Source organism: Streptomyces sp. NPDC059743, from assembly GCF_042732975.1.
Lineage (GTDB): Bacteria > Actinomycetota > Actinomycetes > Streptomycetales > Streptomycetaceae > Streptomyces.
On the sequence record NZ_JBHWGS010000011.1, the window covers coordinates 230194 to 286463 of the forward strand.

Genomic DNA, 56270 nt, shown 5'->3' on the forward strand with positions numbered 1-56270 from the left:
CAGTTCCGTACGGAGCGATGTGGCGACTTTCACACCGTCCGCACCCGGCATCTGGAGATCGAGAACGGCCACATCGGGCCGGTGCGCCCGCGCCATCGCCAGCGCCTCGGGCCCGGACGCCGCCTCGGCGACCACCAGCAGATCGTCTTCGAGCGCGAGCAGCGCGGCGAGCGCGCCCCGGATCAGATGCTCGTCGTCGGCGAGCAGCACCCGCACGGGAGCGGCGACGGCAGCAGGCACGGGACCGCGTACGGGACCGTCCTGATCGGCCAGGGACGTCATACCGCGACCACCTCGGCGGACACAGAGCCATGTCCGGGGCCATGTCCGAGCCCGGGTCCATGGCCAGGCCGCTCGGGGCCCGACGCCGGCAGTGGCACCCGAGCCGTCAGCCGGAAGCAGCCCTGCCCTGTGTGCCTCGCATCCAGCGTGCCGTCCAGTGCCGCCAGCCGCTCCCGTAGCCCGGCGAGACCGGAGCCGCCGTTCGAACCGTTCCGTATGGGTTCGGCGGAGGCCATCGCGTCCACCGGCACACCGTCGTTCTCGACGACGAGGACCGCTTCCCGGCCGTCGGCGTCGGCCTGGCCGTTCTCCTCGCTCTCCGAGAGCCGTACGGTGCACCGCCGCGCGTCCCCATGGCGCAGCACGTTCGTCGTCGCCTCGCGCACCACCCACCCCAGCGCCGACTGGACCTCGGCCGGAAGACCACTGCGACTGTCCCCGCTCAAGCCACCGGTCCCGCCTCGGCCACTGTCCCCGCCGACCAGACGGTCCGCTCCCTCGATCAGGCAGTCGATGCCCGCCGCCGTCAACACCCCTCGGGCTCCTTCGAGTTCCGTGTACAGATCCGCCTCGCGGTATCCCCGTACGACATCCCGTACTTCACGCTGCGACTCCCGCGCTATCCGCTGCACCTCGGCCATCTGGGCCACGGCCTCCGGCCGGCCGCGCTCGGCGAGCTGGACCGCCAGCTCGCTCTTCAGCGCGATCACCGCGAGATTGCGGCCCATGACATCGTGCAGATCGCGTCCGAAGCGCAGCCGCTCCTCCGCGACCGCGAGCCGCGTCTGAAGTTCCCGGGCCGCGTCCAGGTCCCAGACGGCCTTGAGCAGCCAGGCCGAGATGACATAGGTGAAGACGAGGGCCGTGCCCGCGAGGGCGACCCCGAGGACATTGCCGACGACGATCCTGGCCGGCATGGACAGCACCAGGGTGATGGCCGCCGTACCACCGACCGTGCCGAGCACGGCGTACACCATCTGGCGATGCGTACGCAGGCCCATGGCGACCGACGCCAGACCGAAGACCGCGAAGCCGACCAGCAGCAGCGCGTTCTCGCTGTCATCGGTGATCACATCGGTGGCGCGCAGGACGAGAGCGGCCAAGGCGCCTTCCGCTGAGGCCACGGCCACGGCCAGGACCAGTCTTACGGGCCGCTCGCGCCGGCCGAGACGCCAGTCCAGGGCCCGGGACTGGAGCAGACAGCAGAGCGCGGCCTGCAAGCAGACCAACAGGAACAGCCATCCGCCGAGCGGTCCGTGACCGGCGGTCAGCGACGGGACGCCGATCAGTGCCAGCTCCATGACTCCGAAGAGGTAGAGCGACCAGCGAGTATAGATCTCGACCTTGACCGGCTTGCTCTTGCCGTGCCACCAGCCCGTCAGCCCGGACATCGCGCCTTCTCCATCCAGCTCCCCCATGCGCACGCACCTTCCCTGCCTCGCCCTCGGTGCTCAGCGCCGCGGCTCCCACCGGAACCATCGCTCGACAGCGAACACGGCGAGCACCGTCCAGGCCAGCGCGCCGAGCGCGGCCCCCATCAGGTCGTACCCCTCCACACCGCCCAGCCATCCCGCCCTGATCAGAGTCATCACCCCGGTCATCGGCAGCAGTTCGCACAGGGAGGCGATCCTTTCGGGCAGCGCCTCCAGCGGGACGAACAGCCCCGAGCCGACGACCGAGATCATGAACAACGGCATCGTCGTGAGCTGGACGCTCTCCACGGTACGAGTGAACGTGGAGGTCACGGCGGCCAGCGCGGTCAGCAGTACCAGTCCCGCCAGCAGCCCGCCGATCAGCACCACCGGCTGCCGTGGCGCCCGTATACCGAGGAAGGCGACGCCGGCCGCGATCAGCACGGCGGACTGTGCGAATGCCAGCGCCACGGCGGGCAGTGCGGTGCCGGCGAGTATCTCGCGGTCGGACACCTCGATCGTACGGAGCCGCTTGAGCACCAGTTCCTCGCGCCGGGCCGTATACGCGGAGGCCAGGTTGGCGTAGACGGCCATGATCAGCACCATGCCGATACCGCCGGACAGCGCGGCCTCGACGGCGTTCATCCCGGTCCTGTCCAGGTCGATCTGCCCGAGCGAGGACTTGATCGTCGCGATCACCGCCGCCGGTATGAACAACGCGGCGAACAGCGCCGTCCTGTTCCGTACGAGCAGTGTGAACTCGGCTCTCCCGAGCGCCCCGAGACGCCCCGCGACCGTGGTCGTGCCCGCCCTCGCCGTATCCAATTCGGCGGTACCCTCCGCGCTCATCGCAGCCCCACCGTCCCTGTCATCCCCGTCGTCTCCACCGCTTCCGCGCTCCTGCTCCGCGCCGCGATATCCAGAAAGGCCTCTTCGAGGGAGGCGGACCGTGCGTCCAGTGCCTCCAGCTCCACGTCCGACTCCCGTGCCCATCGCAGAAGTTCACCCAGATCCCACTGGAGCCGACGGGTACGTATCTCCACCCGCCGTCCGTCCGCCGCGGCCCGCAGCGACAGTGGCAGCCGCTCGGCCGGAACATCGGCCGGCAGCAGGAAACGGATCCGGGCCGGCCGCGCCGCAGTCACCTCGGCCGGAGTCCCCGTAACCTCGATCCGGCCCTGGTGCATGATCGCCAGCCGGTCGGCGAGAGTCTCGGCCTCCTCCAGATAGTGCGTGGTCAGCAGGACTGTCGTACCGCCGTCCCGCAGCAGCCGTATCAGCTCCCAGGTGTCGCGCCGCCCTTCGGCATCCAGCCCGGTCGTCGGCTCGTCGAGGAAGAGCACCTCAGGTCGGCCGAGCAGCGCGAGCGCCAGATCGAGGCGCCGCCTCTCACCGCCGGAGAGCTGTTTGACCCGTACGCCGGAGCGCTTGCCGAGCCCCACCAGCTCCAGCGCCTCACCGGTGGGCCGCGCGCCGCTCGTACAGCCCGCACACATCCGTACGGTCTCGGCGACCGTCAGATCGGAAGGGAATCCGCCCTCCTGGAGCATCACTCCCATGCGTGGGCGTACGGCCGCGCGCCGGGTGTACGGATCACTGCCCAGCACCCGTACCGTTCCGCCGCTGGGCCGGGCGAGGCCCTCCAGCAGCTCGACGGTGGAGGTCTTGCCCGCGCCGTTCGTCCCGAGCAGCGCGAACACCTCGCCCGGCGCCACGGAGAACGAGATGCCGTTCACAGCCGTGAAGCCGCCGGCGTAGGTGCGTCGCAGCGCGTCCACATCGATCACCGGCGGCTCCGTAAGCGAAGAGACCGGCGGCTCGGTCAGTGAAGAGGAAGACTCAGTCATGTCTTCAGGCTCCCCGCTGACCGGGAGGCCCGGCAGTGCACGCTGTCACCCCTGTCCATGACATATGTCATGGACCGTCAGCCGGTTCAGTCCTTCTCGACCTTAGGCGCCGCCGGGTCCTTACCGGTCCCGGGCGCGGGCGGGCCGTCGACCAGTTCCAGAACGGACATCATGCCCTTGTCCTCGTGATTGAGAATGTGGCAGTGCAGCACGGTCTTTCCGGTGTAGTTCTCGAAGGCGGTCCGTACGACGATGTTTCCGCGAGGCGGCACATCCACCGTGTCCTGGTAGCCGTAGAACGTCTGGGGCTTGCCGTTCGTACTCATCAACTGGAAGTCGTTCGTGTGCACATGGAACGAGTGCACCTCGTCGCTGTTGTTCTGGACCGTCCACTCCTGCACGGTGTTCAAGTGCCCGGTGAAATCGATGCGGTTCGGGTCGAACTGCTTGCCGTTGATGTAGAACTCGGTGCCGGCCGCGTTCTCCGTGTACGTGATCGTCCTACGGGCGGCGATCTTGGCCTTGGACAGATCCCGGGCCGGCGCGAAGGCGGTGGGCAGTTTCGCCGGAGTCATGGCCTCGCCGCGCGAGACGACCGTGGCGAGCGTCACCTCGGGGAACTGGTTGCCGGCCGAGCCCGTGTTGTACGGAAGTGTCTTCAGCTCCGCGGTGCCGGGCGGACCGCCCTGCACCAGTACGTCGTAGCGGGCCGCGGCCGGAATGATGATCGTGTCGACGGAGTAGATCCTGTTGACGGGATTGCCGTCCCGCGCGATCACCCGGAGTTTGTAGCCCGGCAACGCCACCTTGTAGAAGATGTTGGCGCCGATGTTGGCGATCCGCCAGAGCTGTGTCTCGCCGGGCCGGATGTGGATGGCTGGGTTGAGCTGCCCGTTGACCACACGGGTCGTGGGTGCGCCGATGCTCAGATCGGCGGTCTTGATCTGGTCGCCCACGCGCTGGAAGTCCTTGAGCGCGACGACTCGTTCGGTGATGTTCCGCAGCGACTTCGGCAGATACTGCTTCAGCCCGTCCACGACGATGATCCCGGACATCCCGCCGGCGGTCTGCGGCGCGGACAGCGTGTGGGGATGCGGGTGGTACCAGTACGTGCCGGCCGCCAGGTTGGGCGGGAACTGGTACGAGTAGTGGTAGGTCTCCCCGGGCTCGATCATCAGGAAGATGTTGTCCGAGTGATCGCTCGGCGAGACGTGCAAGCCATGGACATGCAGATTCGTCATCTGGTCGATCTTGTTCACCATCGCCAGCTTCAGACGGTCACCTGGCCTGATACGCAAGGTCGGTGGCATGTACTGACCGTTGTAGGTCAGGGCCCACAGCTTCTTGCCCGCGAGCTCCACCCTTTTGCGCTCCACCACGATGCGGGTGTTCAGAAAGCCGTTCTTGCTCACCACTTCAGGTGGGTTACGGAGCGCGCCCGTCGGCTGAGCCGCTGTCAGCGGCGGTGACGGCGAGACCAGGGCGGCCGGGGACGCGGAGGATGACGATGACGACGAGTGGGCCGGGCCCGTCATCGGCCGCGACGCACCGGAGTGGTCGCCGCAGCCCGAGATCAGGGCGAGGACGGTGAGGGCGGCGAGGAGCGCCCCGGCAAAGGACAGACTCCCTCGGGGACGAGTCCGCATCATGTTCTCCGGTCTGATGTGAGGCCCCTGATATGACGCCGGGACAGGGTGACGGCCGGTGGAATGCGGTGGATTTGGTGGGATCCGAAGGAAACCAGTGGAATCCGGGCCGGTGACGGCATCGTCCGGTCATTCTGGCGTGCGGGATTCACTGGTACGGAGAGCGACCCGCTGAGGAATTGGGGTGGTTTGTCTCCCAGTGCGGCGCCGCTCATCACACACTCTGATCATCGGCCGAGCACCGAGCACCGCGCACCGCATCATCAGCCGCGCGCCGCGCACCGTGCCAAACCCGGCCGCACACACCAGCATCTCGGCGGCGCCACGCGCACCCATACGTGCACACGGAACGCACACGCAGAAACGCCCGGCCGATAAACCCGGCCGGGCGTCCATACGCACTACCACTACTCCTGCAAAGATCCCCGACCCTTATCCTTCGGCCAGAACCTTCGCTTCCGAGCGGACGACGAGATTCGAACTCGCGACCCTCACCTTGGCAAGGTGATGCTCTACCAACTGAGCCACGTCCGCACCGCACCAAGCGATCGGTGCGACCACCACCCTACCTGATCCATCGAGTGGACCGAAGAGCGATGCAGAGCGGGTGACAGGAATTGCACACTGCGCCTCCCCCTTGGAAAGGGGGCGTTCTGCTACTGAACTACACCCGCACGCTCGGCGAGGTTTTGGCCTTTCGGCCTTGCCCCTCGGCGTGGTCCAAACTCTAGCCGATCAGTAGGGGTGCTGTGCAACTCGGTTCGCTGCCGCGTCGCCCGACCGGCCCCATGAGCCTCCGGCGGGCCGCCGGTGAGCCGCCGTCGGCTCAACTGGCTTCGCGGAACGCCTCGTAGACCCGCTTGGGGATCCGGCCGCGCGCCGGCACCTCCATCTTGTGGGACTGGGCCCAGGCGCGGACGGCCGCCGGATCGGGCGCGAGGGCGGTGTGCCGGTAGGTCGTCCGGGATTTGCCGTGCTTGCTGGCGTTTGTCTGCTTTCGGCCTGCGGCCATGAACGGTGCCAGGGCCTTGCGTAGTTTCTTTGCATTGGCGGGATTGAGGTCGATCTCGTACGACTTCCCGTCCAGGCCGAACGTGACCGTTTCCGACGCTTCTCCGCCGTCGATGTCGTCGGAGAGCGTGACCACTACGCGCTGCGCCACGGATATCGGTCCTTTCTTGCGGTACCCGCCCGGTCCCGGCCGTCTGGGAAACACGGCTGACGTGCGGTGATACCGGCCTTCCGGCTGTTAACTGGGGACTAGCTGGTACTTCTGGGGACTTCGGGCTCAATGTTGCTTTCCGCTGTATTCCTTTGTACAGCGGCAGGCGCCGCATTGTGAAGCCCAGCCAATTGCATCAGCGTGTCCCATGCAATGGCGGGCCGTGGTTTTTCCCTGGATTTTCCCGGGCGTTGCCCGGTGGTCGAAATCGCCGGGCGATCCGTCAAGAGTGTATCTACTCGCGTAGATTCTCGGGCCGGGTACGCTGAGGTGAAGCTCGCGAGGGAAGCTCGGGGGGTCTGGGAGATTCCCCGGGACCCGGGGATTCCCCGGGGAACGCAGCAGCAGAAACAGCAGCAGAACCAGTCGCACCACACCACCGCACCACACCACCGGGAGTGCCAGTGGCACGCGTCGTAGTCGACGTCATGCTCAAGCCGGAGATCCTCGACCCGCAGGGACAGGCTGTGCAGCGCGCGCTGCCTCGTCTGGGCTTCGAGGGCATCGCCGACGTCCGCCAGGGAAAGCGCTTCGAGCTGGAGGTGGCGGAGCCGGTCGACGCCGCCGCCCTCGCCCGTATCCATGAGATGGCCGAGACCTTCCTCGCCAACACCGTCATCGAGGACTTCGTCGTCAAGGTGGAGGAGGCGTGACTTCCCGTATCGGAGTCGTCACCTTCCCCGGCACCCTCGACGACCGGGACAGCCTCCGCGCCGTCCGGATCGCCGGCGCCGAGCCCGTCTCCCTCTGGCACCGTGACAAGGACCTCCACCAGGTCGACGCGGTCGTCCTGGCCGGCGGCTTCAGTTACGGCGACTATCTGCGGGCCGGAGCCATCTCCCGGTTCTCGCCGGTGATGGAAACGATCATCGAGCAGGCGAAGGCCGGGCTGCCGGTCCTCGGGATCTGCAACGGCTTCCAGATCCTCACCGAGTCCCATCTGCTCCCCGGCGCGATGCTGCGCAACAACCATCTCCACTTCATCTGCCGCGACCAGAAACTGCGCGTGGAGAACGCGGAGACCGCCTGGACCGCCGACTATTCCGCGGGCCAGGAAATCTCCGTACCGCTCAAGAACATCGACGGCCGGTACGTCGCCGACGAGCGCACGCTCGACGCGCTGGAGGCCGAGGGCCGGGTCGCCTTCCGCTATCTGGACGGCAACCCGAACGGTTCGCTCCGTGACATCGCCGGCATCACCAACGCGGCGGGCAATGTCGTCGGCCTGATGCCGCATCCCGAGCACGCCGTGGAGCCGCTGATCGGTACGGGCCGCACCGACGGCCTGGGATTCTTCACCTCGATCCTGAAGAAGCTGGTAAGCGCCTGATGACGATCAAGACTCTGGACACCGTCAAGCACGCCGGCGGCACGCCCGAGGCGGAGCAGCCCTGGAAGGACCTCGGTCTGAAGGAGGACGAGTACGCCCGGATCCGCGAGATCCTGGGGCGCCGTCCCACCGGTGCCGAGCTGGCCATGTACTCCGTCATGTGGTCCGAGCACTGCTCGTACAAGAGCAGCAAGGTGCATCTCAAGCAGTTCGGCGAGAAGGTCCCGGCCAATGACGCGATGCTCGTCGGCATCGGCGAGAACGCGGGCGTCGTGGACGTCGGCCAGGGATACGCGGTCACCTTCAAGGTCGAGTCGCACAACCACCCGTCGTACATCGAGCCCTACCAGGGCGCGGCCACCGGCGTCGGCGGCATCGTCCGCGACATCCTCGCCATGGGCGCGCGACCGGTCGCGGTCGTGGATCCGCTGCGCTTCGGCGCCGCCGACCATCCCGACACCAAGCGGGTGCTGCCCGGTGTGGTCGCGGGCATCGGCGGGTACGGCAACTGCCTCGGCCTGCCGAACATCGGCGGCGAGGTCGTCTTCGACTCCTGCTACCAGGGCAATCCGCTGGTCAACGCCGGCTGTATCGGTGTGATGAAGCACGAGGACATCCATCTCGCGAAGGCGTCGGGCCCCGGCAACAAGGTGATCCTGTACGGCGCCCGCACCGGTGGCGACGGCATCGGCGGCGTCTCCGTCCTTGCCTCCGAGACCTTCGAATCGACCGGTCCCGCCAAGCGGCCCGCCGTCCAGGTCGGTGACCCGTTCCAGGAGAAGCTCCTCATCGAGTGCACCCTGGAGATCTTCAGCGAGAAGCTCGTGGCCGGGATCCAGGACCTCGGCGGCGCGGGTCTCTCCTGCGCGACGAGCGAGCTGGCGTCCGCGGGCTCCGGCGGGATGCGGGTCGAGCTGGACACCGTTCCGCTGCGTGACGCGACTCTCTCGCCCGAGGAGATCCTCATGAGCGAGTCGCAGGAGCGCATGTGCGCGGTGGTCGAGCCCGACAAGGTCGGCCGCTTCATGGAGATCTGCGAGAAGTGGGACGTCATCGCCACCGTCATCGGTGAGGTGACCGAGGGCGACCGGCTGGAGATCTTCTGGCACGGCGAGCAGATCGTGGACGTACCGCCGCGCTCGGTGGCTCATGACGGTCCGGTCTACCACCGGCCGTACGCCCGTCCCGAGTGGCAGGACGCGCTCCAGGCGGACGACGCCAACAAGCTGCCGCGCCCGGCCACGGCGGCCGAGCTGCGGGAGCAGGTCCTGAAGCTGGTCGCGTCGCCGAACCAGGCGTCGAAGGCGTGGATCACCGACCAGTACGACCGTTTCGTCCAGGGCAACACCGTGCTCGCGCAGCCCGAGGACGCGGGCATGGTCCGGATCGACGAGGAGTCGAATCTGGGCGTGGCCATGGCGACGGACGGCAACGGACGGTACGCGAAGCTCGACCCGTACGCGGGCGCGCAGCTCGCGCTGGCGGAGGCGTACCGCAATGTCGCGGCCTCCGGCGCCAAGCCGCTCGCCATCTCCGACTGCCTGAACTTCGGTTCGCCCGAGGACCCGGCCGTCATGTGGCAGTTCGCCGAGGCCACGCGCGGTCTGGCGGACGGCTGCCTCCAGCTCGGCACACCGGTCACCGGCGGCAATGTCTCGCTCTACAACCAGACCGGCGAGACGGCCATCCACCCGACGCCGGTCGTGGCCGTGCTCGGTGTGATCGACGACGTCAACCGCCGTACGCCGATCGCCTTCAAGGAGGAGGGCCAGCTTCTCTATCTCCTCGGTGACACGCGCGAGGAGTTCGGCGGCTCGGCCTGGTCGCAGGTGGTGCATGACCATCTCGGCGGGCTGCCGCCGGCCGTGGACCTGGACCGGGAGAAGCTGCTCGGCGAGATCCTGATCTCGGCTTCCCGCGACGGAATGATCGACGCGGCGCACGATCTGAGCGACGGCGGTCTGATCCAGGCGGTCACCGAGTCCTGCCTGCGCGGCGGCCACGGCGCCCGGCTGGTCGTACCGGACGGGCTCGACGCGTTCACCTTCCTCTTCAGCGAGTCGGCAGGCCGCGCGGTCGTCGCCGTACCGCGCAGCGAGGAACTCCGCTTCACCGACATGTGCGGCGCCCGCGGCCTGCCCGTGACCCGGATCGGTGTCGTGGACGGCGAGGAGATCGAGGTCCAGGGCGAATTCGCCATCGCGCTGGGGGAGCTTCGGACGGCGCATGAGGGGACGATTCCGGCGCTGCTGGCGTGAGTTGAGTGCTGCCTGAGTGCTGCTGAGCCGATGAGCCCCCGTCCGGTGTGTACCGGGCGGGGGCTCAGCCATGTTCGTGCCCGCACTTGTCAATCATTACGTAATTACGTAACTTCGAGGAATGGAGCTTGAAGAGCGGGTCGCCGCGCTGGAGCGGCGGCTCGCGGCGCTGGAAGGGACGGACGGTCGGGTTCCGGCTGGGGGTGGGGGCACGGATGGCGGTGACTTCTGGGCGCTTGAGCGGCTGAAGGAGGAAGTCGCCAAGGCCGGCTCGCCGAACGGCGCGGTCCTCTATACCGGTGCGGTGCGGCTGCCGACGGAGGAGCGGTACGAGTGGCAGTACGGCACCTTCACCGATGCGGTCCTCGACGCTGACTGGTCGCACTCGGCCGAGTCCTTCGCGGCGCTCGGCCATGCGGTACGGCTCCGGCTGCTGCGCGAGATCCTCGGTGGCCGACGGACCGCCGCCGAACTGGCCGAGCTGGAGGACATCGGCACGACCGGCCAGATCTACCACCATCTTCGCCAACTGACCGGCGCGGGCTGGCTGCATACGACCGGGCGAGGGCGGTACGAGGTGCCGGCGGCCCGGGTCGTACCGCTGCTGGTGATGCTCTCGGCCGCGCGGCCATGACCGTAACTGTCGTCAAGGGGGAATAGCGATGCCCGTCCGCGTCCGTAAGCAAGTCATGATCCTCTTCCGGCTGTCCTGGCTCGTCTTTGTCGCGTTCGTCCTCCTCGATGTGTTCCGCGTACTGTCCCTCTCCTGGTGGCTGACCATGCTGCCCGCGGCTGTCGCCGTCGCTGTGACTCTTGGCGTGAGCCGTATGGGCCGTGCCCACCACGCGGACCGGCCCGCCGCGATCGAGGTGGCTCCGCCGGTCAGAGGCCGCTGGTCCGCGCTCAACAGTCCGGCCGACAAGGTGCCGAGCCATGGCACGCATGCGTACGGGCAGGCCTACGCGATCGACGTCGTGGCGGAGGAGGCGAGCACGGCGGAGGGGACGGGCGTGGTGGCGGAAGGGAAGCCGGGTGCGCGTCCCGCTTTTGCCTGGTTGTGGCCGGTCGTCCGGCGCAATCGTGACTTCCCGGCCTTCGGCGAGCCGCTCCTCGCCGTCGCGGACGGGACCGTCGTATACGCCACGGACCGGCAGCGCGACCATCTCAGCCGCAACTCCCTGCCGGCCCTCGTCTATCTGATGCTCATCGAGAGCGCCGTGCGCGAGATCGGCGGCGCGGGCCGGGTCACGGGCAACCGTCTCGTACTCGACCTCGGGGACGGTACGTACGCGCTGTACGCCCACCTCCGGCGCGGCTCACTCCAGATTCGCGCGGGCGACCAGGTACGGACCGGTCAAGTCCTGGCCCACTGCGGCAACTCGGGCAACTCGTCCGAGCCGCATGTGCACTTCCAGCTCATGGACCACCCGGATCCGGACGTGGCGCGAGGTATCCCGTTCCGCTGGGAGGGCATCGGAGTCCCGGCCAACACGGAGGAGTTCACGGTGGATGGGGAGTTCACGGTTGGGGAAGGGCTCGCGGTGGGCGAGGAGCTCATCTTGGGGAAGCAGGAGCGGATGACCGCTCCGTTACGGCCCACAGAAGAAGCGCGAGGCAACTGAACGAGGCGCCCAGCACGCAGACGGCGCCCCAGCCCGCCGCCGCGTACAGGGCAGTTGAGGCGATGGCGCCGGTGGCGCTGCCGACGGAATAGAAGATCATATAGCCGCCGAACAGCCGGCTGCCCGCGTCCGGAGCCAGCGCGTGGATCAGGCTCTGGTTGGTGACATGGACCGCTTGTACGGCGAGGTCGAGGACGATCACGCCGACCGCCAGCGCCCAGAGCGAGTGCCGGGTGAGGGCCAGCGGCACCCAGGACACGGCGAGCAGGGCCAGGCCGACACCGGTGGTCCACCGGGAGAGACCACGGTCGTTGAGCCGCCCGGCCGCCGTCGCGGCGAGGGCTCCCGCCGCGCCCGCCAGTCCGAACGCGCCGATCGCGGAGTCCGACAGCGAGAGCGGCGGCTCACTGAGCGGCAGCGCGATACAGCTCCACAGGGTGCTGAAGGCGGCGAAGATCAGCAGAGCGAGCAGGGCACGGATCCGCAGGAGACGTTCCCTGGCGAACAACGTGACGGTGGAACGGAGCAGCCGCCTGTAGCCCAGGGCGGCGGGTGGGGCGCTGGCAGGTGAGATGTTGACGGGCGGTGCGCTGGTACGGGACGGCAGTACGCGGTGCAGCGTGAGGGCGAGTACGCACGTCAGGGCCGCCGAGGTGAGATAGACCGAGCGCCAGCCGGCGAGATCGGCCAGCAGCCCGGACACGGTACGGGCGAGCAGAATGCCGGTGACCACACCGCTGGTCACGAGACCGACGACACGCCCGCGCCGCGCCGCCGGCGCGAGTGATGCCGCAAAGGCCACCAACGTCTGGGTCACCACCGCGAGAAGTCCTACGACGGCCATTCCCACCAGCAGGACGGCCCCGGTGGTGGCGGTGCCGACCAGCGTCAGCGCCGCCGCGAGCAGCAGGAGCTGCGCCGCGACGAGGCGTCTGCGGTCGGCCAGATCGCCCAGCGGGACGAGGAAGAAGAGCCCCAGCCCGTAACCGACCTGGGTGAGGGTGATGACGGCACCGAGCGTCGCCGGACTCATCGCGAAGTCGTGGCCGAGCGTCACGAGGAGCGGCTGGGCGAAGTAGACGTTGGCCACGGCGGAGCCACATGCGACGGCGAAGAGCAGGGTGATGCCGGGGGACAGTACGTAACTGCTGCTGGTAGCGGCTGCCGCCGTTTCTGGGTGTCCGGTGTCTGTGGTGCGTGGGGTGCCTGGGGTGTCCGTGGTGCCCGCCGTATCTGCGGTGCTCCGAGTCGTGGTGTCCTCGCTGCCGACCATTCGGCACCTTCCTGAACTCCTCTGGTTTCATCTTGCTACCGGTTGGGACGCTAGCCGTCTTGGTAGCATGTTGCAACCAGAGGTGAACGGTGGAACGGAACGACGGACACAAAAGACGGATACGGACGGATACAAGAAGGCACGAGGAAAGGCGGTCGACATGGTGAGAAGGACGCGCTTCGACGACAGCGACTGTCCGGTCGCGCGGTCTGTCGACGCGATCGGCGACTGGTGGTCCCTGCTGATCGTCCGGGACGCCTTCGACGGCAGCCGCCGCTTCGGAGAATTCCAGCGCAGCCTCGGCGTGGCGAAGAACATCCTCACCACGCGCCTGCGCGCCCTGGTCGCGGGCGGAATCCTGGACGCCGTCCCGGCCTCCGACGGCAGCGCGTACCACGAGTACGTCCTGACACCGAAGGGCAAAGCCCTTTTCCCGGTGATCGTGGCGCTGCGACAGTGGGGCGAGGGCCACTTCTTCGCCCCCGGCGAACCGCACTCGGAGCTGACCGACCGCCGGTACGGTCAGCCCCTCCGCGCCCTGGAAGTCCACGCGACGGACGGCCGACGGTTGGACGCTGACGACACGATCGTCAACAAGGTGCTGTGAGGGGCGGGGCGTGGGTGGGTGGTGCGCGGGAGTGGAGTGGGGTGGTGGCGCGTCGGTTTGGCGTCGGACGGCCGGTGGGTGGTTGGGGTTCAGGACCGCTGTGAGGGTGGGGTTTTCGGGTGCTGGTCAGACCCGAGAGGTAGTCGGGGTGGGCCGGCGGGTTTTGGGCGACGTGGGGGCCGCCCCTCTTGTTTTGATTGTGGCGGGGTCGTGCCGGGCGTCAAGGGCGCTCCTTCGTCGCGTCGGCTGCGCCGATTGCGCTGCGCTCCACCCTTGACGCCCGTCCCGTCCCCGCTGAAGTGCAGGTGGGAGGGGCGGCCCGGGGGAGGGGTCCCCGGGGGCTCAGATATTGGCACCGGTCCTTTCCGGCCTGCGGGCCGGTGGGTGGAGTACGCGGCAGTGGAATGGGGCGGCCCGGCACCGGCTCAGCGGCAAACCGTCCGCTGTTTGCTGGGGTTCAGGACCGTGTCTGAGATTCGTGTCCGAGTGGCACCCCGGGCATCAGCCCCATCCCATCCGCCTGGCCAGGGCCCCGGTGGAGCGGCAGGCCGGTGTCCGTCCGCTCCTCGCGTCCATAGGACGCAAAAGGCCATCGGACAGCCCACATATCTGGTTGGGGAGGCAGCAGCCATCAAGCAATGCCCCATATACACCTGTTTATCCGCCCGTTGGGAGTGTTCCAAGGCCGGTCTTGTGTCCTGAGTAGCGATAGGCCGTCCTCAGGACGTATCGACGGCCCGCACAGGCCCATTTTCCTTCCGGCCAGCCCCACCCGCCCCGCCACCCACACACCCCAGCAGCGGTCTTGAACCTCAGCAAACGGACGGTGGCCAGACGCTGAGCCGACGCGCCACCGCCCCATTCCACTGGTGCGCAGACCACCCGCCGGGCCGCAGGCCGGGAAAGGACCGGGACCCACCAGGCTCCTCCCCGGGGACCCCTCCCCCCGGGCCGCCCCTCCCATGCCTGTACTTGCGATGGAGGGACGGGAGTCAAGGGTGGGCGCAGCCCATCGCGCAGCGACGCGACGGAGGAGCGCCCTTGACGCCCGGCCCGGAATCGCGAAACTGAAACCTCAGGGGCGGCCCTCACGTGGCACGGAACCTGCCGGTCCAGCCCGACTACCTCTCGGTCTGCACTCGCAGACAACAACGCCACCCCAGCAGCGGTCCTGAACCTCAGCCAACAGACGGCGGTTCGACGCTGAGCCGACGCGTCACCGCCCCACTCCACTCCCGCGCCCGCAAGCCAGACCGCGGTGCTCCATTAGCCTCACCCCATGCCACCGGCCAAGAAGCGCACCCGTAGTTACGACTCCGCCAAGATCCGGGCCGCCGTTCTGGCGCAGTTCGGGAACGTACGTGAAGCCGTCGTCGGCCTTACGGCCGAGCAGCTTGCCCTGCCCACCGCTCTTGGTGACTGGACCGTTCGTGAGCTGGTGTCGCATCTGGCCATGGCCGTCGAGTCCGTCAACCGGACCATCGAACTCTCCGCCGAGCTCTCCACCCAGCAGCCCGCGACCACCCCCGTGACCACTTCCATCCCCACCGCTTTCACCCCCGTCCTCCCCCTCCTCCGCTGGCCCTTCGTGACCGCCGATCTCGCCCCGGACATCAGCCGGGACGTCAAGGCAGTCGCCGCGTCCGCTTCCCCCGACGAGTTGTTCGAGCGCACTGCCGGGCGGATCGCCGCGTTGCTGCCGGCGACTCCCGACGATCGGGTGATCACGACGCGGGTCGGTGCCATGCGGCTCGGTGACTTTCTGGTTACCCGGACCGTCGAGCTGATCGTTCATACCAATGACCTCAACCGGGCCGTGGCCGGGCTGGGCGTTCCGTACGACCGGCAGGCCCTCGCCGCCTGCACCCGGCTGCTCGCCGACGCGCTTGCCGTGAAGGCGCCCGGTGCGTCGACGGAGGTGCGGATTCCGCCGTACGCCGTGGTGCAGTGCGTGGAGGGACCACGGCACACCCGTGGCACGCCTCCCAATGTCGTCGAGACCGATCCGCTCACCTGGATCCGGCTCGCCACCGGCCGTACGACCTGGCGCGAGGCGCTCGACGCGGCGCACGTCAGCGCGAGCGGGGAGCGCGCGGACCTGGGTGGATTGCTTCCGCTCATGAGGTGACAGAGGCATCGGCACACAGAGCGACGGAACCGTACGCCGCGACGCCCCGTCCCACGGGTATGCGGAAACAGAAGATCACCAACATCGCTGCGACCACCGCTGTCACTACGGTCACTGCCGTCGCACTGTTCACGCTGGCCGCCTGCGGTACGGAGTCCGGCTCCGGCAGTGGCTCCGGCGGTTCCGTACAGTCCGACCTGCCTCTTACCGATGTCCACTGGAGCGTCGACAGTCTGACCGTCGACGGCAAGAAGACCGCCGCGCCCGCCGGAGCGAGCGTGGAGATCGGCGCCGACGGCCGGGCCAGCGTGAGCACGGGCTGCAACACCATTGGCGCGGATGTCGCCGTCGACGGCGACACGATCACCGTGGGTGACAAGGAGTCGACGCTGATCGGCTGTCCCGAGCAGCTTCAGGCCTTCGAGAAGGCCCTCGGCGGAGCCTTCGCCGGAAAGCTCAAGGCCACCGTCGAGGGAGTCGAGGGAGGTTCCGCCGAGGACCGGCGGCTCACGCTCACCACCGCCGACGGCGACACGATCACCCTGACCTCCGCGCCGCCCGTCCCGCTCGCCGGTACGGAGTGGACCGTCAACGCGCTGACCGACGGCGCCACCGCGACCTCCCTGCCGCAGGGCACCGACGGCAAGGCGCATTTCACGTTCGGTAAGGACGGTTCCGTGGAAGGCAGCCTCGGCTGCAACAGTTTCCGCGGCACCGCGAAGGTCTCCGAGGCCGCGGAAGGGACTGGAGAGAAGGCCGCCGCCACCATCACCTTCGGGCGGCTCTCCGCCACCCGCAAGCTCTGTCCCGGACCCGAGATGACCCTGGAACGCCAGGTGCAGAAGGTGCTGGAGGGCAAAGTCACATATGAGCTGCACCACCGCTCCCTGACCCTCAAGCAGGCCGACGGCCAGGGCCTGGACGCCGTGGCCGCGGCTTCAGGCAAGTAGCCGGGCGTCTTCCGACGGGTGATCGCGGAGCCGGCCCGCATCCCCAATTCGGACCAGTGGTCGATCTCGCCTACACTCGGTGGTGTGCCTCGTGGTGATGGACGACTCAACCACGACCTGCTCCCCGGAGAGAAGGGCCCCCAGGACGCTTGTGGCGTCTTCGGAGTCTGGGCCCCGGGCGAAGAGGTCGCCAAGCTCACCTATTTCGGACTGTATGCCCTGCAGCACCGTGGACAGGAGTCCGCGGGCATCGCTGTGAGCAATGGTTCCCAAATCCTCGTTTTCAAGGACATGGGCCTGGTCTCCCAGGTCTTCGACGAGACCTCGCTCAGCTCCCTCCAGGGCCATATCGCGGTGGGCCACGCCCGCTACTCCACCACCGGAGCTTCGGTGTGGGAGAACGCGCAGCCGACCTTCCGGGCCACCGCCCACGGCTCCATCGCGCTCGGTCACAACGGCAATCTGGTCAATACCGCCCAGCTCGCCGAGATGGTCGCCGATCTGCCCAAGGAGAACGGCCGCTCGACCCGGGTCGCCGCCACCAACGACACCGATCTGGTGACGGCGCTGCTGGCCAGCCAGGTGGACGACGACGGCAAGCCCCTCACCGTCGAGGAAGCCGCTGCCCGGATCCTCCCCGATGTCCGCGGCGCCTTCTCGTTCGTCTTCATGGACGAGCACACCCTCTACGCCGCCCGTGATCCGCAGGGCATCCGCCCGCTGGTCCTCGGCCGTCTCGAACGCGGCTGGGTCGTCGCCTCCGAGGGCGCCGCCCTCGACATCTGCGGCGCCGCGTATGTCCGTGAGATCGAGCCCGGCGAGCTGATCGCCATCGACGAGAACGGTCTCCGTACCCAGCGATTTGCGGAAGCGAAGCCCAAGGGCTGTGTTTTCGAGTACGTGTACCTGGCCCGTCCCGATACGGACATCGCCGGGCGCAACGTCTATCTGTCCCGTGTCGAAATGGGGCGGAAACTCGCCAAAGAATCTCCCGTCGAGGCGGATCTGGTCATAGCGACCCCCGAGTCGGGCACGCCGGCCGCCATCGGCTACGCGGAGGCCAGCGGCATTCCGTACGGCTCGGGCCTCGTCAAGAACGCCTATGTCGGCCGGACCTTCATCCAGCCGTCCCAGACCATCCGCCAGCTCGGTATCCGCCTCAAGCTGAATCCGCTCAGGGAAGTCATCCGGGGCAAGCGCCTGGTGGTCGTCGACGACTCGATCGTGCGCGGCAACACCCAGCGGGCCCTGGTCAAGATGCTCCGGGAGGCGGGCGCCGCCGAGGTCCACATCCGGATCTCGTCACCACCGGTGAAGTGGCCGTGCTTCTTCGGTATCGACTTCGCCACCCGGGCCGAGCTGATAGCCAATGGGATGACGGTCGAGGAGATCGGGATCTCCATGGGAGCCGACTCCCTCGCCTACATCTCACTCGACGCGATGGTCGAGGCGACCACGATCGCCAAGCCGAATCTCTGCCGCGCGTGCTTCGACGGCGAATATCCGATGGATCTGCCCGATCCCGAGCTGCTCGGCAAGCAGCTCCTGGAGAACGAGCTGGCGGCGGGCCCGGCCAATACCGCAGCCACGGACGCGCTCCGCCGCCCGTAATGCCGGCGTCCGTAATGCCGGCGCCGGCCCTGCGGTCCGCGGTCCATGACGCCGCTCCTGCGATCCCATCTCTCCCGGCCGCCCTCACACCCACCCCTCGCACTCACCCTTGACCATCGAATGCTTGACGACCGAATGCCGACAGGAAAGTACCCAGCCATGTCCGAGACGACTACTGGTGCCAGCTATGCCGCCGCGGGCGTCGACATCGAAGCCGGTGACCGCGCGGTCGAGCTGATGAAGGAGTGGGTGAAGAAGACCCGCCGCCCCGAGGTCCTCGGCGGTATCGGCGGCTTCGCCGGCCTCTTCGACGCCTCCGCCCTCAAGCGCTACGAGCGCCCGCTCCTCGCCTCCGCCACCGACGGAGTCGGTACGAAGGTCGATCTGGCCCGCAAGATGGGCGTGTACGACACGATCGGTCACGATCTGGTCGGCATGGTCGTGGACGATCTGGTCGTCTGCGGTGCGGAGCCGCTCTTCATGACCGACTACATCTGTGTCGGCAAGGTCCATCCGGAGCGCGTCGCCGCCATCGTCAAGGGCATCGCCGAAGGCTGCGTGCTGGCCGGCTGCGCGCTGGTCGGCGGCGAGACCGCCGAGCATCCCGGGCTGCTCGGCGAGGACGACTTCGATGTCGCCGGCGCGGGTACGGGCGTGGTCGAGGCGGACCGGCTGCTCGGCGCGGATCGTATCCGTACGGGTGACACGGTGATCGCCATGGCGTCCTCCGGTCTTCACTCCAACGGGTACTCACTGGTCCGTCATGTGGTCTTCGACCGGGCCGGCTGGTCGCTGGACCGCCAGGTCGAGGAGTTCGGCCGCACTCTGGGCGAAGAACTGCTGGAGCCCACCAAGATCTACTCGCTGGACTGTCTGGCGCTCACCAGGACGACCGAGGTGCACGCGTTCAGTCACGTCACCGGCGGCGGTCTGGCCGCCAATCTCGCCCGGGTGATCCCGGACGGGCTGCATGCCACGGTGGACCGCTCGACCTGGACGCCCGGCGCGGTCTTCGACCTGATCGGAACGGCCGGCCGGGTGGAGCGCCTGGAGCTGGAGAAGACGCTGAACATGGGAGTCGGCATGATCGCCGTCGTCCCGGCGGAATCGGCCGACGCCGCGCTCACCACGCTCGCCGACCGAGGAGTGGACGCCTGGGTCGCCGGTGAGATCACGGAGCGTGGCGAGCACACCACGGGCGCGGCACTGACGGGCGACTACCGGAGCTGAGCCGGTCAGCGGCCTCGGTCACTGGCACCGGCACCGGTCACGAACGATGCGAAGCGCTCATGACAGTACGAAAACCAGCCATGACAGCCACGGATGGCGGGCCGCCGATCAAAGTCGGCCAAAGTCCGCCGAGCCAAGGTCCGCCGAGCCGTGCTGGGCGTTCATGGACCGAGCGTTCATGGACCGCCCATGGCCCGGTGGACATCTGGGCAGCACAGAACCCGGTCCAGGACTACGGCCCCGGACCGGGCCACTGAGATACTGCTCTGGGTATACGGACGTCAAGCGCCGCGGCGCTGCGCCGAGGGTCCGGACTCGTCGTCCTCGTCCTCGTCGTCGTTGTACAGATCCGCGTACTGTGCGTACGGGTCGTCTTCCTCGTCGTCGTCCTCGAACGGCTCGCCGTTCGGCGGCTGACTCGAGGTCGACGCGCCCAGCTCGTTGGCCAGACGCGACAGGTCAGTCCCGCCGCTGTTGTACTTCAGCTGGCGGGCGACCTTCGTCTGCTTGGCCTTGGCCCGGCCGCGCCCCATGGCTCGACCCCCTCGGTGACGGGGCTCGACGGCCCCAGAGTCTTGACACGCGTTCATGAATCAGAACGAGCTCTCCGCGGAGAGACCCGTCCGTAGGGCTTCAACGGTACCTGCTTCCGCGGCCATACGGTACGCCGCCCGCATGACGCGCCCCGGCGCAGGACCAACGAGGCGCCCCGTCCTCGCTGGTCAGCGTCGATTTTAACCTCTTCTGGAGGGGCGACCCGCCGACCGGCGTGAGTCTCGTCTCCCGGATGCCGGGACGCCCCTCTCCCGACCGTCAGCGGTGGCGGGCCTCCGCCATCCTGTGCTCGGCGATCCGGTCCGCCGCGGCGGCCGGCGGAATACCATCTTCATTTGCACGTGCGAAGATTTCAAGCGTGGTGTCGAAGATCTTCGCGGCCTTCGCACGGCACCGCTCGAAGTCGAAGCCGTGCAGCTCGTCGGCGACCTGGATCACTCCGCCGGCGTTCACCACATAGTCGGGCGCGTAGAGGATCCCGCGGTCCGCGAGATCCTTCTCGACGCCCGGGTGCGCGAGCTGGTTGTTGGCGGCTCCGCACACCACGGTCGCGGTGAGGACGGGAACGGACGTGTCGTTCAGCGCGCCGCCGAGCGCGCACGGAGCGTAGATGTCCAGCCCTTCGGTACGGATCAGCGCCTCGGTGTCGGCGACGACGGCGACCTGCGGATGCCGGTCCGTGATCCGGCGTACCGACTCCTCCCGTACATCCGTGATCACGACATGCGCGCCGGCCTCCAGGAGGTGTTCCACGAGATGGTGGCCGACCTTGCCGACGCCCGCGATCCCGACCGTACGGCCGCGCAGCGACGGGTCGCCCCACTGGTGCCGCGCGCTCGCCCGCATGCCCTGGAAGACTCCGTACGCGGTCAGGACCGACGAGTCGCCCGCGCCGCCGTTCTCCGGGGAGCGGCCGGTGGTCCACGCACAGGTGCGGGCCACGACGTCCATGTCCTCCACATACGTGCCGACATCGCAGGCCGTGACGTACCGGCCGCCGAGCGACGACACAAACCGGCCATATGCGAGCAGCAGCTCTTCGCTCTTGATCTGTTCCGGATCGCCGATGATCACGGCCTTGCCGCCGCCGTGGTCGAGGCCGGCCAGGGCGTTCTTGTACGACATGCCACGGGAGAGGTTCAGCGCGTCGGCGACGGCCTCCGCCTCGGATCCGTACGGATAGAAGCGGGTGCCGCCGAGGGCCGGGCCCAGGGCGGTGGAGTGGATGGCGATGACGGCCTTGAGGCCGCTGGAACGGTCCTGGCAGAGCACGACTTGCTCATGGCCCCCCTGCTCCGAGCGGAACAGGGTGTGCAGGACGCCGTCGGTCAGATCGGTCACGGTGGTGACTCCCAAGTACGAAGCGGCGGTGGGAAGTCCCTCCTGTGGGTGGGGAGGGACCGGCTGGGCAAGCAAGAGAGTAAGTCCTACGGGGGCGTAGATCAGCCGCAGTGCCCAGGATCACCCCCTGGAGGAGTACAGGCGTGGGACGATGCGCGGCATGCCGGCGGTGTCTTCTGTTCTCGTTCCTTACGCGTCCTACCTGCGGGTCTATGAGCCGCTGGCGGCCTTTCCGGAGCCGGAGAGAGACCATTGGGCGCGCTACGCCAGACGTGACCGTACGCCCACCGCGCAGGACGAACTGCGCCGCTCCCTGGCCGACTTGCTGCCGACGCCGCCGGTCGCCGTACCGGTGCACGAGAGCGGGGACGCGTTCGTCGCCGTGGTGGACGGTGTGGTGTGTGTCTGTCCTTGGCGTACCCGGCTGCGCGGCTGGCTGGCGCTGGAGGAGCTGGCGGAGTCGCTGCCGGTGCCGCTGCTCGACGCGGTGCTGCCGCCGGTGGTGCGCGGACAGGCCGCCGCGGACTACGAGCGCTGGCGGGACCGGAATCCGGACGCGCGGCCCTGGATCAGGACGGCGGTCTGGCAGGTGCCGGTGGGCTGGTTCACGCTCTTCTCCGACGACGAGCGGGAGTACGAGGCGGGCGGGCCCGGAGTGCCCGTACTGCGCTACCGGACGCCGATGGTGCAGGCGAGACGGCGGCTGGCCCGCGCGCTGAAGACGCTGCGGGAGACGGTGGACGACGGACCGCTCATCGATGGTCTGGTGGATGTGGGACGGTGGCTGGAAGAGTTCCATCCGCGGTCGCTGGTCGAACTGGACTACGGAGGTCTGGTGCACGCTCTCTCCGGGACGCAGCTCGCCGAGGACCATTCGGCCGCCGATGTGGCGGCCGGGATCGCGGCGTTGCGGCTCGGTGACGGCGAGAGCGCGGGAGCGGCCTACGGCCGGCTGACGGAGCGCTGGCGGGCGGTCAGGGAGCGATTGTTCGCCAACTGACCGTTTCGGGCAGGCGATACCGGAACGGTCGGGCAAGCGGGCATGAACGGGTCCCGAATCGGGCTTGAAGTGCGTTTGAACGACACTTGAATTCGGACCCTGAGGCAGAGGTCTCGATCCGGGCCTATGCCCGCAAGCGTGACGGACCGCACTAACGGGGCTCTTGCGCCCATCGCCCCTCCTCGTGTCAAAATAGGACAAGGAGTCCGGGGAGGGCTCCTTCCGCCCAAGTGTGGGCGGATCACTCAGCATTGCACGCTATACGGGGGGTCCAGTGGCTCCTGATCACTCTGTGACTGATCGTATCTGTGACGTGACTGTCCGCTATGGCATGGTCCATCGGCTTCCGCCGCTGATGAACACCTCAGAGGGCAATTCCATCGGTTTGGCCGACGTGGCTGGACGGATGGTGTAGTTGTAGTGCCGAGGACAAGCCGTTCGTCCTATAACCGACTCGGCCCGCGTCCGCCATTTCGGGCAACGCGGGTCAAGGTGCAGAATTTAGAGGAAAGAACCGAGATGGTTCGGTTCTCCCGAGGAGGCCGCTCATGACCGCTCGCACCCCTGATGCCGAGCCGCTGCTGACCCCGGCTGAGGTTGCCACGATGTTCCGCGTGGACCCGAAGACGGTCACTCGCTGGGCAAAAGCCGGCAAGCTCACGTCCATCCGCACGCTCGGTGGGCATCGCCGGTATCGCGAGGCAGAGGTCCGCGCACTGCTTGCGGGTATTCCGCAGCAGCGCAGCGAGGCCTGACGCCTTTTTTCACGGCTCAGCAAGGCGCAACAAGGCACTACAGAGCCCAGCCGGGCTCACTGACCAGGGCACAGCCGGGTCCCCCATATCCGGTCGTCCCGACCTATAGCTCCATACGACGGGCACCTGCCCCAACAGGTCCCATGCCTACGCAACACGGGTAAGTCGTCGATCGCGCTGGACTCCGCCGGGTCCAGCGCGATCTTTTTTGTGCGCCGGGAGGCTGGTGTTCCGGTCCTGCTCGGCCGCTGTGTGAAGGATGAGGCGGGTGTTTCCGGAGGGATTTCGTAGGTGGTGCAATTGCACATACTAAATTGATGGATTGTAGGAAGGGTGTAAGCGCTGCCCTTGGTCGAAATTGTTCCGTGATGCCCGTCACACCGCATGCCCCTTGTCAATGACGTCTGTCTCACCTGCTGGATCCCACCCGATCGGTGCCGACGGTGTCCCGGGGCCGGTGCGGACCGGCGAGAGGGCGGTCCGGCGGGTGTGCGGCCTGTCGGAGGCCGCCTGGAGGCCGCTCAGGGGCCGTCGGGAGGTCACGGCGGGATCAGGCGGGATCAAGGCGCGGACGGCGTCAGATCGTCGGGTAACTCGTCCTCGAAGAAGCCGTCGGCAAAGCCGTCGTCGGCAGCGGTGGGCTCCATGGCGAGCCGCTGGAGACGGTGGCAGATCGGGCAGTGGCCCGTACGGTGCGGATGGCCTGAGGCGGCGGCCAGATGGGCGCGCAGCAGCGCGCGTGTCTCATGCCTCGCTGTCGATGACATCCCGGACACCACCCCCCGGTGCGGGCCCCGGACTGGGACGAACAAAGGGCCCTGATGCTTAGGTACCCCCGGCGGATGGCGCCGTCAAGACACTCAGGACCGCGCCCCGGCGATTTGGGCACGCCATTACTGGGCCGATACCGGGACGTCGACGGCCCTTGCCATACCCAAGGAACTCGGCCGCGCGAGGCGTCTGCGCGTACGCCGGACGGGGGCACACAAGAGGGCCCGTAACGAGCTGGATACGGGCGCACAAAAAGCCTCGTACCCGATCGGATACGAGCACTCCCCTGCGGCGGCCTCGGATCCGGGCGCACGGAAAGAAGGCCCGTATCCGATCGGATACGGGCCTTTTCACTGCGGTCCTGACGGGATTTGAACCCGCGGCCTCCACCTTGACAGGGTGGCGAGCACTCCAAGCTGCTCCACAGGACCAGGTTTCGCGGCCTTGTTTCCTCGGCTGCGAAACGAGACTCTACAGCAGCTCGGAGGGTGCGGTCGAACTGACTGCTGGCGACGGGACCGTCACGGCGGGCGTCACGGCGCCACCGCGTCGATCGCCTTCATGATGCGCTTGTCCGAGACGGGCTGCGCCGTGCCCAGAGCGTGCGCGAAATAGCTCACCCGCAGCTCCTCGATCATCCAGCGGATGTCCAGGACCTGCTGCGGCACCGGCCGTCCCTTCGGGAGCTGTTCGAGCAGCCAGGCGTACTCGTCCTGCATCTCGTGGACCTTCTCCATCCGCGTCGTGTCGCGCTGGACGGCCGTCGGCATCTGCTGGAGCCTCCGGTCCACCGCCACGAGATAGCGCATCAGGTCCGGCAGCCGGCGCAGCCCGGTGCGGGTGACGAAGCCCGCTGGTACGAGGACCGCGAGCTGGTCCCTGACGTCCTGGACGTTGTTCACCAGCGTCAGACTGTTCGTGGCCTTCAGCCGGCGCTCACACGCCTGCCAGGCGGCAAGGATCTGCTGGACCTGGCCGATGGTCCGTACGGTCATGTCGACAAGGTCGGCGCGGACCTTGTCGTACAGCTTCCGGAACGATTCCTCGTCCCACGCGGGACCTCCGTGGTCCGCGATCAGCCGGTCCGCCGAGGCCATCGCGCAGTCGTCGAACAGCGCCTGGACCGAGCCGTGCGGATTGCGGGAGAGCGCCAGCTTCTGCTGGTTGGAGAGCTTGTCCGAGGCGAACTTCGCCGGATTCACCGGGATGTTCAGCAGGATCAGCCGCCGCGTTCCCGCCCACATCGCCTGCTGCTGCTCCGCCTCCGTGTCGAAGAGGCGTACGGCCACGGTCGCGCCCTGGTCGACCAGGGCCGGATACGCCTTGACCGGCTGGCCGGCCCGTCGCGTCTCGAAGACCCGGGAGAGGCTGCCGATCGTCCAGTCCGTCAGTCCCGTACGTTCGATCGACGCGCCGCCCGAGCGCTCCGCGGTGGCCGCGGCGGCCTGGGAGAGGGCCTGGCGGGCCTTGGGCCGCAGACTCAGCTTCAGCGCCTCCAGATCCTTGTCCTCGGCGATCTTGCGGCGCCGCTCGTCGGTGATCCTGAATGTGATCTTCAGATGGTCGGGCACCCGTGACAGATCGAAGTCGTCGCCCGTGACCGGTACGCCCACCATCCGCTGGAGCTCGCGCGCGAGCGTGACCGGCAGTGGCTCCTGGAGCGGCACCGCGCGCTCCAGGAACGCCTTCGCGTAGTTCGGCGCGGGCACGTAATGGCGGCGGATCGGCTTGGGCAGGGAGCGGATCAGCTCCATGACCACGTCCTCGCGCAGCCCGGGGATCTGCCAGTCGAAACCTTCGGAGGTGACCTGGTTGAGCACCTGGAGCGGTACGTGGACGGTCACGCCGTCCGCGTCCGCGCCCGGCTCGAACTGGTACGTCACACGGAACTTGAGCGGGCCCTGCCACCAGGAGTCCGGATAGTCGTCCTTGGTGACCGAGCCGGCCTTCTCGTTGATGAGCATCGACCGCTCGAAATCGAGCAGTTCCGGCTCCTCGCGGCGCTTTGTCTTCCACCAGGAGTCGAAGTGCGCGCCGGAGACCACATCGTCCGGCACGCGCCGGTCGTAGAAGTCGTAGAGCGTCTCGTCGTCCACGAGGATGTCGCGGCGCCGTGCGCGGTGCTCCAGCTCCTCGACCTCGCCGAGCAATTTGCGATTGTCATGGAAGAACTGGTGATGCGTACGCCAGTCGCCCTCGACCAGCGCGTTGCGGATGAAGAGCTCCCGGGAGATCTCGGGATCGATACGGCCGAAATTCACCTTGCGCTGGGCGACGATCGGCACGCCGTACAGCGTCACCTTCTCGTACGCCATCACGGCCGCCGCGTCCTTCTCCCAGTGCGGCTCGCTGTAGGTGCGCTTGAGCAAATGGCCGGCGAGAGGCTCGATCCACTCGGGCTCGATCTTCGCGTTGACGCGCGCCCAGAGCCGGGAGGTCTCCACCAGCTCGGCGGACATGATGAAGCGCGGCGGCTTCCTGAAGAGCGACGAGCCGGGGAACACCGCGAACTTGGCACCGCGCGCGCCCAGATACTCGTTCTTGCCGGTGCTCTTGCCGGCGTTCTTTGCGGCCTCCGCGCCGGCTTCCTTCACATCCTTCATACCGATGTGCGACAGCAGGCCGGCGAGGAGGGAGACATGGACGGACTGGTCGGCCGCGTCCTCCTCGTTGAGATGGATGCCCATCTGCCGGGCGACCGTACGGAGCTGGGAGTAGATGTCCTGCCACTCCCGGATCCGTAGGAAGTTCAGATACTCCGACTTGCACATACGGCGGAAGGCGGAGGAGGACAGCACCTTCTGCTGCTCCCTGATGTACCGCCAGAGATTGAGGAAGGCGAGGAAGTCCGACGTCTCGTCCTTGAAGCGGGCGTGCTGCTGATCGGCCTGCGTCTGCTTCTCGGCCGGGCGCTCGCGCGGATCCTGGATGGAGAGCGCGGCGGCGATCACCATGACTTCCCGTACACAGCCGTTGCGGTCGGCCTCGATGACCATTCGGGCCAGGCGCGGGTCGACCGGGAGCTGGGAGAGCTTGCGGCCCAGCGGTGTGAGCTTCTTCTTCGGATCCTTCTGCGCGGCCTGCGACGGATCGAACGCGCCGAGCTCCTGGAGAAGCTGCACACCGTCGCGGATATTGCGGTGGTCCGGCGGATCGATGAAAGGGAACCTCTCGATGTCACCGAGGCCGGCCGCGGTCATCTGGAGGATGACGGAGGCCAGATTCGTACGGAGGATCTCGGCGTCGGTGAATTCCGGGCGGGACTCGAAGTCGTCCTCGGAGTAGAGCCGGATACAGATGCCGTCGGACGTACGGCCGCAGCGGCCCTTGCGCTGATTGGCGCTGGCCTGCGAGATGCGCTCGATGGGCAGGCGCTGGACCTTGGTGCGGTGGCTGTAGCGGGAGATACGGGCGGTGCCCGGATCGATCACGTACTTGATGCCGGGAACGGTCAGCGAGGTCTCGGCCACATTCGTCGCGAGAACGATCCTGCGTGTCACGTTCCCGGAGGGCCGCTGGAACACGCGGTGCTGCTCGGCGTGCGAGAGCCGGGCGTAGAGAGGGAGGACCTCGGTGCCGCGCAGCTTGCGTTTCTCCAGGGCGTCCGCGGTGTCGCGGATTTCACGCTCGCCGGAGAGGAAGACGAGGATGTCGCCGGGGCCCTCCGAATGGAGTTCGTCCACGGCCTCGGAGATCGCGGTGATCTGGTCGCGGTCGCCGTCCTCGCCGTCCTCCTCCAGAAGAGGGCGGTAGCGGACCTCGACCGGATAGGTGCGGCCGGAGACCTCCACGATGGGAGCGTCGCCGAAGTGGCGGGAGAAGCGCTCAGGATCGATGGTCGCCGAGGTGATGACGACCTTGAGATCCGGGCGGCGCGGGAGGAGCTGGGCGAGATAGCCCAGCAGGAAGTCGATGTTGAGGCTGCGCTCATGGGCCTCGTCGATGATGATCGTGTCGTACGCGCGCAGCTCGCGGTCCGTCTGGATCTCGGCGAGCAGGATGCCGTCGGTCATCAGCTTGACGAAGGTCGCGTCCTGGTCGACCTGGTCGGTGAAGCGGACCTTCCAGCCGACGGCCTCGCCCAGAGGCGTGCTCAACTCGTCCGCGACCCGCTCGGCGACGGTACGGGCGGCGAGCCTGCGTGGCTGGGTGTGCCCGATCATGCCGCGGACGCCGCGGCCCAGCTCCAGACAGATCTTGGGGATCTGGGTCGTCTTGCCCGACCCGGTCTCGCCCGCGACGATCACGACCTGGTGGTCGCGTATCGCCTCCAGGATCGTGTCCTTCTTCTGGCTGACGGGGAGCTGCTCGGGATACGTGACGGCGGGCACGCGCGCGCCGCGCAGCCGCATCCGCTCGCCGGCCTTCCCGGCCTCACCGGCGATCTCGTCCAGCACGGCCTGCCGTGCCTCGGGTTTACGGATGCGCCGGGCGCCCTCGAGACGGCGGCCGAGCCGCTGCGCGTCGCGCAGCGAGACATCGGCCAGCAGGGTCTGGAGATCGGCGAAGGAAGTAGACATACCGAGCCAAGGATCTCACCCGCGGCTCGGGGGTGGCGAACCCATTTCGGGCGGGGCGGGTGGAGGTGTGGGTGGTGGGTGGCCGAGGGCGGTCCGAGGCGGTCCGAGGCGTCCGGAGTGGCCCGGGGCGGTCCGAGGCGGTCCGAGGCGTCTGGAGTGGCCCGGGGCGGTTCGGAGCGGTTCGAGTGGGGAATTCGGGGCGGCCGGGGGATGGGTGGGCGTGGCCTGGCGAGTTGTACGGCGAGGTCGTACGGCGGGGTCGTTCGGCGACGGGGCTTGGTGGTGGCCGGGCCGTTCCGTCCGTCACACGGGAGCGTGGACCGCCGCCGCTCGCTGGGCGTTCACCGGTCGTCCTCTCCGCGCAGCGGGTATAGGGAGGGACTTAGGTCCTGTCCGGTCCATTCTTTTCGTTCCCTTTGTCGCGGAGGTTGCTCGCCCATGTCTGCCACACCGTCCGCCGGCCCGTCTTCGTCCACGAGCCAGTCGTCGTCCGCGTCGCCGCCTCAGTCGGCTGCGCCGCCGCCGTCCTCGTCGCCCCCGACGTCCTCGCCCGTGTCCGGCCCGTCGCCTTCCTCGTCGTCCTCGCCGTGCTCCGCGTCTGCGTCGCCTGCCGTGGCGTTGTCTCCTTCGTCGCTGCCTTCGGCCCCGGCCGCTTCTCCGCCTGCTTCTCCGCTTCCGTCGGCTGAGCCCGTGCTGCCCGTGCCCCCTGTGTCGTCTCCGTCTCCGTCTACGTCTGTGGCTCCGCCCGTGCCGCCGCTTCCGTCGGCCGAGTCACTGACGTCTTTGTTGTCTTCTCCGCCTGCGTCGGCTCCGTCCCTGCCGGTGGCCCCGCCCTCGGAGTCGCCGTCTCCGTCGGCTGCGCCACCGTTGCTGCCGTCGGCTCCCACATCAGACTCCCCGTCTGCTCCGACAGCGCCGCTGACGCCTCCGCCGTCCCCAGAGGCTTCGCCGCCCGTTTCTCCGTCGCCTCCGGTGGAGCCGCCCGCGGCCCCGCCGCCTTCGCCGTCGCTGTCCGCTTCTCCGGGGTCCACGCTCCCGGCGTCTCCACCGGTCTCTCCTCCGGTGCCGTCGGCGCCGCCGTCATCGGTTCCTGTTCCGGTTCCGTCTCCGTCGGTTCCGTCGTCACCGCCCCTGCCGGTTCCGTCGCCTTCTCAGCCGTCTCCGTCGCCTGCGTCGCCGCCGTCCGCGCCGGACTCGTCTGCGCCGCCCTCCTCTCCGGCGGCTCTTCCGCCGTCGTCTCCTCCACCCGCAGCGTCTCCACCGGACTCTCCACCGGCCTCTCCGGAGCCGTCGCCGCTTACGGCCCGTCCCTCCCGGCAGGCCATCGTCGTCGGCGCGGGCATCGTGGCCGCCGCCGTGCTGCTCGGCGTCGTCTCGTACACCTCCACCCGCCCGGACTCGCCCTCCCGCGCGCCGTCCGGGGACCGGGTGATCGCCGAGATCCCCGCCCAGCCGCAGCCCCGCGTCTATCCCGAGCTGATGAAGTTCGCCCGGCGCGGCGTGGGCGATCCGCTCGCCGTAGGCCGTGCGGATGCGCCGGTGGTCATGGTCGAGTACGCGGACTTCAAGTGCGGCTACTGCGGGAAGTTCGCCCGCGACAGCGAGCCCGCGCTGATCAAGAAGTACGTCGACGACGGCACTCTCCGTATCGAATGGCGCAACTTCCCGATCTTCGGCAACCAGTCCGAGGCCGCGGCCCGTGCCGCCTGGGCCGCCGGCCGGCAGGGCCGCTTCTGGCAGTTCCACACCGCCGCGTACGCCCAGGGATCGAAGGAGAAGGGCTTCGCCGTCGACCGGCTCGACCAGCTCGCCCGCGAGGCCGGAGTGAAAGACATCAACCGGTTCAGGGACGACCGCGAGAGCGACGCTGCCGAGGCGTCCGTACGGAAGGACCTGGCGGAGGCGTACGGGCTCGGCGCCACCTCCACCCCGTCCTTCCTCGTCAACGGCCGTCCCATCGCGGGCGCCCAGCCGCTGGAGACCTTCACCCGGGCCATCGAGGCGGCGAAGAAGGATCCTCCGCCCAAGCTCACGCCTCAGAAGGAGACAGCCCCGAAAGGCACGACTCCGAAGGACACGGCCCCGAAGGATCTCCCGAAAGACCTCCCCAAGGACCTCCCGACGAAGAACGGCCCGACGACGAAGGACGCCGCTCCGATGGGCCTCCCGGCGAAGGACACCACGAAGAGTGACAGCAAGGGCAGCAAGGGCGGCAAGGACGATCGGTGACGACCGACATCGGCTACCCGGTCGCGCTGCTCGGCGGTCTGCTGGCGCTGCTCAGCCCGTGCAGCGCCCTGCTGCTGCCCGCGTTCTTCGCGTACTCCATCGACTCGGCGGGCCGCCTTCTCGCCCGCACCGGCATCTTCTATCTGGGCCTGGCCACCACCCTCGTCCCGCTGGGCGCCGCCGGTTCCTTCGCGGGACGGCTCTTCTACGGCCATCGCGATCTGCTGGTCGCCCTCGGCGGCTGGCTGATCATCGCGCTCGGGCTCGCCCAGATCCTCGGCCTGGGCTTCGCCTCGCGCCGTATGGCCGAGCTGTCGGGGCGGATCCGGCCCACGACCGCGCTGTCCGTGTACGCACTCGGCCTGGTCTACGGGCTCGCCGGCTTCTGCGCGGGGCCGATCCTCGGCAGTGTGCTGACGGTGGCGGCGCTGAGCGGTACGCCGGTCTACGGGAGCGTGCTGCTCGCGGTGTACGCGCTCGGCATGGCCGTACCGCTGTTCCTGCTGGCCCTGCTCTGGGAGCGGTACGGTCTCGGCCGCCGGACCTGGCTGCGCGGCCGTACCTTCCGGGCCGGCCGCTTCGAACTGCACACGACCTCGCTGCTCTCCGGGCTCTTCTTCATCGTGCTGGGGACGGTCTTCCTCGTCTTCGACGGGACGACCGCGCTGCCGGGGCTGCTCTCGGTCGACGCGTCCTTCGAGGTCGAACGCCGGGCGCGCGATATCGCCGCGGCCGTGCCGGACTGGGCGCTGCTGACCGCCGTGGCGCTGGTCGCGGTCGTGGTCACGGTGGCGCGTCGGCCGCGCGGACGAGATACGAGGGAGCCGGACCGTACCCGTACTCGTACCGAAGAGGCCGGAACGGGCGGCACGTGACGTACGGGCGGCACGTGACGTGGGAGAAGCGGCGCATGAGAGGTGTGTACGGATGAGAGGCGTGTACGGACGCGTACGGGAAAGCCCCGCCGAGGATCTCGGCGGGGCTCGTGCCCTTGCGAGCGGTGGTGGCTGGGGCCGGGATCGAACCGGCGACCTATCGCTTTTCAGGCGATCGCTCGTACCAACTGAGCTACCCAGCCACGCAACCTGACGGTTGCAGCGGTCCTGACGGGATTTGAACCCGCGGCCTCCACCTTGACAGGGTGGCGAGCACTCCAAGCTGCTCCACAGGACCATGCGATGTGCGAGCACCAGTCTCGCACACGGTAGCGCGTGCCCCCAAAGCAATTCGCGCCCTGACCGTCCGGACTGGTGATTCCCGGTGACCGGCTGGACACGTACCGCTTGGCTGATGTCGCTGAATCAGCGTAGCAGACCCAAGGTCATGCCCCGCACGCGTGACCTGCGACCTCGTCGCCGAGGCCGGGTCGGGCCGGGGCGGTCCGGTCCCTGCGGGGCATGGGTCAGACGGGTGGTTGGTCAGATGGGCTGCGGGTGACCGAAGAGAAGGTCGTAGCCCGGTGGGAGCTGGAGCAGGATGCGCTGGGTGAGGTCTTCACCGGCAGCGTCGGCGGTCACGCTGAGCACCGCGCTGACGTCCCATGCCGCGGTCCGTTCGGTCGAACCTTCGATCCAGGCCGCCGTGGCCCGTATGAACCGCTCGGCAGGGAGCGGCTCGGCGGTCTGCAGCGGATTGAGCAGGATCAGGGCGAAGGTCTCCGGAAGCCGGGCCGCCAGCTCGGACCGTACCTCGCCGACCAGATGCGCGCCCAGCAGCGCGAGGACCACGCGGCTCGCCCGTTCGGCTTCCTGCCGGGTCTTGTACTCGCCGCGCTCTTGGACGCGTGCCAGGAACGCTTCGCCAAGCATGACCACTTCGGCCGCCCTCTTTCATCGCGTGGTTCTTCGCGCGGACCCTTTCTTCTTCTTCGCGCTTCGCGCGGCTCAGCCGTGGATCTCCTTGCGGGAGGATTCGCCGCCGATGACGACCTTGCGAGGCTTGGCGCGCTCGGCGATCGGGATACGGAGCGTCAGCACGCCCGCTTCGTAGTCGGCCTTGATGTGCTCCGTGTCCAGGGTGTCGGCCAGCACGATCTGGCGGGAGAAGACGCCCAGGGGCCGCTCGGACAGCTCCATCTGCACATCGTCGGCCTTTGCCGCCGGCCGGCGCTCGGCCTTGACCGTCAGCATGTTCCGCGCGACGTCGACGTCGATCGCCTCCGGCGTCACACCGGGCAGATCGAACACCACCACGTACTCCTCGCCGTCGCGATAGGCGTCCATCGGCATCGCGGTCGGCCGCGTCCAGGTGCCGTGTCCCAGAAGCTGCTGGGTGAGCCGGTCGAGATCGCGGAAGGGATCAGTGCGCATCAACATCGTGGAACACCTCCAGAAGGTCTGGGCAGTAACTGCCAATGCGCTTCACCTGTATCCCGTTGTAACATGTCATCCAATGGATGACAAGCAGGGTGTCGTCGAAATGATGACAGCAGTGATGGCGTCAGCGATGACGCTTCCGGAAGGAGACCGCCGTGGCCTCAACCGACCGGCCCACAACGCCGTCTGACGCCTCGTCGCCCAACGGTGACGGGAGGCAGAGTCCGGCTTCGTTCCTCGCCGCCGCGGCGGCCCTGGAAGTCATCCACGAAGCCGTACGGGCCGCCCACAGCGGCGATGCCGACGAGCCGGCCGACTATCGCTCGGGCCCGGAACAGGCCCTGGCCTCCCTGCTCCTGCTGCGCCAGGTCCGTGAGCATCTCGCCGGTTGGGAGACGGGTCTGATCGAAACGGCACGCCAGGCGGGCGCGAGCTGGGCCGACCTCGCCCAGCCTCTCGGCGTCGCCAGCCGCCAGGCCGCCGAGCGCCGCTATCTGCGCCAGCGCCCTGGGCCTGCTGGAACGACCGGCGAACAGCGCGTGCAGGCGATCCGCGAGCGCCGCGCGGCCGACCGTGTCCTCACCGCCTGGGCTCGCCGCAACGCCGCCGATCTGCGCCGTCTCGCCGTTGAGATCACCGCCCTGACCGACCTTCCAGCGACCTCCCGTATCACCGTCGGCTACCTCGACGCGGCACTCGCCGACGACGATCCCACCACCCTCATCGCACCTCTGACCGCCGCCCGTCCCCATCTGAGCCCGGCCCACGCCGACCTCGCCGCCCGTATCGACGCCCTCACCGACGGCGCGCAGGTGTCGTCCTCCTACGGAGGCGAAGGCGAAAGCTAGACGTGGAGCAGGCCCGTGGGGTGGTGTTACGTGGGCGGTGTTAAGCCGGGCGCTGGTTGCACGTCCCCGTCATCCGGTCGTTCAGGGCGCTGCCCCAGGCACGCAGTCTGCGGGTGAGGAGATGGGCCGGCGGCCTTACGGACGCGCCTTCGCGCAGCCCGCGCGTGCCGCCCGAACCCGAAGTGCCGGTGGCGGTGCCGGCGGCAGCAGCGTCCGATGCGGGCTTGGCGTCGGGCAGTCCGCGGGCGGCCAGTGTGGTCATACGCGTGGTGAGCGCCGGGGCGAGACCATGGGCAAGGCTCGCCGCGCGGGCGGCCGGTGTGAGCACGATCCGGATACGCCGTCGCTGCACGCCCGTGACGATCAGATCGGCCGCGCGCCGGGCGCCCATCGACACCACCGGCGCGCCCGCGATGGCGGAGAACCACGCGAACTCTCCCACCTGGTCGCCGCCGAAGGTGGCGTGCAGATGGGAACCCGTACGCATCAGCCCGGGATGTACGGCGGTGACACTCACGCCGTCGCGGGCCGCTTCGGCGTGCAGCCCTTCGGCCAGCGCTCCGACCGCCGCTTTCGCACAGGAGTACGGGAGCATGTGCGGCACCGCGAGCAGACCGCCGACCGAACCGATCAGGGCCAGCCTGCCGCCCGCCGGGCTGCGGCGCAGATACGGCAGCGCCTCCAGCGAGGTGTGCAGCGCGCCCATGAAGATGCTGTCCAGCGCGCCCTCGAACTCCTCGGCGCCGATCGCGTCGACGGGCGCGACCTGGATGATGCCCGCGTTGGCGATGACGATGTCGATACCGCCGCAGGCCAGGGCGGTGTCGCGCATCAGCCTCCGTACCGCCTCCCTGTCCCGTACGTCGCACACGGCGGTACGTATCCGCACACCGGGCGGCCGGCGCACCAGGGCCTCGGCCCGCGCCAGTTCTCGTTCGTCCCGGGCCACGATGGTGACATCGCAGTGCCGGACGGCGAGCTGTTCGGCGAGCAGGAGTCCCAGACCTCGTGAACCACCGGTGACCACGGCCGACAGGCCCGCGATGGAGGGACGGCTGAGCGGCGGGCGCCCGAGAGGCGGGCGCTTGAGCAGGGACGGCATCGTGGGTGCCTCCATCCGCGAGAGGAGCGGCGCGGCGTACCCACAACATCGTCGCGCCGATCGCCTCGCCCCGCATCCGCGACCGGAACGTCAGGACGGAGGGAGAAGCCCGTATTCGGGCGGAAGGAAAGCAGAAGGAAAACGAAGAGACGATACCGTCCGCGTCCCGGCTGCCTCATGCCGAGACAACCGAAACGTGGGGTGTTCGTACGTGCCCCCAACGGGATTCGAACCCGTGCTACCGCCTTGAAAGGGCGGCGTCCTGGGCCACTAGACGATGAGGGCTAAGGGCCCGCCTGGGCGCTTTGCAGCGCGTCGGGGACGGGAGAAGCATATGGGATGGCAGGAGCTATCGCCAAAACGGTTTACGGGGCAGGCGCGGGGGCCGGTGCGGGTGCGCCTGCCGGAATTCCTGAAGGTGAGCGTGAGGGTGAGGCGGTACGGGTGCCCGGAGGCGGTCCCGTAAGCCTGGTGCTCCTCGTCGGACTCGGGCTTCCCGAAGGGCCGCCCGACGGGCTCGGGCTCTCCGACGGGCCGGTGGTTCCCGGGGTATCCGATGACGGGCTCGGACTGCCCGACTGGCTTGCTCCCGGTGATGGGCTCGCGCCCGGTGTGCCCGCCTCCTTAGGAAGATGGCGGCTGACCTCCGCCGTCGTCAGTCCGAGACCGCCGAGAGTGATTTCGTCCCACGCCTGGAGCCGCTTGGTCGTCCGGTCCAGATAGAGCACGGAGGTGCGTACCTTCTCCGGCTCGTCGTTCTGTACGGCGCGCAGCCCGCCGCCGCCCGTCGATCCCTCGATCTTCAGCCGGGTGCCGTGCGCCATCACCTCGGTCTCGCGGTGGTGGACATGGCCGGACAGCACGAGCGGGACGAGCCCGTCGGTCTCCCGCGCCGCCATCGGGTTGTGGGTGACCGCGATATGTGCGGGCCTGCCGGCCGCCGTGTGGTCGCGCAGGGCCGAGGCGAACTGGATGCCGGCCATGCGCTCCGCCGGGTCGCCTCCCGCCTCCGTGGAACGGTCCGGCGTGAACTGCGGATCGCCCATGCCCGCCACCCGGAGCCCGGCGACGGTCACCGCCCGGCCCTTGTCCAGGACACGGACGTTCTTCATGCGCCGGAGGTACTTCTGGGTGATCTCCGAGTCATGGTTCCCGCGTACCCAGACATAAGGGACGCCGAGATCGGCGATCGGATCGAGGAAGGTGTTCTCGGCGGAGGCGCCGTGGTCCATGGTGTCACCGGAGTCGATGATCACATCGATCCCGTACTGCTCCACGAGCGAGCCGATGATGTGCCAGGACGCCGGATTGAGATGGATGTCGGAGACATGCAGCACCCGCAAGGTCGCCGGATCCGGCTGGTAGGTGGGCAGCGTCGAGGTCGCGTCGTACAGCTTGGTCACATTGGTGACCAGCCGCGCCAACTCCTTCTGATAGACGTCGAAATCGGTCACGATCGAGCGGGCGCTGCCGACGACCTGAGGAGCGGAGGAGAGCAGTCCGGAGAACTTGGGCTCCAGCACCGACTTGGGGTTCCAGGTGGCGTACGCGCCGACGCCGGAGGCGGCCAGCAGCGCGAGCGCGAGCCCGCCGGCGGCGAGTGCGCGGCGCGGACGGCGGTAGACGGCGAGCCCGAGGGCGGTCGCGCCGGAGACGACGGCGGCACAGGAGCGTACGGCCAGCTCCGTGGTGCCGTCCGCGACATCGTGGGTGACCTCGTCCTGGAGTCCTGAGAGTCGTTCGGGATGCTCGACGAGCGCGGTGGAGCGTACGGGATCGAGCTGGTCCACATCCACGTCGAGACGGATGGGCGCCGTGTGCGTCTTCATCTCCAGCGCGCCGAGCGGCGAGACATTGATCTTGGTGCCGCCGGTGAGGGACGGCCGCAGCGTCATCCGCGTGTCCATCGGGCCGACGGGCGTCCGTACGCTGCCGACGACCAGCAGCCCGAGCCACGCGCCCAGCACCACGACGGTGATCAGACCGAGGGCGCGGGCATACGGGTGCGGTGAGTGGACCAGCGCGCTGGTGGGCCCTTCCCGGCGGGAGTGGAGATGGCCCAGGATGCGGGTACGTGTGGCACGGAACGGGAAACGCAGTACATCACGGGCCATTGGGCCCGTATGCCCGAAGTGACGGGTGACCATGCCTGCGCTACGCCATCGTGCGTAGTCCTTTGGTCCTTGTGGGGCTCTTGAGGTTCTTGGTGCCTTGAGGTTCTTGGTGCTTGTGGTCGCTGGGGTGATGGCGGCGCGCGTGGTGCTCCTGTTGTGTGCAGGAGGCCTGTACGCGCTCGGCGTCGGCTGTGCTCGGCCCGAGCCGCGCTCAGCCCCAGCCGCGCTCAGCCCCAGCCCAGTTCGTGCAGCCGCTCGTCGTCGATGCCGAAGTGATGGGCGATCTCATGGACGACGGTCACGGAGACTTCGTGGACCACGTCCTCCGGGCTCTCGCAGTAGCGCAGGGTCGGGCCCATATAGATCGAGATGCGGTCGGGCAGGACTCCCGCGTACCACTCGCCCCGGTCCGTGAGCGGTGTCCCTTCGTACAGCCCCAGCAGTTCGGGGTCGGACGGATCGGGCTCGTCCTCGACGAAGACGGCCACGTTGTCCATGACCCGTGTCAGCTCCGGGGGGATCTGATCGAGGGCCTGGCCGACCAGTTCTTCGAACGTCTCGCGCGTCATCTCCAGCACATGGTCATTGTCCGTGATGACCGGCCGTTCCGGTGGGGCGTGTGCAGAGAGGAAGTGGAACGTTTCTGTGTCCACTTTCGAGTGATGCGACGCCTATCCGCCGAAACGCCTGGGCAGCTTCCGGAAGGTCAAATCACCTGTAACGCCCGGAGAAAGAGCCGGGGAAAGAAGGGTCTTCTCCCATGCGTCCTCCCATGCGTCCTTCCACGCGCCTTCGTACCACCCTGGTCGCCGCCGCGGGCGTGCTCGCGCTGCTCGCCGCCGTACCCGGCTCGGCGGCCGCCGCCCAGGGCGAGTTCCGCTATGTGTTCACCGGTATGAACGGCGGCCCGACGACCGGCATGCTGGTGAATCCGGGGAGCCGGGAGTGCGTCACGCTGCCGGAGGTGGCCGGGGAGTACGTACCGCCGGCGCACTCGCCCCGTAACCGCACTTCCTCCACCGCCACGGTCTTCACGGGCCCTGACTGTGACGGGGATTACTACACCCTGCGGCCGGGCGGATCGGCGAGCAGCCGCCTCCTGCTCCGTTCCGTCGTCTTCTCCTGAGGCCGCTCCGGTCACCTGCTGGATCTGTTGGACCTGCTGGGTCTGCTGGGTCTGCTGGATCTGAGTGGGAGGACTCTGGGCGAGAGGACATGGACCGGCGCGAACGCGTCACACACCCGGCCTGAACGCGCTCCGGGCGTGTCCCCGGCGGGGAAAAGGAAGTTGGGCAGGGAAACCTCCGCCGTCGGCGGAGGAGCCCATTCCTGTGCCCCGGAGGTGCCGCCCGTGCGCCAGTTGTCCGCCATGTCCGCCCCAGGCCGTTTCGCCGTCTGGATCGTCACCTCACTGGCGGTCGCGGCGTCCGCGGGCTGTATGAGCGTCGGTGAGGACGAGGGAAAGCCCGCGCCGTCGCGTTCCGCGGACCGCCAGGGTTCTGCGGCCGAGCCCGACGGTGGTACGGGCTCGGGCCCCGGGGCGCCGCACGCCTGGCAGGGACGTACGGACGAGGGCGGCGCGGAGGGCGTCGGCGGCGGGAAGGGCGGCAGGGACAAGGGCGCGTCGCCGAGCCCCAGCTCCGCCGACACTCCCTCGCCCAAGCCCTCGAAGGGCGAGCGACCGCAGCCCGGGAAGAAGCCGACTCCGCCCGGGAGCGAGTCCGTACCGTCCAAGGAGCCCACGCGCCCGGCGCCCTCCCTCAGCCAGCCGCCGGCACAGAGCCCCGACCCGGCACCGGAGCCCGAGCCGGAGCCGACGAAGCCACAGGAGTCGCCGTCCGCGTCACCGGCGGCGGACATGCGTACGAGCTTGACATCGGCCGGGGAGATGTCCGGGCCGGGAGGAGGGACAGCCATGGGCGCCGGGCTCGGGCCTGGATCCGGGAAGACGTCCGGGAGTGGGAAGACGTCGGGGAAGGGGAACGGAAACGGGAAGGGGATGCGGACGGAGTCGATGGCATCGCCGCAGATGGGACCGGTGTGACCGAGGTCGCCGCGGTGGCGGTTTGCCTTGGAGGGGGGTGGGTGCGTATGGTAGTAGATCGTTTGATCATTGCCTGGCGCCGACACAGAAGAGCGCCACGTGGCGCGTACTCTCCCTTGCCGTGGCTGACCGCATTGAGGCGGTCGATTTGCGAATCACGGAGTTTGGGCGCGTGCCGAGACTCCGGAAGGTTTCGCATTTCGCATGTCCATTTCCAGTACTGACCACACCGTCATGCCCGAGCACGAGTCCACCGAGCCGGTGGAGACCGTCGAGGGTCCGGAGGCCGCAGTGGCCGCCGACACGACCAAGTCCGCCGAGTCCGTGGGGATTGACGAGGCCTCAGTGGCGTCCTCGGCGTCCGAGACGTCTGGCACGTCCGAGGTCGCTGAGATCTCTGACACCTCTGGTGCGTCCGGTACGTCTGAGGTGTCCGGCGCGATCGAGTCCTTCGATGCGGCCGAGTCCTCCGACGCCGACGCCGACTCTTCCTTCTCCGACGCCTCGGACTCCTCCGACGCCTCGGACTCCGACGAGGCCCCGGGCCTGACGTTCGGTGACCTGGGCCTGCCCGAGGGCATCGTCCGTAAGCTCACCCAGAACGGTGTCATCGCTCCCTTCCCGATCCAGGCCGCGACCATTCCGGACGCCCTGGACGGCAAGGACATCCTGGGCCGTGGCCGTACCGGTTCCGGCAAGACTCTCTCCTTCGGTCTGCCGCTGCTGGCCACGCTGGCCGGCGGCCACACCGAGAAGAAGAAGCCGCGCGGCATCATCCTCACTCCGACGCGCGAGCTGGCGATGCAGGTCGCGGACGCGCTCCAGCCGTACGGCGATGTGCTCGGCCTGAAGATGAAGGTCGTCTGCGGCGGTACGTCGATGGGCAACCAGATCTACGCCCTGGAGCGCGGTGTCGACATCCTCGTCGCCACTCCGGGCCGGCTGCGCGACATCATCAACCGCGGTGCCTGCTCGCTGGAGAAGGTCCAGATCGCGATCCTCGACGAGGCCGACCAGATGTCCGACCTGGGCTTCCTGCCCGAGGTCACCGAGCTGCTCGACCTGGTGCCGGCGGGCGGCCAGCGGATGCTCTTCTCCGCCACCATGGAGAACGAGATCAGCACGCTGGTCAAGCGCTATCTGACCAGCCCGGTCAGCCACGAGGTCGACAGCGCCCAGGGCAATGTCACGACCATGACGCACCACGTGCTCGTGGTGAAGCCGAAGGACAAGGCCCCGGTGACCGCGGCGATCGCCGCGCGCAAGGGCCGCACGATCATCTTCGTACGGACGCAGCTCGGCGCCGACCGGATCGCGGAGCAGCTGCGCGAGTCGGGCGTGAAGGCGGACGCGCTGCACGGCGGTATGACGCAGGGCGCCCGTACCCGCACGCTGTCGGACTTCAAGGACGGTTACGTCAACGCGCTGGTCGCCACCGACGTCGCCGCCCGCGGTATCCATGTGGACGGCATCGACCTCGTACTGAACGTGGACCCGGCCGGGGACCACAAGGACTATCTGCACCGCTCGGGCCGTACGGCGCGGGCCGGCAAGTCCGGTGTCGTCGTCTCGCTGGCGCTGCCGCACCAGCGGCGCCAGATCTTCCGGCTGATGGAGGACGCGGGCGTGGACGCCTCGCGCCACATGGTCGGCGGAGCGGGCGCGTTCGACCCGGAGGTCGCCGAGATCACCGGAGCGCGTTCGCTCACGGAGGTCCAGGCGGACTCGGCGAACAACGCGGCCAAGCAGGCCGAGCGCGAGGTCTCCGAACTGACCAAGCAGCTCGAACGTCTTCAGCGCCGTGCCGCCGAACTGCGCGACGAGGCCGACCGGCTGGTCGCCCGCGCGGCGCGTGAGCGGGGCGAGGACCCGGAGGCGGCGGTGGCCGAGGTGGCCGCCGAGGCCGAGCGTGCGGTGGAGGAAGCGGCGGCTGCGGCTGCCGCCGTACCGGCGCAGCGCGAGGAGCGCAGGGACAGCCGCGACGACCGGGGGAACTTCGGGCGTCGCGACGACCGTGGCGAGCGCAGCGGCCGAGGCGGCGCGCGGGGCTACACGCCGCGCGACGACCGTGGCGGTGAGCGCGGTGGCGACCGTGGTGACCGCGCCGGCTTCCAGCGTCGTGACGACCGTGGCGGCGACCGGGGTGGTGACCGCGGCGGTGATCGCGGTGGGTTCCAGCGTCGCGACGACCGCCGGGACGACCGCGGCGGTGACCGTGGCGGCTTCCGCCGCGACGACCGCAGGGAGAACGACCGTGGCGGCTTCCAGCGCCGTGACGACCGGAGTGCCGACCGCGGTGGCGACCGTGGCGGCGACCGTGGTGGGTTCCAGCGCCGCGACGACCGCCCGGCGGGCGGCGGCTTCAACCGTGACCGTGGCGAGCGTCGTGACGACCGTGGCGGCGAGCGCCGGGACGACCGTGGTGGCCGCTCCTTCGAGCGCCGCGACCACCGCGCTCCCAGCGACCGTCCGTTCAACCGTGACCGCCGCGACGACCGCCCGGCGGGCGGCGGCTTCCGCGCCGGCGCCCACGACCGCCCGGCCGTCCGCCGCGACGACCACCGCGGCGGCTCCACCGGCACCGGCACCGGCTCCTTCGGCCGCCGCGACGACAAGCCGCGCTGGAAGCGCAACGGCTGACCATCACCCGATCTGACGCCCCACCAGGGCCCGTGCCCCACCCCCAAGGTGGATCACGGGCCCTGCCCCGTCCCACCCCCCTTCCGCCCCCTTCCCGCCACCCCACCGCCGCGCGACATCCCCACGACCCGATACCCGATCGGCGCACCGCCCCCGGCGGGCTATGCTCGTATGTGTTGTGCCGAGGGCCGTTAGCTCAATTGGCAGAGCAGCGGACTTTTAATCCGTTGGTTGTGGGTTCGAGTCCCACACGGCCTACCACAAGCAGGGCGGGCTTACGCCCCTGACCTGCTACGAAGCGCCCCGCCCGGTCCCGATGGGCAGGGGCGCTCCGTCGTTTCCGGGCTCATGCGGGCTACGCGGCAGGGTTGCTAGCTCCTCTGCGCCAGGCGCTGATCAGGTTCTGACCACTGAGGAGGACCGCCCGCTTTTCGCTGAGGACCCGTGGGGTGCTCCCTTCGAGCTCGGCGGCAGCGACGGAGGGCGCGGGGCCGGGAGGCGCGCCCTTCTCATGCCGCCCGGTATGACCGGGATGGTCTCCGCAGGACCCAGCAACTCCGTGATCGTGCGCCCGGATGACGTGCCCAACCTGCAGTTGACCGCAGGCTTGGGCATCCACCAGGGATGCTGCGGGCCGCTCGGAACCGGAGGCCGCAACATGGCATGCACCTGCGGCACGCTCGTCGCTACTCTCGCTGCCGACTGCATGGGCCCGCACGAACTGCACCTTGATCCGATACACGTATACGCGTTCCAGGCCGACACGGAGATGCCTGTACCGGCGGGCGCTTGACGCCTAGGGCGTGGATCGGAAGTGTTCTAGGTTGGCTCGCGTGAGCGTACGGGGGCGGAGTTATCGGTATGTGGGACCGGCCGATTTGAAAGCTGCGATCCGGCCTGGCAATGACGGTTTCCAGATCCGCTCGGCGGCTGACTTCGGCGGCTGGATCGCGGAGCGATCGGCGGAGCTGGCCGAGCCGTTCACCTTCGTGGTCGATACAAACGGCGTGCTGCGGCTCGCGCCACGGCGAAGCGAGCATGTGGTCTGCGCCGGCGGAGGATTGGTCCTGAGCGCCGGCGAGATCGGCTTCATCCGCGAGGCCGGTCGATGGGTAGTGGGCGACGTCAGCAACCACTCGACCGGGTATTGCCCGGACGTCAGCTCGTGGTCAGTGGTTGCCCAGGCTCTGGATCGCGTAGGGCTCGGGCGCCCGTCCAGCTTCACCTACGGGGTGGTGTTCCGGCGCTGCCCTGACTGTCAGGAGTGCAACATCGTGCGCGAAGACGACTTCGTCTGCGTCTTCTGCGGCAGCGATCTGCCCGAGGTGTGGAACGTGGACCCCGCTGAATGAGGGCTGTGGGTCATGGCCACTCATTGATGGCCGCGATCAGGACGGTTGCCTCGTATCGGACCGCGAGCTTGTCATCCCTCGTGGCCACGGCGCGGTGCCTGTTGAGGCGACTGATGCCGTACTCGACCGCGTGCCGGGCCTTGTAGTCCTCCAGGTCGAGCTTCGGCGGACGGCCGCCGCAGGAGCCGAGCTTCTTCCGGTCGCGGGCGGTTGCGGGCCTGGTCGGCCTTGCCCGGGATGGTGCAGCGGATGCCACGTTTGCGCAGGTAGGCGCGATTCTCGCGGGGGGCGTACGCCTTGTCGCCGCGCACCTGCCTCGGCCTGGTGCGCGGCTTGCCCCGCCCCAGCCGGGGCACCCTGACGCGGCCCAGGACGGCCTTGAACCGCAGCGAGTGCCCGCGCTGTCCGGCGGTGATGACGTGGACATGGGCTTCTGTCCGTCGGAGCCGTCGGAGCCGTCACTGGAACCTCAAATGTTCACCGAACCCCTCTACAACCTTCGCCGTTTTCCGAGGGTCTCCTGATCGCGACACCGGGTTCCCGGGTTCCCGAGGTCCGCCCCGACCGTTGGAGACACCTTGTACAAGCGCACGTTCCTGCTGGCTGCCGGCCTCCTCGCCTCCGGCCTCACCCCGCTGGTGCTGGCCACGCCGGTGACCGCTGCCACCGCGAAGTTCGCGGACGACTTCAACGGTGACGGCCACCGCGACCTCGTCTTCGGCGACAGCACCGCCACGGTGGGCGGCAAGAAGCAGGCGGGCGCCGTCGTGGTCGTCTGGGGTACCGCCCACGGCCCCGCCCCCGCCAAGCGCTCGGTGATCACGCAGAACAGCCCGTACATCGCGGGCACCGCCGAGACGAACGACTTCTTCGGCACGAAAGTCACCGCGGCCGACATGAACAAGGACGGTTACGGTGACCTCGTCGTCACCGCCCCCGGCGAGGACGACGGCGCCTACCACGGCACCTTCACCATCCTGTGGGGCTCCAAGGCGGGCCTGACCAACGGGACGTCGTTCAAGAGCCCGGGCTGCAAGGACTGCGGCTTCGCCAAGGACATCGCCGTCGGCGACTTCACCGCCGACGGCAAGCAGGACGTCGTCGCGATCACCGACGACTACGTCTACGTCGTACGCGGCCCGTTCACCAAGACCGGCTCGCGAGGTACGGCCACCAACCTCGACCCGGTCGACGGCGAGGACATCAAGCCGGAACTCGTGGTCTCCGGCACGGTCACCAAGGACAGCACCGCCGACTTCGCGGTCCTCGGCTGGGACGCGGCCACCCGCACCAACCGCGTCTGGTTCTACCGCGGCCGTTCCGGAGGTCCCGCCACGCCGCCGCGCAAGACCGGCCTGCCCAGCTCAAGCGACATCGCCCACCCGAGCGCCACGATCGCCGACTTCAACAAGGACGGCTACGGCGACCTCGCGGTCGGCGTCCACCGCTCGGGCAAGGGCGGCGCCGTACACATCCTCAAGGGCACCTCGGTCGGCCTCAGCACCACGGTCACCTCGATCAGCCAAGCCACCACCGGTGTCCCGGGCACGCCCGAATCAACCGATTTCTTCGGGTACGACGTGTCGGCCGCGGACACGAACGGCGACGGCTACCCGGACCTCGCGGTGGGCGTACCCGGCCAGGTGCTCGGCAACAATCTCTTCCGGGGCGGCGCGGTCACCCTCCTGCGCGGCGGCAAGAGCGGCCTCACCGGCAAGAACTCCCGCCAGTACGACGTCCGCACACCCGGCATCGAAGGCGAACCCTCCGAAGCGAACGACTCCTGGCTGGGATCGTCAGTCCTCCTGCGCGACTTCAACCACGACGGACGCGCCGAACTGATCGCCACGGCCAACCAGAAGGGCCGCCTCCACCTCCTCCCGGGCACGGCGTCCGGCCCCACAGGCACCGGCTCCACCCTGCTCACCGCCCAGTCCCTGGGCCTGGGCGCCCGCCCGTACTTCGGCGCGGCCCTGGCAGACTGACCCACCCACCTACCAGGCCGTATCCGACACATGGCGCCGCCCGCCCGCAGGGCAGGGCTCACGACGTCCGGTGCATGCGGACCGCACAGCGGAGGATCGCTCAACTGCTTGGCGTCGATCTTGATGCAGAGGCCCTTCCCGGGCAGCGGCGGGGTGTTCACCGGTCGACTCGTGCGAGCAGCGTTGCCGGCGTCCGGGCCATGGCCCGCAACTGCGTGGCGTGTTCCACCAGGGCGTCGGCCAGCTCGTTCACTTCGGCCGGATCGAGGGTGCGGGCGAAGCCGGCCTCTTCTACGTACAGTCCGGGCTCGTGGCTTCCGCTCCCGAACGGTGCCAGCGACAGCGCGGTGACGAACAACGGTTCGTCACCGTAGCTGAGCAGGCGGTCGGGGCCGCTGTGCATGGTGTCGACCCGGTACTGGGCCGGGCCGTAGCTGGCTGCCGTTCCTGAGGCGTATCGGAGCGGCAGTTTGCGTGAGTGGTGCGTGAGCGGATGTGGTCGCACGGGGTGTTGTGGAGCGGACCCTGCGTCAGCTTGATGTGCCTTGAACAGGCAGTTCTGGACATTGGACGATCACGCTTAGCCGGCCAGCACGGTGGCCTGACCGCCCTGGCGTGGTGACTCCGGGGTGGTTCGAGCGCTGGAAGGGCATGGCGTAGGGAGTCTTCAGCCCGGTTCGCCGTCGGGCGGGTCGTTTCCGGCCTCGCTTTGGCGGCTCCGCATCAAGTGCCGTACCTGTGCCTCGCCCGCGCCCGTCGTGGGGAGGCGTAACTCGTTCGGCTGGTGGTGTTCCCGGGCCTCATCGGGGTGGTGCGGGCGGGGTGTGTCCGGCGGCGGGGACGCGGTCGGGGCCGGGGCCGGTCGGCGGTTCGGGAAGTGGAGGAGGCGGGGCGGCGGGACCGGGAAGTTCTCGCTGTCGGGGTGGTGGCCGGCGGCGCGTTCGGTGTGGTCGGCCTGATCCGGGGAGGTCGCGCGGGTGTGTTCGGCCCAGCCCGCGCGGAACCAGGCGAGCTGGTCGCGCTGGAGTTCGTCGTCGGTGAGGATACGGACGCCCTCCGCACCGGCCCGCCGGATCTTCTCGCCCAGTTCGATGAGCAGTCCGCCCACGATGTACGCCACGGCGTCCGGCGCGCCGTCGGCCAGGCACCTCGCCTCGTCATCCGGCGAATGCGGATCCGAACGCGGATCCGGATCGCACGCGTATGGCTCTCCCCCCTCGTGCCCCATCTGCACACCCCCTTCACGGCTGTTCCGACCCGCCTGGCGAAGCGTCATTCCCGGCTGTGTTCCTCCGGCAGGAACTGTCTCACCACCCTTACGAAGAGGTCCTGCAATTCCGACGGCACCCCCAGCAGCCGCGCCGCCTCCGCCGGACCGAGTGACGCGATCGGGCCCGTCGAGGTTTCACCGGTCCCGGCGTCGAGCGGCAGATCGTCCGCCGACAGCCGACCGGACCGAATCAGCATGTCGCGCAACGGAACGGCCAGAACCGTCGCCAGTCGACGCATGGTCTCCAGATCCGGCATGCTCTGCCGCTGCAACAGCCGGCTGACCGCCGCCCGGTGGACCCCCGCGTCATCGGCGAGCTTGGACTTGCCGCCGCCACGCGGACTGTCGATGTCATAGCCGCGCCGGCGCATCAGGCTCTCTATCCAGCCGGCGAATTCCTCCAGGCCATCGGCCTTGCCGCGGCCGCCGTCGGCTCGATGGCCCTGTCCGTTGTAGGCGTTGGCCCACGAGCTGGCACCCATATGGTGGCTCTCCCCTCGTCGCGAGGAGAGAGTACCGAGCGCGCACGCATCTGCGGGCGTGCGTGCTCGCGCGCAGTTGTGAAGATCTGGCAAAGCGGATGCATATACGGCTGCTGCAGGCGTTGTTGACACCTCCCGGACGGGATCGACCTCGGAGCGTAGTCGCTTGCGCACGCGCTCGCACCATGCAACTCTGATCGCGCGTTCGCAATTGTCGAACGTATGTTCCCATACATGGGGAGGGGTTGCACGTGCCGAATCAGCCGACCGCATCCGTCACCACCACAACCTGGCGTTTTCCCGTGGCATCCGACGAACTGGACTGGCGTCTGGCCGCTGCCTGCGCCCACCTGTCACAACACTCCGTATTCACCCGCATCCTCTCCGAGGCCGAGCCGGTATTGCGTGCCTGCAATCAGTGCCCGATCCGGCGGGAGTGCGAGGCCGTGGTCGACCCCGCGCACACCTGGTTCGACGGCGTGAGCGGGGGACGGTTGTGGCGTAACGGGCGGGAGGTCGCAGGAGACCGGGGCCAGCACCGGGGCCGGGGCCGGGGCCGGCACCGAGACCGGAACCGGGACCAGCACCAGCAGCGGGACGGCGTACGTGACGCCGCCCGGGACGCTCTCGCACTGCGGGAGGTGGCCCGATGAGCCACGAGTCCGGAGGCGCGGCCGTCTGGATCACCTCGCTCGTCCGCCGGTTCCCGGATCTCGTCGACGAGCTGGCTCCCGCTGCTCACGGGGGGCTGCGGGAGCGCCGTGGAAGCGGACCCGTCGGAGGTACGACGCTGCCCGTGCGGCTGCATGTGTCGGACGCGGTACGGGACATCACCGACGGGGTCGTCGAACTGGAGGAGGCCGTAAGGGAGCGGCTCCGGCTGCGGGCGGTCACGCCGGCACCCGTGCCGGTGCGGCTGCGGCGGATCGCCGGGCTGCTCGAACGGATCGCGGACGACCCCGTGCTCGCCGATCATGTCGCGGACGAGACACGGCGGATGGCGGCGCGGTGCGCACGGGCGCTGGGCGACCCCGAGCAGATGGTCCGGCTGCCGGGGCGGTGCCCGAGGTGCGACTCCGTCTCGCTGCGGGCGTTTCCGGAGCGGGCCGAGGTGCGCTGCGTCAATCCCGTGTGCCGGCATGTGCTGGAGACGGAGGCATGACGGATTCACCTCTGATCACCGTCGAGTTGGCCGCCGACGAGGCGGGAGTGTCGCCCGCGACGATCCGCAAGTGGGTGCAGCGGGGCCATCTGCGCCCGGCGGGCACGCAGGGGCGGCGCCGGCTGTACCGCCTGGAGGACGTGTTCGCGGCGGAGCGCACGACACACCGCGCCCACGGACGCCGCTGATCCTCCCGTACGGCAGCGCCCACGCGTACGTGTAGGTGTACGTCTACGCGTCCGTCCATGTGAACGTCAGCGGCCACGCGTATGGCCACGCGTACATTGCGGATCTCCTCGTCCACCGCCGATCAGCGTCCGTACCACGCTGAGGTCACGACGCTCCGAGGTCACGACACCGGGGTCCCGTCGCAAACACTGCGGCGGGACCTTTTCGCGTACCCGCACAGCCCTCCGGCATAAGCCAGTTGCACGATCCGCCGGGCCGCGTCACACTCGGAGCAGCGGCAGAGCTGCGCCTACCCACAGGGAGGCGACGGACCTGCCGCTTTGTGTTGCCCGGAACTCCCGGAGTTCCGGCCCCGCCTCTCGAACCTCCCCGAAGGGAGCGTCCATGTGGCCATCCTGACCTTTCCCGACGCCGAGCAACTCGTCGTCGACTTCCTCAAGAACCGGGCCGAGCTGACCGGTGTCACCGTCGACAGCCGCCCGCCCGCCGGGTTCGACGGGACGCAGAAGGCCGTCCTCGTCTCGCACATGGGCGGCGCCTGGGTCGACGACCAGCATCTCGACCAGCCGCTGCTCGATCTGGAGGTGTACGGCCCGGACAAGCCCACGGCGCACACCGTGGCACTGTCCGCCCGCGCCTGTGTGCTGGAGCTGACCGACACCGTCTACGGCGGCGCGGTCGTCGTGGACGTCTCCGAGGCCGACGGGCCGCGCTGGCTGCCCGACTACACGCGGTTCGCGGCGAACCGCTACCGGTCCACGATCCGGCTGCTGCTCCGGCTCGGCTGAGCCGTCCGTTCTGGGCGCGGCCGGCCGGTTCGTACCCGTACCCGTACTCGTGCCGGGCCCGAGCCCAAAGCTTCAACCCTCTTTCGTACACAAGGAGTTCGCATGGCTACGAACAACGGCAAGGAAATCCGCGTCGCCGGTACCGGCCGGGTCCTGGTGGCCCCCGCCGGCACCACCGCGCCGGCCAAGTCCGACGACGCCTGGCCGGCCGGCTGGGTGGAGCTGGGTTACACCTCCGTCGACGGCATCAAGCTCAACAAGAAGGACAAGATCGACCCGGTCGACACCTGGCAGTCGGCGAGCCCGGGTCGCTTCATCTACTCCGACCGCGACCTGACCGTGAAGTTCCAGCTCCTCCAGATGAACAAGAGCACGCTCTCCTTCTTCATGGGCATCCCGGCGACCAGCATCACTCAGACCTCGGTCAGCGGTACCGCCGTGGTGGACACATACGAGTTCCTGATCCCGAGCACCCCGCTCAAGGACGAGCGGGCGCTGGGCATCGAGTTCACCGATGGCACGGACGCCGTGTACCGCTTCATCCTGCCGCGCGGACAGGTCACCGAGACCGAGGAGATGGGCTTCACACGGACCGGGTCGGTGAAGCTGGGCGTCACCTTCACCGCGCTGGAGGCGGAGTCCGCCGACCGTGAGCTGGCCAAGTGGATCATGAAGGACAAGGCGTACGCCGCCGTGTGACCCTTCTGATCCGCCTTCTGTGACGGCCCGGTCGGGCTCGTCACCCGGGGTGGCGGGCTCCCCACCCGCCACCCCGCCCCCACTCACCTACCTCGCCCCCCACTTACTCACCCCGCCCCCACGCATCCCTCAAGCCCCAACTCACCCATCGGGAGGACGGCATGGCCGGATTCGACGTCAACGCGGCCCGCGCCCAGCGCCTGGAGGCGCTCGGCCGGGACTGGACCTTCGAGCTGGACGGCGACAGCTTCCAACTGCCGACCGAACTGACCCGCACAACCGCGCGCACGCTGCGCGGCCTCGACGACAACGATGTGGACGGGCTGCTGGAACTCCTCCTGGGAGAGCAGCAGTTCGCCCGTTTCGAGCGGCACGAGGTCACGATGCAGGACATCGCGGCGATTCTGGAGGCCTACGGCAAGGAGACGGGGCTGGGCCTGGGGGAAGACTGAGCCTCGGCGAGCTCGTCGAAGAGCACGCCGAGGCCCTGGAGGCGGACCTGCTCCGCCACTACGGGGTCGACCTGCTGGACTGGCACCGGGGCCGTCTCTCGTCGCGCCGGCTCTCGGTCCTCGTCCAGCACCTCCCACGCGACAGCGCACTGGTCCGCGCCCTGCACGGCGAGGCCGCGGACTGGTCGGTGACGGACCATCTGCTGGCGTCGGTGGCCGACCGGCTCGCGGAGGCGAACTGGATGTTCGCGACGGTCAACCGCGACGAGGACAGCGAGCCGCTGGACTACCCGGAGCCGGTGCCCCGGCCGGGCGAGGAGCGGGAGGAGCGGGAGGAGCCGGTGACGGCCACGACACCGGCACAGCCCAGCGCGCTGGCTCTTGCTCAGTTCTTCCGTTGAGGGCGCGTTCTGCTCCAGCGGACGAACGGCTTGAGTACCCCACGGAAGAAGAGGTACTCGGGCGTCATCTCGATCGGGTCCCACCCGCGGTACAGGTTCACGTTGGTGATGTGCGGCGCCTCCGACCGCAGTTGGTCGAGATTGCTGAGGACGGACTCCAGATTCGGGTTGCCGGCGAACTGCCAGAAGACGTTCGCACCCGACGCCGCCTCCAACTGGTCGGCCAGGGCGGTGCGCTCCGGGCCGAGTGCCCAGAGGTAGAAAAGCACCAGGACCGGACCGTCGGCCTCCGGGACGCTCGCTGTGATCGCGTTGACCGCCTCGGCCGCGTTCTGACCGTTGAAGAGGCCGTACCGCTCGGCGTGCCGGGTGAGCAAGTTGCCCGATGCCGGTGCCGCGTCCCTGGTGAGCAGAGACTCGGGTGGGAGGACGGCCCAGTCCGCGATCCACTGCGCGGCGTGATACGGATCGAGCTCCGGCAGCCTGTGCGTCCGCGACGTGTATATCCAGGGCTGCACGGTCGTTCCGGGCGACAGGGCCCTGCCGAGCGTGGCGGCTCGGCGTGCCATGTCGGCGATGGTGCCGTTCTCGAACGGATGGCGATGTGCCCCCGGAAGAGCCAGCATCACACGTGGCGAACGCCCTTCGGCCCCGCTCACCCGGGTGGCCACGGAGGCGGCGAACCGTCCTTTTCCGGGTTTCCGGATCTTTTCCGGCAGATGTGTTTTGTTGGCAGTCATGGCCGCAGGTTACGGCGCCGCCGGACAGCGGCGCAATTAGTTCGACGGGAGTGCTCATGGGCTTCGACATAGACAAGGACCTCTACTTTGTCAGCAAGGAAACGGAGGCCATCAAGAAAGCCTTGACCGGCATCAGCCTCACGACCACCGGGCTCAGTCATTCGATGACCGGTGTCAAAGGTGACATTGAAGGGCTGAAGGCCGCTCTGTCCGTGGTGGCCGCGACCGCACAGATTCTCAAGGTGGATTACAGCCTCTGGAAGATCGACGAGAAGGGAATCAGCTTCCGCGGGGTTCAGACGCACCTGTGGAGCAATGTCTTGCGGGCGGAGGAGACGAAGGCAGCGGAAAAGAAGAGAGGCCTGATGGCCGAACTCCGCGAACTGTTCGCCGCCAAGGCCAAGGAAGATGACATCGCAAAGTCCAGGAAAGAGGCCGACAAAGCGTGGAAGAGCGCCGGCCTTGCGCGGACGGAGGCGGACAAGGCCAAAAGAGGGGCCGAACTGGCCAACCGTGGTGTCGCGCAGCTCCGGAACCAGTTGCGCGCCGCCGGGGCAGGTGCGGATCTGGGTACTCGCCAAAAAGGGGAGTTCGACAAGATGCGTAACTCGATCCAAGGTCTGAGCCAGGCGCTTGCGGGGATCTGATCGCTCACATCGAGTGAATTGAGGAAGAAATGAATCTCAAGCAGGCCGTCACTCAGGTCGATGCCAGGCTCGGCGGACTGAGGAATTCCCTCGGGCAGACCGGCACGGCGATGAACCGGGTCAGGAGCGGTGCCGACACGGCCGGCGGCGCTGTCGGCAAGCTCCGTACCGCGGCCGTCAATGGCGACAGTGCGCTGGGCAAGCTGAGAACCGGACTGACCAGCGCCGACACGACCCTCGCCAAGTCCAAGGGCGCCGCCGACAAGTTCAAGTCGTCCCTGGACAAGCTCAAGTCCTCCGCCGACAAGACCAAGAGCGCTTTGCGGGATGTGAAGCAGCAGGCGGACGCCGTGGAGAAGTCCGTGGGGAAGGCCGGCAAGAACGCCGACAAGGGCGGGAAGTCGATGGGAGGTCTCGGGAAGGGGCTCAAGGGCGCGAGTCTCGCTCAGAAAGGGCTGAACCTCGCCATGGCGGCCAGCCCGTTCGGGCTGATCATGACGTTGGTCGCCCCGCTCATCGCCCAGTTCGTGAATATGGACAAGGTCGCCGCCGTGGTCCGCAGGGGCCTCTCGGCCGCCTGGAGTCATATCAAGAGTTCCTCGCAGTCCGCCGCGAAGATCCTCGGTCCCCTCTTCACCGGCGTCGTGAACGGGTTCCTGTCGCCTACGCGGATGCTGGTCCGCGGGCTCAACGTACTGATCGGCGGGCTGAACCACGTCAAGTTCAAGGTTCCGGACTGGGTGCCCGTCATCGGCGGCAGGGGCTTCGCGTTCAACCTGCCGAAGATCCCGGTGCCGCAGCTCGCCCAGGGCGGTGTCGTCCAGGCCCGTACCGGCGGCACCCTCGCCGTGCTCGGTGAGGGCGGTGAGTCCGAGGCCGTCATCCCTCTCTCCGAGCTGGAGCGGATGCTCGGCTCCGGCGGCGGTATGCGCCGGCTCGCCGCCGCCGTCGAGCAGCTCGCCGAGCGGCCCGTCGTCGTCCAGGTCGACGCCCAGACCATCGCCCGCGCGGTATTCCTGGGACAGCGTCAGCTCGCCCGACGGTGAGCTGACACAGAGGCGTCCACCGCCTCCGTACCGTCCACCGCCTTCGTACCGGCCACCACCTCCGTACCGCCCACCCCGAAACAGCCAGGCCGACGGTCCTCCGCCGTCGGCCTCTTCCATGTCCAGACCGCCATGTCCAGACCACCAAGGGAAGGGTTTCCATGGGCAACCTGTGGATCGGACCACCCGGCCGCCTCATCGAGATCGACCAGGCGGCCAAGTCCTTCGAGCGCGCCGCCGACCTGGGTGTCAGCGAGTTCAAGGCGCTCTCGGGACGGATCACCGTCACCCGCACCGCCGCCCCGGTACGGAGGATCAAGCTGAGCTGGGACATGCTGCTGCCTCAGCACGCGCGCGTCCTCGACCGGCTGGCCCGGCGCGTGGACGGGCCCGGCCCGCACGTGCTGATCGACCCGGCGGCCGGCAATGTGCTGAATCCCGCGCAGGCCACCGGCACCGGTCCCACCGGCGCCGCCGGACTCGACCAGTGGTTCAAGGTGTCGGCGAACGGCTCCGTGGTGGAGACCGCGTACGGGGCCTTCGCGTTCACCGCCGCCGACGCGACCAGCGTCGTCGGCTGGCGCTGCGTACCGTGGAAAGGCGACTTCCCGGCCGCGCCGGGTCTGCGGGTCTCCTTCCGCGCGCCGACCGCCGTCGCCGCCCTCGGCACCTGCTCGGTGGGCATCGACTTCAAGCGCGCCGACGGATCCTTCATCAGCGGCGTGAACGCGTCCGGTCCCTTTGTCGCGGGCACCGCTCCGGCCGGAACGACGCATCTGACCCCGACGGCCAGGCCCGGTACGGCGGGTACGTACGCCTTCGCGGGCGCCTGCCTCACCTACGGCGGCGACACCGCGGCCGACAACGTACCCGGCGACGACCTGCCGCCGATGTCCGTCACCGGCTACAGCGACACTCCGGGCCGCCCGCTGCCGTACCGCTCGGTCGGCATCGACCTCGTGGAGGTGTCCGGTGCAGCGGGCTGACGACGCCACAGAGGAGGCGCTCGCCGCCGGCGAGCGCACCGTCACCCACACCACGCGCCTCGGCGGCACGGATGTCTCGGCACAGGTGCAGTCGTGGCAGGTGGAGCGGTCCTACGCGACCGATCTGCCGCCCGCGATGCGCGCCTTCTCGGGCAGTTCCGCGGCCCAGCTCACCCTCCAGCTCGGCGGTACGAAGAACACGGCGGCGCCCGAGCTGTACTCGCCGTGGGCCCCGCGGTCCACGGGTGACAGCGCCCGCCCCGGCCAGAGCGTGGTGCACGAGGCCGGCGTCGGCCCGGCCACACTGCCCGCCTTCCGCGGCACCCTGCGCAACCGCAGCGCCCAGTCCGGCACCGACTCGGTGCAGTTGACCGCGCTCGACGGAGCCGAGCGGCTGCGCGCGCCGGCCGAGCTGCCGCGCCCGTACACCGGCCTGTACTGGGCGCGTCCACTGGCGACGGCCACCTGGTGCGTGGACGAACTGCTGCGCCAGGCCGGGCTGTTCTCGTCGCCACCGCCGCGGGCCGCGCAGTTCGTGGCCGGGCAGCCGCTCAGCCTCGTCCACGCGACGCTGCACGGCGGTTTCGCGACGCCCTTCGGGATGCCGGAGGACCTGCCGGACCCGCGCCACTACACCTGGTCGCGCTCCGGCGCTCCGCACGAGATGGCGCTGGTCCCCAAGGGACTGCCGCCCGGCCAGAGCGGCGTGACGGCCTCCTGGTTCCCTCGCAGCCGCGTCACCGTGCCGGGCAGCCGGCTGTTCGTCGAGGCGTGGGTCAACACCGCCGTCGGTATCGGGGACACGATCCGTATCGACCTGGAGCTGAACCGGACGGGCAATGTCACCGGCACCCTCTCCATCGACGTCGACTTCGTCGAGGGCACCTTCGCCGCATGGTCGCTCAGCACCGACCCCAATGTGCCGGGAAGCGGCCTGGCCTGGGGCCATAACGCAACGGCGATGAAGACACAGCGCGGCGTGTGGCACATCGGCGCGTACATCGATGTGTTCGCCGCCACCTCCGGCCAGGCCCTGCCCGCCTTCACCCCGCTGATGACCGCGCCGAACGGCACGACCTGGACGGGCCCCACCGGTACCTTCGCGGCGGACAAGGGGCCGCAGCCGGTGGCCGAGCTGCGCAAGGTACGGCTGGTCACCACCATGGCGACCGAAGGAGTCCAGGTCACCGCCGGGCTGACAGCGGTGCCGTCGGCGAGCGCGTTCGCGCAGTCCGGCTGGACGAAGACCGCCGAACTCGACGACGCGATCCTGCCGCTGCGCACCATCCCCAAGGTGTCGGGCTCGCAGTGGGAGGCGATCGGGCAGATCGCCAAGGCCGCCATGTCGACGGCCGAGCTGGACGAGGGCGGCCGGTTCCGCTGGCGTAATTTCACCCGGTTCGCGACCGTGCCGACCACCCCCGATCTGACGCTGACGTCCGTACGCGACATCGCGGCGCTCACCGTCACCGAGGAGATCGACGCCTGCCGCAACTTCTGCGCACAGCCCGTCAGGGACTGGAGCGCGGTACGGCTCGTGAGCGGTGAGCCCGTCGTGGACACCCAGGTGCGGGAGATCCCGGGGAACGGCACGCTCACCGTCTCGTACACCTTCGGCGAGGACGAGCTGGACGTGGGCCCGCCGGAGACGGACGACGACTCCGTGGCCACCCCCGGCTCCGGTTTCCGGGTGGCGACGCAGAACGCGGCGGGCGCGGCGGCCGTCAAGGGCTCGGTGGACGCGATGGTACGGCGCGAGAACGGCAGCATCGTGCTGCGCCTGACCAACCGCACCGCGACGAGGCTGTACACCGTCACCAGGACGGGCGAGCCGTCCATCACCATCGTCCCCCTCAAACCGGACCGCGATCCGGTGGAGCGGCAGGCGGTGTCGTACGTGGCCGGCGGCTCCAGCGAACGCTGGTACGGGCGCCAGGAGTTCTTCGGTGAGACCAGCGAATGGGTCCAGGACCTCGCAGCCGCACGGCAGTTGGCGGACGCCATGCGGGCGGCCGGCGAGTTCCCGGTGCCGGTGTTCGCGGATGTCCAGGTCCTGTACGACCCGCGTATCCAGCTCGGCGACGTGGTGAGGATCGTCGACACGACCGGGGCCGAGATCAGCACGCTCGCCTGGGTCGTCGGCATCACCACGGCGGCGAACGCCGACGGCACCGTGCAGCAGACACTCAGCCTGCGCGGTGTGACGGCGAACGGCGTGCCCGAGGACACGGGCCTCACCCCGGACGTCCCCGCCGTCGTGGCGCCCGCGGTCCGGGCCACCTACGCCGCGGTCGCCGCCGCCTACCCGGCCCTCGCCGACCTGTCGGCGGCGGGCGTCACCTGGAGCGATGTGAAGGAGACCGGCCTTGTCTGAGTCCGCGCCCGAGCCGGTCCAGCCGAGCCCGGAACTGCTGCGGGA

At 68.9% G+C, this 56270-nt stretch carries 54 protein-coding genes and 7 tRNA genes (2 of these 61 only partly in view); 32 read left to right on the plus strand and 29 right to left on the minus strand.

Going from position 1 to position 56270, the window contains the following annotated elements; genetic code table 11:
• The 8 genes from ACFV6H_RS21140 to ACFV6H_RS21175 all read right to left on the minus strand — a co-directional run.
• A protein-coding gene (locus tag ACFV6H_RS21140) for a response regulator (protein WP_384780304.1) crosses the window boundary here: on the minus strand, positions 1 to 282 show its beginning. Its footprint begins 387 nt before the window's first position; only the first 282 of its 669 coding nucleotides appear in the window; it begins with the start codon at positions 280 to 282; its stop codon lies beyond the left edge, outside the window.
• Positions 279 to 1700: a histidine kinase gene (locus ACFV6H_RS21145; RefSeq protein WP_385544231.1), complete on the minus strand. Its 1422-nt coding sequence runs from the start codon at positions 1698 to 1700 to the stop codon at positions 279 to 281. Before ACFV6H_RS21145 ends, ACFV6H_RS21140 begins: the two co-directional genes overlap by 4 nt.
• 33 nt (positions 1701 to 1733) lie before the next feature.
• Positions 1734 to 2543, minus strand: coding sequence for an ABC transporter permease (locus ACFV6H_RS21150; protein WP_385544234.1), 810 nt, complete (start codon positions 2541 to 2543; stop codon positions 1734 to 1736).
• Positions 2540 to 3541: an ABC transporter ATP-binding protein gene (locus ACFV6H_RS21155; protein ID WP_385544237.1), complete on the minus strand. Its 1002-nt coding sequence runs from the start codon at positions 3539 to 3541 to the stop codon at positions 2540 to 2542. Before ACFV6H_RS21155 ends, ACFV6H_RS21150 begins: the two co-directional genes overlap by 4 nt.
• Before the next feature lie 86 nt (positions 3542 to 3627).
• The gene (locus tag ACFV6H_RS21160) at positions 3628 to 5187 is read right to left on the minus strand and encodes a multicopper oxidase family protein (RefSeq protein WP_385544240.1); all 1560 of its coding nucleotides are present in this window, start codon (positions 5185 to 5187) and stop codon (positions 3628 to 3630) included.
• Between the two features lie 461 nt (positions 5188 to 5648).
• Positions 5649 to 5721 (minus strand) — tRNA-Gly (locus tag ACFV6H_RS21165).
• Positions 5722 to 5789: 68 nt separating this feature from the next.
• Positions 5790 to 5861, minus strand: a tRNA-Gly gene (locus tag ACFV6H_RS21170).
• A 152-nt stretch (positions 5862 to 6013) separates the two neighbouring features.
• Positions 6014 to 6349, minus strand: a complete 336-nt coding sequence (locus tag ACFV6H_RS21175; RefSeq protein WP_079125216.1) for an Lsr2 family protein — start codon at positions 6347 to 6349, stop codon at positions 6014 to 6016.
• Between the two features lie 464 nt (positions 6350 to 6813).
• Here ACFV6H_RS21175 and purS point away from each other — a divergent pair, with 464 nt between their 5' ends.
• From purS to ACFV6H_RS21200, 5 genes are all read left to right on the plus strand, one after another.
• On the plus strand, positions 6814 to 7062 hold the full coding sequence (gene purS / locus ACFV6H_RS21180) for a phosphoribosylformylglycinamidine synthase subunit PurS (RefSeq protein ID WP_384780320.1): 249 nt from the start codon (positions 6814 to 6816) through the stop codon (positions 7060 to 7062).
• On the plus strand, positions 7059 to 7739 hold the full coding sequence (gene purQ, locus ACFV6H_RS21185) for a phosphoribosylformylglycinamidine synthase subunit PurQ (RefSeq protein WP_093600881.1): 681 nt from the start codon (positions 7059 to 7061) through the stop codon (positions 7737 to 7739). Before purS ends, purQ begins: the two co-directional genes overlap by 4 nt.
• Positions 7739 to 9997, plus strand: a complete 2259-nt coding sequence (purL, locus tag ACFV6H_RS21190) for a phosphoribosylformylglycinamidine synthase subunit PurL (protein WP_385544245.1) — start codon at positions 7739 to 7741, stop codon at positions 9995 to 9997. Before purQ ends, purL begins: the two co-directional genes overlap by 1 nt.
• 121 nt (positions 9998 to 10118) lie before the next feature.
• On the plus strand, positions 10119 to 10631 hold the full coding sequence (locus ACFV6H_RS21195; protein ID WP_385544248.1) for an ArsR/SmtB family transcription factor: 513 nt from the start codon (positions 10119 to 10121) through the stop codon (positions 10629 to 10631).
• Between the two features lie 28 nt (positions 10632 to 10659).
• On the plus strand, positions 10660 to 11619 hold the full coding sequence (locus ACFV6H_RS21200) for a M23 family metallopeptidase (protein WP_385544250.1): 960 nt from the start codon (positions 10660 to 10662) through the stop codon (positions 11617 to 11619).
• Here ACFV6H_RS21200 and ACFV6H_RS21205 read toward each other — a convergent pair.
• Complete coding sequence (locus ACFV6H_RS21205) at positions 11552 to 12892, minus strand: MFS transporter (RefSeq protein WP_385544253.1); 1341 nt, start codon at positions 12890 to 12892, stop codon at positions 11552 to 11554. The genes ACFV6H_RS21200 and ACFV6H_RS21205 overlap by 68 nt on opposite strands.
• Before the next feature lie 160 nt (positions 12893 to 13052).
• On the opposite strand from ACFV6H_RS21205, the gene ACFV6H_RS21210 reads away from it, so the two are divergent.
• The 5 genes from ACFV6H_RS21210 (at position 13053) to purM (ending at position 19418) form a co-directional block, all read left to right on the plus strand.
• The gene (locus tag ACFV6H_RS21210) at positions 13053 to 13499 is read left to right on the plus strand and encodes a winged helix-turn-helix transcriptional regulator (RefSeq protein WP_385544256.1); all 447 of its coding nucleotides are present in this window, start codon (positions 13053 to 13055) and stop codon (positions 13497 to 13499) included.
• Between the two features lie 1279 nt (positions 13500 to 14778).
• Positions 14779 to 15627 carry a sterol carrier family protein gene (locus ACFV6H_RS21215; RefSeq protein WP_385544259.1) on the plus strand — a complete coding sequence of 283 codons (849 nt, stop codon included), beginning with the start codon at positions 14779 to 14781 and terminating at the stop codon, positions 15625 to 15627.
• A gap of 59 nt (positions 15628 to 15686) precedes the next feature.
• On the plus strand, positions 15687 to 16577 hold the full coding sequence (locus ACFV6H_RS21220) for an META domain-containing protein (RefSeq protein ID WP_385544262.1): 891 nt from the start codon (positions 15687 to 15689) through the stop codon (positions 16575 to 16577).
• An 84-nt stretch (positions 16578 to 16661) separates the two neighbouring features.
• Positions 16662 to 18188: an amidophosphoribosyltransferase gene (gene purF, locus ACFV6H_RS21225; protein WP_384986200.1), complete on the plus strand. Its 1527-nt coding sequence runs from the start codon at positions 16662 to 16664 to the stop codon at positions 18186 to 18188.
• Positions 18189 to 18347: 159 nt separating this feature from the next.
• Positions 18348 to 19418, plus strand: coding sequence for a phosphoribosylformylglycinamidine cyclo-ligase (gene purM, locus ACFV6H_RS21230; RefSeq protein ID WP_385544266.1), 1071 nt, complete (start codon positions 18348 to 18350; stop codon positions 19416 to 19418).
• Between the two features lie 281 nt (positions 19419 to 19699).
• Here purM and ACFV6H_RS21235 read toward each other — a convergent pair whose 3' ends face one another.
• Both ACFV6H_RS21235 and ACFV6H_RS21240 read right to left on the minus strand, forming a co-directional pair.
• On the minus strand, positions 19700 to 19951 hold the full coding sequence (locus ACFV6H_RS21235) for a DUF3073 domain-containing protein (RefSeq protein ID WP_046508206.1): 252 nt from the start codon (positions 19949 to 19951) through the stop codon (positions 19700 to 19702).
• A 280-nt stretch (positions 19952 to 20231) separates the two neighbouring features.
• On the minus strand, positions 20232 to 21314 hold the full coding sequence (locus ACFV6H_RS21240; protein WP_385544270.1) for a Leu/Phe/Val dehydrogenase: 1083 nt from the start codon (positions 21312 to 21314) through the stop codon (positions 20232 to 20234).
• Between the two features lie 160 nt (positions 21315 to 21474).
• Between ACFV6H_RS21240 and ACFV6H_RS21245 the strand changes: the two genes are divergently transcribed.
• Positions 21475 to 22314: a hypothetical protein gene (locus ACFV6H_RS21245; protein ID WP_385544273.1), complete on the plus strand. Its 840-nt coding sequence runs from the start codon at positions 21475 to 21477 to the stop codon at positions 22312 to 22314.
• A gap of 548 nt (positions 22315 to 22862) precedes the next feature.
• Complete coding sequence (gene bldC, locus ACFV6H_RS21250) at positions 22863 to 23069, plus strand: developmental transcriptional regulator BldC (RefSeq protein ID WP_003949541.1); 207 nt, start codon at positions 22863 to 22865, stop codon at positions 23067 to 23069.
• 560 nt (positions 23070 to 23629) lie between these two features.
• Here bldC and ACFV6H_RS21255 read toward each other — a convergent pair.
• From ACFV6H_RS21255 to hrpA, 3 genes are all read right to left on the minus strand, one after another.
• Positions 23630 to 23836 (minus strand): DUF6274 family protein, encoded by a 207-nt coding sequence (locus tag ACFV6H_RS21255; protein WP_093601540.1) that lies wholly within the window; start codon positions 23834 to 23836, stop codon positions 23630 to 23632.
• 360 nt (positions 23837 to 24196) lie between these two features.
• Positions 24197 to 24271, minus strand: a tRNA-Asp gene (locus ACFV6H_RS21260).
• A 102-nt stretch (positions 24272 to 24373) separates the two neighbouring features.
• Positions 24374 to 28360, minus strand: a complete 3987-nt coding sequence (hrpA, locus tag ACFV6H_RS21265; protein ID WP_385544277.1) for an ATP-dependent RNA helicase HrpA — start codon at positions 28358 to 28360, stop codon at positions 24374 to 24376.
• Positions 28361 to 28776: 416 nt separating this feature from the next.
• On the opposite strand from hrpA, the gene ACFV6H_RS21270 reads away from it, so the two are divergent.
• Positions 28777 to 29046, plus strand: coding sequence for a hypothetical protein (locus ACFV6H_RS21270; protein ID WP_385544280.1), 270 nt, complete (start codon positions 28777 to 28779; stop codon positions 29044 to 29046).
• Positions 29047 to 29087: 41 nt separating this feature from the next.
• Here ACFV6H_RS21270 and ACFV6H_RS21275 read toward each other — a convergent pair whose 3' ends face one another.
• Complete coding sequence (locus ACFV6H_RS21275) at positions 29088 to 29621, minus strand: hypothetical protein (RefSeq protein ID WP_385544283.1); 534 nt, start codon at positions 29619 to 29621, stop codon at positions 29088 to 29090.
• An 83-nt stretch (positions 29622 to 29704) separates the two neighbouring features.
• Between ACFV6H_RS21275 and ACFV6H_RS21280 the strand changes: the two genes are divergently transcribed.
• A complete protein-coding gene (locus ACFV6H_RS21280; protein ID WP_384780369.1) occupies positions 29705 to 30589 on the plus strand; it encodes a DsbA family protein in 885 nt (294 codons plus the stop codon).
• The gene (locus ACFV6H_RS21285; RefSeq protein ID WP_385544287.1) at positions 30586 to 31464 is read left to right on the plus strand and encodes a cytochrome c biogenesis CcdA family protein; all 879 of its coding nucleotides are present in this window, start codon (positions 30586 to 30588) and stop codon (positions 31462 to 31464) included. Before ACFV6H_RS21280 ends, ACFV6H_RS21285 begins: the two co-directional genes overlap by 4 nt.
• Before the next feature lie 126 nt (positions 31465 to 31590).
• Here the strand turns inward: ACFV6H_RS21285 and ACFV6H_RS21290 are convergent.
• From ACFV6H_RS21290 to ACFV6H_RS21305, 4 genes are all read right to left on the minus strand, one after another.
• Positions 31591 to 31667: transfer RNA gene (locus tag ACFV6H_RS21290), tRNA-Phe, on the minus strand.
• Positions 31668 to 31687: 20 nt separating this feature from the next.
• Positions 31688 to 31762 (minus strand) — tRNA-Asp (locus ACFV6H_RS21295).
• 245 nt (positions 31763 to 32007) lie between these two features.
• Positions 32008 to 32397, minus strand: coding sequence for a DUF2267 domain-containing protein (locus tag ACFV6H_RS21300; protein ID WP_093594246.1), 390 nt, complete (start codon positions 32395 to 32397; stop codon positions 32008 to 32010).
• Positions 32398 to 32472: 75 nt separating this feature from the next.
• Entirely contained in the window at positions 32473 to 32904 is a 432-nt protein-coding gene (locus ACFV6H_RS21305; protein ID WP_384986195.1) for an Hsp20/alpha crystallin family protein, read from the minus strand.
• Positions 32905 to 33059: 155 nt separating this feature from the next.
• Here ACFV6H_RS21305 and ACFV6H_RS21310 point away from each other — a divergent pair, with 155 nt between their 5' ends.
• Positions 33060 to 33752 (plus strand): type III effector protein, encoded by a 693-nt coding sequence (locus tag ACFV6H_RS21310; RefSeq protein WP_385544292.1) that lies wholly within the window; start codon positions 33060 to 33062, stop codon positions 33750 to 33752.
• A gap of 40 nt (positions 33753 to 33792) precedes the next feature.
• Here the strand turns inward: ACFV6H_RS21310 and ACFV6H_RS21315 are convergent, their stop codons facing one another.
• The 4 genes from ACFV6H_RS21315 to ACFV6H_RS21330 form a co-directional block, all read right to left on the minus strand.
• On the minus strand, positions 33793 to 34869 hold the full coding sequence (locus tag ACFV6H_RS21315) for an SDR family NAD(P)-dependent oxidoreductase (RefSeq protein WP_385544295.1): 1077 nt from the start codon (positions 34867 to 34869) through the stop codon (positions 33793 to 33795).
• Between the two features lie 197 nt (positions 34870 to 35066).
• A tRNA-Glu gene (locus ACFV6H_RS21320) sits at positions 35067 to 35139 on the minus strand.
• An 80-nt stretch (positions 35140 to 35219) separates the two neighbouring features.
• Complete coding sequence (locus tag ACFV6H_RS21325) at positions 35220 to 36968, minus strand: metallophosphoesterase (protein ID WP_385544298.1); 1749 nt, start codon at positions 36966 to 36968, stop codon at positions 35220 to 35222.
• 227 nt (positions 36969 to 37195) lie between these two features.
• Complete coding sequence (locus ACFV6H_RS21330) at positions 37196 to 37546, minus strand: metallopeptidase family protein (RefSeq protein ID WP_093594234.1); 351 nt, start codon at positions 37544 to 37546, stop codon at positions 37196 to 37198.
• 194 nt (positions 37547 to 37740) lie between these two features.
• On the opposite strand from ACFV6H_RS21330, the gene ACFV6H_RS21335 reads away from it, so the two are divergent.
• A complete protein-coding gene (locus ACFV6H_RS21335) occupies positions 37741 to 38094 on the plus strand; it encodes a hypothetical protein (RefSeq protein WP_385544301.1) in 354 nt (117 codons plus the stop codon).
• An 11-nt stretch (positions 38095 to 38105) separates the two neighbouring features.
• Here ACFV6H_RS21335 and ACFV6H_RS21340 read toward each other — a convergent pair whose 3' ends face one another.
• Complete coding sequence (locus ACFV6H_RS21340) at positions 38106 to 38885, minus strand: hypothetical protein (protein WP_385544304.1); 780 nt, start codon at positions 38883 to 38885, stop codon at positions 38106 to 38108.
• A gap of 331 nt (positions 38886 to 39216) precedes the next feature.
• Here ACFV6H_RS21340 and ACFV6H_RS21345 point away from each other — a divergent pair, with 331 nt between their 5' ends.
• From ACFV6H_RS21345 to ACFV6H_RS21355, 3 genes are all read left to right on the plus strand, one after another.
• Positions 39217 to 41652: a DEAD/DEAH box helicase gene (locus ACFV6H_RS21345; RefSeq protein ID WP_385544307.1), complete on the plus strand. Its 2436-nt coding sequence runs from the start codon at positions 39217 to 39219 to the stop codon at positions 41650 to 41652.
• Between the two features lie 185 nt (positions 41653 to 41837).
• Positions 41838 to 41913: transfer RNA gene (locus ACFV6H_RS21350), tRNA-Lys, on the plus strand.
• A 572-nt stretch (positions 41914 to 42485) separates the two neighbouring features.
• The gene (locus ACFV6H_RS21355; protein WP_385544310.1) at positions 42486 to 43004 is read left to right on the plus strand and encodes a hypothetical protein; all 519 of its coding nucleotides are present in this window, start codon (positions 42486 to 42488) and stop codon (positions 43002 to 43004) included.
• A 10-nt stretch (positions 43005 to 43014) separates the two neighbouring features.
• Here the strand turns inward: ACFV6H_RS21355 and ACFV6H_RS21360 are convergent, their stop codons facing one another.
• Positions 43015 to 43260: a hypothetical protein gene (locus tag ACFV6H_RS21360; protein WP_385544313.1), complete on the minus strand. Its 246-nt coding sequence runs from the start codon at positions 43258 to 43260 to the stop codon at positions 43015 to 43017.
• A gap of 322 nt (positions 43261 to 43582) precedes the next feature.
• Between ACFV6H_RS21360 and ACFV6H_RS21365 the strand changes: the two genes are divergently transcribed.
• On the plus strand, positions 43583 to 44989 hold the full coding sequence (locus ACFV6H_RS21365; RefSeq protein ID WP_385544316.1) for an integrin-like protein: 1407 nt from the start codon (positions 43583 to 43585) through the stop codon (positions 44987 to 44989).
• Positions 44990 to 45146: 157 nt separating this feature from the next.
• Here ACFV6H_RS21365 and ACFV6H_RS21370 read toward each other — a convergent pair whose 3' ends face one another.
• From ACFV6H_RS21370 to ACFV6H_RS21380, 3 genes are all read right to left on the minus strand, one after another.
• Positions 45147 to 45494, minus strand: a complete 348-nt coding sequence (locus tag ACFV6H_RS21370) for a DUF6907 domain-containing protein (RefSeq protein ID WP_385544319.1) — start codon at positions 45492 to 45494, stop codon at positions 45147 to 45149.
• A 162-nt stretch (positions 45495 to 45656) separates the two neighbouring features.
• Positions 45657 to 46217 carry a hypothetical protein gene (locus ACFV6H_RS21375; protein WP_385544322.1) on the minus strand — a complete coding sequence of 187 codons (561 nt, stop codon included), beginning with the start codon at positions 46215 to 46217 and terminating at the stop codon, positions 45657 to 45659.
• A 44-nt stretch (positions 46218 to 46261) separates the two neighbouring features.
• Entirely contained in the window at positions 46262 to 46630 is a 369-nt protein-coding gene (locus tag ACFV6H_RS21380) for a helix-turn-helix domain-containing protein (protein ID WP_384780579.1), read from the minus strand.
• Between the two features lie 760 nt (positions 46631 to 47390).
• Between ACFV6H_RS21380 and ACFV6H_RS21385 the strand changes: the two genes are divergently transcribed.
• From ACFV6H_RS21385 to ACFV6H_RS21410, 6 genes are all read left to right on the plus strand, one after another.
• Positions 47391 to 47903, plus strand: coding sequence for a hypothetical protein (locus tag ACFV6H_RS21385; RefSeq protein ID WP_384986184.1), 513 nt, complete (start codon positions 47391 to 47393; stop codon positions 47901 to 47903).
• Positions 47900 to 48091: a helix-turn-helix domain-containing protein gene (locus ACFV6H_RS21390; protein WP_066956375.1), complete on the plus strand. Its 192-nt coding sequence runs from the start codon at positions 47900 to 47902 to the stop codon at positions 48089 to 48091. The genes ACFV6H_RS21385 and ACFV6H_RS21390 overlap by 4 nt, the downstream gene beginning before the upstream one ends.
• 387 nt (positions 48092 to 48478) lie before the next feature.
• Positions 48479 to 48880 (plus strand): hypothetical protein, encoded by a 402-nt coding sequence (locus ACFV6H_RS21395; protein WP_385544326.1) that lies wholly within the window; start codon positions 48479 to 48481, stop codon positions 48878 to 48880.
• A gap of 102 nt (positions 48881 to 48982) precedes the next feature.
• The gene (locus tag ACFV6H_RS21400) at positions 48983 to 49579 is read left to right on the plus strand and encodes a phage tail protein (protein WP_384986182.1); all 597 of its coding nucleotides are present in this window, start codon (positions 48983 to 48985) and stop codon (positions 49577 to 49579) included.
• A 161-nt stretch (positions 49580 to 49740) separates the two neighbouring features.
• Positions 49741 to 50031, plus strand: a complete 291-nt coding sequence (locus ACFV6H_RS21405) for a hypothetical protein (protein ID WP_384780412.1) — start codon at positions 49741 to 49743, stop codon at positions 50029 to 50031.
• A 188-nt stretch (positions 50032 to 50219) separates the two neighbouring features.
• A complete protein-coding gene (locus ACFV6H_RS21410; RefSeq protein WP_385544330.1) occupies positions 50220 to 50432 on the plus strand; it encodes a hypothetical protein in 213 nt (70 codons plus the stop codon).
• Here the strand turns inward: ACFV6H_RS21410 and ACFV6H_RS21415 are convergent.
• Positions 50417 to 51172 (minus strand): VWA domain-containing protein, encoded by a 756-nt coding sequence (locus tag ACFV6H_RS21415; protein ID WP_385544333.1) that lies wholly within the window; start codon positions 51170 to 51172, stop codon positions 50417 to 50419. The two genes, ACFV6H_RS21410 and ACFV6H_RS21415, sit on opposite strands and share 16 nt — an antisense overlap.
• 56 nt (positions 51173 to 51228) lie before the next feature.
• Between ACFV6H_RS21415 and ACFV6H_RS21420 the strand changes: the two genes are divergently transcribed.
• The 5 genes from ACFV6H_RS21420 to ACFV6H_RS21440 all read left to right on the plus strand — a co-directional run.
• Complete coding sequence (locus tag ACFV6H_RS21420) at positions 51229 to 51819, plus strand: hypothetical protein (protein ID WP_385544336.1); 591 nt, start codon at positions 51229 to 51231, stop codon at positions 51817 to 51819.
• A 29-nt stretch (positions 51820 to 51848) separates the two neighbouring features.
• Positions 51849 to 52865, plus strand: coding sequence for a hypothetical protein (locus ACFV6H_RS21425; protein ID WP_385544339.1), 1017 nt, complete (start codon positions 51849 to 51851; stop codon positions 52863 to 52865).
• Between the two features lie 161 nt (positions 52866 to 53026).
• Positions 53027 to 53851, plus strand: a complete 825-nt coding sequence (locus ACFV6H_RS21430) for a hypothetical protein (protein WP_385544342.1) — start codon at positions 53027 to 53029, stop codon at positions 53849 to 53851.
• Positions 53838 to 56225 carry a hypothetical protein gene (locus tag ACFV6H_RS21435; RefSeq protein ID WP_385544345.1) on the plus strand — a complete coding sequence of 796 codons (2388 nt, stop codon included), beginning with the start codon at positions 53838 to 53840 and terminating at the stop codon, positions 56223 to 56225. The genes ACFV6H_RS21430 and ACFV6H_RS21435 overlap by 14 nt, the downstream gene beginning before the upstream one ends.
• On the plus strand, positions 56218 to 56270 hold the beginning of the coding sequence (locus ACFV6H_RS21440; RefSeq protein ID WP_384780432.1) for a hypothetical protein. Its footprint extends 106 nt past the window's final position; the window shows 53 of its 159 coding nt (coding positions 1–53); its start codon is at positions 56218 to 56220; its stop codon lies off the right edge, out of view. Before ACFV6H_RS21435 ends, ACFV6H_RS21440 begins: the two co-directional genes overlap by 8 nt.

Coding starts and splice junctions, on each gene's coding strand:
- ACFV6H_RS21390 (WP_066956375.1), top strand. CDS start 47,900: ATGACGGATTCACCTCTGATCACCGTCGAGTTGGCCGCCGACGAGGCG.
- ACFV6H_RS21220 (WP_385544262.1), top strand. CDS start 15,687: ATGCGGAAACAGAAGATCACCAACATCGCTGCGACCACCGCTGTCACT.
- ACFV6H_RS21300 (WP_093594246.1), bottom strand. CDS start 32,397: ATGCTTGGCGAAGCGTTCCTGGCACGCGTCCAAGAGCGCGGCGAGTAC.
- ACFV6H_RS21315 (WP_385544295.1), bottom strand. CDS start 34,869: ATGGAGGCACCCACGATGCCGTCCCTGCTCAAGCGCCCGCCTCTCGGG.
- ACFV6H_RS21400 (WP_384986182.1), top strand. CDS start 48,983: ATGGCTACGAACAACGGCAAGGAAATCCGCGTCGCCGGTACCGGCCGG.
- ACFV6H_RS21385 (WP_384986184.1), top strand. CDS start 47,391: ATGAGCCACGAGTCCGGAGGCGCGGCCGTCTGGATCACCTCGCTCGTC.
- ACFV6H_RS21425 (WP_385544339.1), top strand. CDS start 51,849: ATGAATCTCAAGCAGGCCGTCACTCAGGTCGATGCCAGGCTCGGCGGA.
- ACFV6H_RS21380 (WP_384780579.1), bottom strand. CDS start 46,630: ATGCGCCGGCGCGGCTATGACATCGACAGTCCGCGTGGCGGCGGCAAG.
- ACFV6H_RS21430 (WP_385544342.1), top strand. CDS start 53,027: ATGGGCAACCTGTGGATCGGACCACCCGGCCGCCTCATCGAGATCGAC.
- ACFV6H_RS21255 (WP_093601540.1), bottom strand. CDS start 23,836: ATGTCATCGACAGCGAGGCATGAGACACGCGCGCTGCTGCGCGCCCAT.
- ACFV6H_RS21210 (WP_385544256.1), top strand. CDS start 13,053: ATGGTGAGAAGGACGCGCTTCGACGACAGCGACTGTCCGGTCGCGCGG.
- ACFV6H_RS21200 (WP_385544250.1), top strand. CDS start 10,660: ATGCCCGTCCGCGTCCGTAAGCAAGTCATGATCCTCTTCCGGCTGTCC.
- purM (WP_385544266.1), top strand. CDS start 18,348: ATGTCCGAGACGACTACTGGTGCCAGCTATGCCGCCGCGGGCGTCGAC.
- ACFV6H_RS21335 (WP_385544301.1), top strand. CDS start 37,741: ATGCGTCCTTCCACGCGCCTTCGTACCACCCTGGTCGCCGCCGCGGGC.
- bldC (WP_003949541.1), top strand. CDS start 22,863: ATGACCGCTCGCACCCCTGATGCCGAGCCGCTGCTGACCCCGGCTGAG.
- ACFV6H_RS21195 (WP_385544248.1), top strand. CDS start 10,119: ATGGAGCTTGAAGAGCGGGTCGCCGCGCTGGAGCGGCGGCTCGCGGCG.
- ACFV6H_RS21305 (WP_384986195.1), bottom strand. CDS start 32,904: ATGTTGATGCGCACTGATCCCTTCCGCGATCTCGACCGGCTCACCCAG.
- ACFV6H_RS21155 (WP_385544237.1), bottom strand. CDS start 3,541: ATGACTGAGTCTTCCTCTTCACTGACCGAGCCGCCGGTCTCTTCGCTT.
- ACFV6H_RS21150 (WP_385544234.1), bottom strand. CDS start 2,543: ATGAGCGCGGAGGGTACCGCCGAATTGGATACGGCGAGGGCGGGCACG.
- ACFV6H_RS21415 (WP_385544333.1), bottom strand. CDS start 51,172: ATGACTGCCAACAAAACACATCTGCCGGAAAAGATCCGGAAACCCGGA.
- purL (WP_385544245.1), top strand. CDS start 7,739: ATGACGATCAAGACTCTGGACACCGTCAAGCACGCCGGCGGCACGCCC.
- ACFV6H_RS21235 (WP_046508206.1), bottom strand. CDS start 19,951: ATGGGGCGCGGCCGGGCCAAGGCCAAGCAGACGAAGGTCGCCCGCCAG.
- ACFV6H_RS21405 (WP_384780412.1), top strand. CDS start 49,741: ATGGCCGGATTCGACGTCAACGCGGCCCGCGCCCAGCGCCTGGAGGCG.
- ACFV6H_RS21420 (WP_385544336.1), top strand. CDS start 51,229: ATGGGCTTCGACATAGACAAGGACCTCTACTTTGTCAGCAAGGAAACG.
- ACFV6H_RS21205 (WP_385544253.1), bottom strand. CDS start 12,892: ATGGTCGGCAGCGAGGACACCACGACTCGGAGCACCGCAGATACGGCG.
- ACFV6H_RS21245 (WP_385544273.1), top strand. CDS start 21,475: ATGCCGGCGGTGTCTTCTGTTCTCGTTCCTTACGCGTCCTACCTGCGG.
- ACFV6H_RS21145 (WP_385544231.1), bottom strand. CDS start 1,700: ATGGGGGAGCTGGATGGAGAAGGCGCGATGTCCGGGCTGACGGGCTGG.
- ACFV6H_RS21340 (WP_385544304.1), bottom strand. CDS start 38,885: ATGGCTGTCCCTCCTCCCGGCCCGGACATCTCCCCGGCCGATGTCAAG.
- ACFV6H_RS21215 (WP_385544259.1), top strand. CDS start 14,779: ATGCCACCGGCCAAGAAGCGCACCCGTAGTTACGACTCCGCCAAGATC.
- ACFV6H_RS21375 (WP_385544322.1), bottom strand. CDS start 46,217: ATGGGGCACGAGGGGGGAGAGCCATACGCGTGCGATCCGGATCCGCGT.
- ACFV6H_RS21160 (WP_385544240.1), bottom strand. CDS start 5,187: ATGCGGACTCGTCCCCGAGGGAGTCTGTCCTTTGCCGGGGCGCTCCTC.
- hrpA (WP_385544277.1), bottom strand. CDS start 28,360: ATGTCTACTTCCTTCGCCGATCTCCAGACCCTGCTGGCCGATGTCTCG.
- ACFV6H_RS21345 (WP_385544307.1), top strand. CDS start 39,217: ATGTCCATTTCCAGTACTGACCACACCGTCATGCCCGAGCACGAGTCC.
- ACFV6H_RS21325 (WP_385544298.1), bottom strand. CDS start 36,968: ATGGCCCGTGATGTACTGCGTTTCCCGTTCCGTGCCACACGTACCCGC.